Raw genomic sequence first — 57,025 nt, forward strand, 5'->3', positions numbered from 1 at the left:
TTAAGTGAACGGCATTACTCCTGTTGGGAGCTTTTTTTGTTTTTTTGGGTATTACGTTGTCGAGCATGCTCACTTACATTCGTAAGCTCCGCGTGCTCTCCTAGAATTTCAAACAACTACTTTGAAAAATATTGATACTAGAGGCTCCTTAATAGGGGCCTTTTTTGTACTTGGAAGTTTTAAAATTGTTGTCGAGCATGCTCACTTACACCCGTAATCTCTGCGTGCTCTCTTAGAATTTCAAACAACTACTTTGAAAAGCAATGATACTAGAGGCTTCTTTAAAGGAGCTATTTTTTGTATCTGGTGGCTGGTGGATTTGGGATTAAGAGTAAAGAAAAGCGGGTATTAAAAAGGGTTAATGCTTTCACATTAACCCTTTGGTATTTGGTAGTGTCGATTCTACTTTTTGATGCTAAGTAGGGTGCCTGACTTACACTTGAAAGAGTAGTAGTGGCGGCTTTCACTGAACTTACCTAGGCCTTCGCCATCACAGTAGTCGATGTTGATGTCACGCATCACTTCTAATGTGTCTTCGCTGTTCAAAGCGAATTTAGAGCCATCAGAACAGACGATACGAACTCGTTCATCATGGCTTACAGAGTAAATATCGACTTCAGTATTACACAGCTCAAAAGAGGCTTCGCGAAAGTTGTCTTGCTGAGTATTTGAAGCGCAACCTGCGGTGAGTGCGGCTGCGATAACGGCTAAAAGTCCGAGTCTTTTCATTGTTAATCCTTCACTATCATCAATTTGAGTGATGAGTTTTATATGCTAGTTTAGGTAGCCTATACAACAATACGCTTTGGTTCAAGGCGCGTTCGTTGACTCTAAGATATAAAAGTATAGGTGCATACAGCTAATTTATAATGGGTTTGCTGCGTGTTTCCTTATTACGTATCACCAACAAAAAAAGACCAACACAGAGGTTGGTCTTTAAATAGGAAGATTTTTTAAACGACTATCGAAACTGTTTAGCTTCTGGAAGATACTCAAAACCAGCAGACGCGAGCTTAGCGATTAAGGCTGCTTTGTCGATTTCGTAGAAGTTGACCACTCGATCCAAGTCACCACCGAAGTCGTCACGTAACTTCATGTTGACGATACTCATCAACATCACAGAGTCCATCTTTTCAAAATTAGCGAGGTTCATGTTAGTCCTCGAAATCTGAGATCAGCAGATTGGCTGCGGCAAATGCAGCGCGATCACGTGCTTCTTTAGGAAGAGATTCATCTGCAGCAAGGTCATTCAATGTTTTTACCGCGCAGGTGATCGCTTTAGGGATATAGCCTTGGTCGCCACTGCCAATTTGAGAATACAGTTCACGCACCAAATCACAACAATCGTATACTTTCATTTTTATACCTAACCAAATGATAACTGATCTCAATATACACATAGAGATAAGCAAAAACAAAGTGGATCTGATCAAGTTCAGAGTTAGTTTGTCCTTGCTCAATATCTCACTTGGTTAGCTCGCTGCTTAGGCCGTTCTTTACGGCTTCGTTTGGTACTTGCCGATTAGCCAGAGACTTGTTGTTCAAGTTGATAGGTGACTTCATCAGCAAGATTGAGCTGTTTCGTGAGCTCTTTCAGGTACGCCTTTTCCATGAAATTCTGTTCGTCGGCCACAATCAAAGAGGCTAAGTAGATCTCACTCGCCTGTTGAGGTGACGTTGCCAGTTGAGCGATTTCGCTTGGGTCGAGTGGCTTATGCAGTTCTTCAGAGACCAATTTAGTCAGTTGATAATCAGCGCCCATATTCTCGACGGCTTGCTCTATCTTAGCCATCTCTTCTTCATCAACATGGCCATCAGCTTTAGACGCGGCAATCATCGATCGTAGAATCAGCACGCTGTGGTTTGCATCATTTTCATCAAACTGAGCCTGTTCGGCGTTAGGTGTCTGGCCTTGTTTGGACTGGTAGTCGTTGTAGACTTTATAAGCCAAAGCGCCCAGTGCTGCTGCGCCGCCAATCCCAGCCGCTTTCTTACCCATTTTCTTAGTCTTCTTAGAGCCCATTAACGCACCTAACAGTCCTCCGCCAACTGCGCCTGCACCGAAGGCTCCGAGTGTACTTTTACTGCTACTCTTGCTATTGCTGCCTTGAGAAAGGCCACTTAAACTTGAAGACCCTTGTGAAAGTTTCTGAGTACCTTGTTTTACGAGATCTGATTTAAGTGCTTGGTTCAGTAAGCTTTTGATATCCATCGATACCTCCAATGGTGAGCATGTCCAAAAAGTTGATGACACCAATATACGGATTTAAAGATGAACAGGGGATTAACTTACGTTATTTACTCTACTGATAAATAGAAGGGAGTTTGAAGCGAAATGACAGGCACAAAAAAGGCCACCTAACGGCAGCCTTTCAATGTTTATCTAGTCAGTAATCGGATTACTAAGCTAGTTGAGCCTTAAGGTGCTCGATAACCGTGTCCATTGCGATAGCTTCTTTATCACCAGTACGACGGTTTTTGTATTCGAAGTTACCTTCGTCCATGCTGCGATCGCCGATAACGATAGTGTGAGGGATACCCACAAGCTCGATATCTTTAAACATAACACCAGGGCGCTCTTTACGGTCATCGAATAAAACTTCGATACCCATAGCTGTTAATTCAGCGTATAGCTTCTCAGCTGCTTCTTTAACGCGCTCAGATTTGTGCATGTTCATTGGTACGATAGCAACTTGGAACGGCGCTAGTGCGTCTGGCCAAGTGATACCGAATTTATCGTGGTTTTGCTCGATAGCAGATGCAACAACACGTGAAACACCGATACCGTAACAACCCATTTCTAGGATTACGCTCTTACCATCAGGACCAAGCACGTTACAGTTCATTGCTTTAGAGTAAGTATTACCTAGTTGGAAGATGTGACCAACTTCGATACCACGCTTAAGCTGAATAGTACCTTGACCACATGGGCTAAGGTCGCCTTCAACAACGTTACGTAGATCTTCAACTTGAGCAAGCTCAACGTCACGACCCCAGTTGATGCCGAAGTAGTGCTTACCATCTACGTTTGCACCAGCGCCAAAGTCGCTCATTACAGCAACAGAGCGGTCAACGATGAATGGTAGCTCTAGGCCAACAGGTCCAAGTGAACCAGGACCTGCACCACCAAGTGCGCGGATTTCTTCTTCAGAAGCCATCTCTAGCGGAGAAGCAACCTGTGGAAGGTTCTCTGCTTTCACTTCGTTCAGTTCGTGGTCACCACGGATGATTAGCGCGATGATATCAGCGTCTACTTCATCAGAAGCTTTAACGAATAGAGTCTTAACTGTCTTCTCGATTGCTAGACCGTGTTGCTCTACCAATTCTGCGATAGTTTTCGCATTTGGTGTATCAACCAGTTCCATCTCTTGAGTTGGTGCTGCTGCATCTTCAGTAGGAGCAAGTGCTTCTGCTTTTTCGATGTTTGCTGCGTAATCTGACTCAGTTGAGAATGCGATTAGGTCTTCGCCGCTTTCAGCAAGAACGTGGAACTCTTGAGAGCCGCTGCCGCCGATTGCGCCAGAGTCTGCCAATACTGGACGGTATTCAAGGCCCATACGGTCGAATGCTTTACAGTAAGCATCGTGCATCGCTTGGTAAGACTTTTCTAAGCCTTCTTTGTCGATATCAAAGCTGTACGCATCCATCATAGAGAATTCACGTGCACGCATTACGCCAAAACGAGGGCGGCGCTCATCACGGAATTTAGTCTGGATTTGGTACAGATTTAGAGGTAGCTGTTTGTAAGAGCTGATCTCGTTACGTACTAGACTCGTTACCACTTCTTCAGCTGTTGGGCTAAGAACAAATGGACGAGAGTGACGGTCTGTGAAACGAAGTAGCTCAGGCCCCATCTTTTCAGAACGGCCAGTCTCTTCCCAAAGCTCAAACGGTTGAACTACGGGCATCAAGATTTCAACGGCACCTGCATTATCGATCTCTTGGCGAACGATATTTTCGACTTTACGCAGTACACGTAGACCAGTAGGTAGCCAAGTATATAAACCTGAAGCTAGCTTACGGATCATACCTGCACGTAGCATCAGCTGGTGGCTGATAACTTCTGCGTCGTTTGGAGTCTCTTTCAGAGTAGAAAGAAGGTAGTTACTGGTACGCATTCTATGGTATCCGTTTCATCATTGATAAAAGAAAACTTGCTGTCGTTCGTAACCACAGCAAATCTGATATAGCCGCATATAATATCAGCCTATTTGGGATCTCAAAAGCGTTCAATGTCAGTTACATTGATGAAAAGCGTTTCAACCACGAATTTCACGTTAAGATTGAACAAATTTACCGCATATTCCTTGTTGTCAGGCTTACCTTTCTTATAGGCAGGGCGAGGATCTTGGCCTAATACTTCTTTGATCACCTGAATGATATGGCGCGCTTGTGGATGGCTTGCGAGCTTACTTTGCGCTTGCTGCGAAAAGTTAACGTCGAGCACTTCTGGTTCATCGGCGGCAAACCCTCCCAATGCATCCGGAATCGAATCTGAATAGGGGATATAAGGCTTGATGTCGATGATCGGTGTACCGTCTACTAAGTCGACGCTGCCGAGATCCAACCAAGTCTGTCCTTTCTCTTGAGACACACCTTTTAGTTCAACCGCAGACATGCCAATTCCATTTGGTCTGAATGTGGCACGTGACGCGAAGACACCAATACGTTCATTGCCGCCAAGGCGAGGTGGCCTCACGGTTGGTCTCCAGCCTGCTTCAAGGTTCTTATCGAACAAAAACAACAACCACACATGGCTAAATTGCTCAATATCTCGAACAGACTCAAGGCAGTTTGCTGCGTCAACCAACCTGACTCTTGAGGTGGATGTTGGTACTAACCTAGGCTGTCTTGGCACAGCGAACTTCTCTTTATAAGGAGACTCAATAAAGCCAACAGGTTTAATGGTGTACATAGCAAGGTGTTCTCTGGTTTCAGTTAAGACGGAAAAATATCATAAAATCGCTTGTTTTTCTTTTGATAATAATTAACATTTGATATGTTATAACGTATCAATTTAATTATTTAGGGAAATACAATGAAACCGAATATCCATCCAGATTACCGTCCCGTGGTTTTTCATGACACCAGTGTCGATGAGTACTTCTTAATCGGCTCAACGCTAAAAACAGACCGTACTATCGAATGGGAAGTCGGCAATACTTGCCCTTACTTCACGATTGAGGTGTCGCCAAAGTCGCATCCTTTCTATACGGGCAAACAACGAGTGCTACATAAAGAGGGACGCGTTGCGAACTTCACTCGTCGTTTTGGTCAATTAGGTAAGGGAGCTAAATAATGAAAGTTGTTAAATCACTTAAAAGTGCGAAAAGCCGTCACCCTGATTGCCAGATAGTTAAGCGTAGAGGGCGTCACTATGTGATCTGTAAATCCAATCCAAGATTTAAAGCGGTTCAAAAATAACCGTCAATATGATGTGACATGTGTGTAAAAACGAGGGGAAAGTCAAACTTCATTCATTTGTCTGTTTTTCTTTTCCTTCGAGAGGAACTTAACCGGATATCGAGTGTGTATTTAACGTACGATGTATTTTATTTTCAAGTGAATCAATGGGTTATATTGTGAGTTATATTTCTAGTGAATGCGTTGTTGTAAATTATAAATCTAGTTTTTGTGTTTAATATAGATTTATTTGCTAATTAATTGTTCAAATAGAGTTAAAAGTCGTCGTTTGTTACACACTTTGTAACATTTTGAATTTCTAATTGATATTTTTGTCGCGTACCCTTCGCTGGCAATTTGAACATCTTTGTCACAATTGCACAGGAATCACTACACAAGGAGGGAACAGATGAGTTCATCTGCTTCAATAAAAAACAACGCACCAAAAAAACCTATTTTCACACGCTTTTTAGACAGCGTTGAATATTTGGGGAACCTTTTACCCCACCCAATCACTCTTTTTGCTATCTTCTGTGTCGCAATCCTAGTTTCTTCAGGTATTGCTGGTTACTTTGAAGTGTCTGTCATGGACCCTCGCCCTGAAGGTGCTAGTGGTCGTGCTGCTGATGGTATGATCCACGTTGTAAGCTTACTTAATGCTGAAGGCTTACAACTCATCGTAACGAATCTAGTTTCGAACTTTGTTGGCTTTGCGCCACTTGGTACTGTACTTGTTGCAATGCTAGGTGTTGCGATTGCTGAGCACTCAGGTCTATTATCTGCGGCAATGCGCGGCATGGTAATGGGCGCATCTCAGCGCATGGTTACTGTAACCGTGGTATTTGCCGGTATTATCTCTAACACGGCTTCAGAGCTGGGTTACGTAGTACTTATCCCTCTTGCAGCAATGCTTTTCCACTCATTGGGTCGTCACCCATTAGCAGGTCTAGCGGCAGCATTTGCTGGTGTATCTGGTGGTTATTCTGCAAATCTACTTATCGGTACGGTTGATCCACTGCTTTCTGGTATCACAGAAACAGCAGCACAAATGCTTGATCCATCTTACTCTGTTGGCCCTGAATCAAACTGGTACTTCATGTTTATTTCGACCTTCTTTATCTCGATTGCCGGCGCATTGGTAACAGAGAAGATTGTTGAACCTAAACTGGGTAAATACAATGTCGAAGACGCGTCTGAAGATCTTTCAAATGACTCAATGGGTAAGCTTACTGCTATTGAGAAGAAAGGCCTTAGATTGGCGGGTGTCGCTGTATTAATCGTGAGTGCGCTTTTAGCTTGGACTGTTGTTCCTGCTGACGGTGTTCTACGTTCAGAGGCGGGCACGATTTCAGGCTCTCCATTCCTGAAAAGTATCGTCGCGTTTATCTTTGTATTCTTTGCTATTCCTGGTTTTGTTTACGGCAAAATTACCGGTTCAATGAAGAATGACCGTGATGTGATTAATGCAATGGCAACGTCGATGTCTTCAATGGGCATGTACATCGTTCTTGTATTCTTTGCTGCACAGTTTGTTGCTTTCTTTAAGTGGACGAACTTTGGTCAAGTGGTTGCTGTAGGCGGCGCAACATTCCTTCAGGATATCGGCCTAACGGGTCCAATGTTGTTCTTCGCATTCATCCTAATGTGTGGTTTCATTAACCTGATGATCGGTTCAGCTTCTGCACAGTGGGCAGTAACAGCGCCAATCTTCGTTCCAATGCTAATGCTAGTAGGCTACGCACCTGAAACGATTCAAGCGGCTTACCGTATCGGTGATTCAACAACCAACATCATTACACCAATGATGAGCTACTTCGGTCTTATCCTTGCCGTAGCAACTCGCTACATGAAGAACCTAGGTATCGGTACACTGATCGCGACAATGTTGCCTTACTCAATGGTATTCATGTTTGGTTGGAGCATCTTGTTCTACCTATGGGTATTCGTATTCGGTCTACCAGTAGGTCCAGGCGCTGCAACGTACTACACGCCTTAGTTGTAGAGTAGGGGAAACCTTCTTCTAATTGATATTAAAAAAACCTGCATTGTTTGCAGGTTTTTTGATTTTTTATGGAGAGATAGAACTAGGTTAAGCTCGGATGAGCCAGCTAGCGTTTGGCTAGAATTCTATCTAAGTGGTTTGCGAACTCACGACGGTCGGTTTGAGAAAGGGCACTTGGTCCACCCGTTTGGATGCCACTTGAGCGCATGGTATCCATAAAGTCACGAATGTTCAGACGCGCTTTAATGGTCTCTTTGGTGTAAAGCTCACCACGAGAGCTGAGTGCTTGCCCACCTTTAGTGATCACTTCGTCAGCCAGAGGGATATCGGATGTAATCACAAGATCGCCGGGTTCAGTGCGCTTTACGATTTCATCATCAGCAATATCAAACCCGCTTGGCACTTGAATTGAGTGAATGTTATTGCGTTTAGGAACGGGAACCAGATGGTTTGCCACAAAGGTACATTCAACCCCTGTGCGCTCAGCTGCGCGTACGATTGTTTCTCGGATAACCTTTGGACAAGCGTCCGCATCAACCCATATCTTCATAGTGTTCTATTTCTCTGTTAGCTTATTTATCGGTCAACTTATTGCTCAGTTGCCTTATTGATCAGTTAGTTTAGCTTCAAGCATGGCAACGCGAGCAGTGAGTTCAAGGATTTGCTTTTCCAGTTGGCTAACACGATCAAGTGCTGGCTCTTCTTGTGTCGCGACTTCAACTTTAGGAACACGATTTGCGCTTTTCCAGCTCTTGATGGTCGTGATTAAAGCGGGCATCGGAACGGATGTGCTCATACGAGCCTTAACTAAAGCAACTGTCGGCTCTTTCCCTTGCGCTTGCAGTCCTTCAAGCACTGATTTCAACTCTTCAGAAACATCTTTTGTCAGCATGTTGATCTCCATTTTTAGTCTTTAGTCATTTTACTCGCTCTGGTGAATGATAGCGAATCATAAAACCGCCCATGGCTTGTGAGAGATCTCTTACAAAGGTTGTGAGATAACACGAATACATCGCTAGAGAGATTGATGTGCACATGGTTAAGGTGTTGAATTTTAATTGTTTTATATAATTAACAACTTTCTTGAATTCAAAATGTGATGCAAATCTATTGTCCGAAATCCTAAATCGCGTAAATTAAACCTTGTCGGAAGGATTCTGACACGGAACAGGAAAGCACCAAGGATTTGGTTATCTTCAGGATGAAGATTTGGTTACTTAGGATTGAGTGATCAAGCATGGAGCGTAAGGACATTGTAGGGATACAGTCAGTTAACAGGAAGTTAGCTGCAACGGAATGACAATGGACACCTTTAGGATTAAAGGGTTGGATTAGCATCAGGACGATGTAAAGGACACCGCTCACGGAACAAGTGATGTGCGCTAACTAGGATTGTTAGCTTTCAGGATGATTGGACACCGCTAGGACGGCGAAGTAAAGGAAAGAGCTGAAGGATTACAGCCACTATTATGGATGATGCATGGAGCATTAATTAGTAGCCGGACTGCTGCGAGTAAGACCCTAGCCCTGACACTTCGGTGTCGGGGCTTTTCTTTTCCTAAGGCTTTTTCTCTATCTAGGGGCTCTCTTTAATTCAGGAGCTTTTATCTAAGCACGCGACATCTGCTTTTCTGCTAATGGTCAACACAAGGAGTGTTTTATGACGATAGCAACCTCAAGAACGCTGTTGGTACCTTATACCGAGCAGTTAGAACATGACTTTATCAAGTTGAATTGCTGCCCCATCAATCGTGCTGAAATGAACGGGCCGCATTCTATTGCCTCTGCAAAACACCTATTTCAAGAAATACTGAACGACAACGTTGGTTTTTGCCGAGCCATTATCCACAACCAAACCCGCGAATACCTCGGGCATTTGTTTGTTTCGTCTGAAGAAGGGAAGCATGAACTGGGATTTATTCTGGACAAGGAGTTTTGGAATCAAGGCCTTGCTAGTGAAGTGCTAAAACCTTTCTTTAGTTTGGTTTGTTTTGAAGAACACCTAACGAATGTTGTCGCGACCGTTAATGTTGGTCATAACCCATCAATTAAGTTACTTGAAAAGTTAGGCTTTGCATTTAAAGAGACCAAACAAGATCAGTTTGGCCCTTATCATGAATATAGTTATACCGCGTATTGCGACGTTACATTCTATGAGGCTGTAGCTCAAACCGCATAGAACGGAAGCCCACCATGGTCAGTTTCCCTTGGTACAGGTCATCACCTAACACTGAAAACTCAAATTGATACACGGTGTGCCAGCGCCAAATGGTGGTGAGCTCATGGCGCATCTTAAGTTTATGACCACTAAAGGCAACACTTAATAGCTGTAAGTCGAGCTCTTTACATTTTCTTGCAATGGCAGCTTTCGCAAGCTCGGATTGCCTGCGCTGTTGCCAAAACAGAAAGCAAAAGAAGCACAGCATCAAAATAGCCAATAAGTTATCTATCATTTAATCCATACTTCCTTTTATCTCTCTATTCCGTTCGTGATTTGAGCTTTTTGTTATGAGCTACTGAGCTGTTCTGTCTGGTATCTATTGCGACTTAGCCGCTTGTTGTAATTCTACAAGTGCATTGGCGAGTTCTGGTGATGGGTTCGAGTTCAATAATGGTAAAAATACCATTCTCAGTGTCGGAATCATCACTAAATCTGCAAATAACTGATTGAACAAGTTTTGGTTGCCCGTTTGTGCGAGACGCAGCAAGAACTGCTCAGCAATCGCAGGATCTTGCAGTGCGTGCCAGCTGCGACCAGCCAAACCAATCAATACTTCTTGGTGGCTTAAGCGCGGGCTAGCCAGAACTTGGTTAATTACGGCGTTGGTTGTGCTTTGCTCTGCGCCAGAAAGGGCACGTACCAGTGCTGACAGTAAGAACAGATCTGGCTCTTGACTGTTAATCTCATTCTCTGCCATTTCTTGTAAGCGTTGAGCGAGCTTGTCATTGATTTGCGTATGCTCAAGCGCCCCGAGAGTCGCGTATAGAGGTTCTGAAGGCAGCTTATTCAATGCTTTGCGAATCGCGACACCATTTTGTTGGCTGCCTAAACGAGCACACATATCAGTGATGCCTTGTAGGCCAACGGTTTTCCAGTTGTCCCAGCCTAGATCGCCTGTGAAGTAGTGTTGAGCGTGTTCGTAGTATTGGCTCGTTGCAAGGTCTAAACCTGCTCTTACTTGGCTATGGAACACGGCCATTTTGTCTTCTGAAGGCTTGAAGGTATATGGGTTGTTTGACAGCTTTTGTTGTTGCTCTTCGCTGATCTCACCGTTCAAACGTGTGCCCATCGCTTCGATAACAAACTTAAGGAAATTGCCGACATCACCTTGATGTAATAGGCCTCTTTCGTCCAGTTTGAATTTTAGGAACCAGATCCAAGGTTGCTTGTGTTCGTTCCAGTAACTAATCGCTAAGTGAGCTTGTTTCTGAAGTGGAAATGGGTACGGCTGTTTCCCTTGCTCAACATCAGAGAATAAGGTGTTGTCGATCTTCTGAATACGGCGACCTAGGTCGTAGATATCGTACTGGCAACCGCTATTCTTTAGTAACTGAGTGAGCGTGTGAATCGTTTCCATAGTAATAAAGCTCCTAACTTTCTTTCCTAAATAGATGGTACTCTATGCCCCAATTTCAAGGTCACTAGATAAATAACTTGGTGAAAAATGACAGCAGCCACAAAGTTACCTCTTTTACTTCAACAACTAGAAGAACAAATGCGCCAATGTTCGCTATGGAGCACGCTTCCGCCTTCGGATGAAGCTCTGGCGAGCGTTGAACCTTTCGGGATTGATTCGTTACAACCGGAAGAGTGGTTGCAGTGGATCTTTATCGTTAAGATCAACGCAATGATGGATGCCCAAATGAGCCTACCGAAAGGCTTTGCTATCCATCCTTATTTTGGTGAAGTGTGGAAAAATGAGGCAGACAAAGTCGAACTGCTAGTGACAATTCAGAGCATTGATGAGGTATGTGCGTAATGTTAGAGATCATTTATCAAGATGAGTACTTTGTCGCGGTGAATAAGCCCGCTGGCATGCTAGTGCATCGTTCATGGTTGGATAAACACGAAACGCAATTTGTTATGCAGACATTGCGCGATCAAATTGGTCAGCATGTATTTCCATTACACCGCTTAGACAGACCGACATCGGGTGTGTTGGTGTTTGCGTTGTCGAGTGAGGTTGCTTCACAGGTGATGCCAATGTTCGCTAATCATGAGATGCAAAAAACCTATCATGCGATTGTCCGTGGTTGGATAGAAGAGGGCGATACGCTCGATTATGCACTTAAGGTTGAGCTGGATAAGATCGCAGATAAGTTCGCGAAAGAAGACAAAGAAGCGCAAGAGGCAGTGACAGTCTATGAACCGCTAGTAAAAGTAGAAGTGCCATATTCAACAGGACGCTTTCCTACGAGCCGCTACTGCTTGGTTGAGATGATGCCAAAGACAGGTCGCAAACATCAGCTGCGTCGTCACATGGCTCATCTAAGACATCCGATTGTCGGTGATACTTCACATGGTGATGGTAAGCACAATCGACTGTTCCGTGATGATTTAGATTCGCATCGTTTGTTGTTGCACGCTTCTGAGCTTCGCTTTATCCATCCTTTCACAAAAGAAGAGTTGGTGATGAAGGCCAGCCTAGATGAAACGTGGCTAAGGTTGTTTGAAACCTTTGAGTGGGATACCAGCTTGGTGAATGCTGAAGTACGGTCGTCTAAGTAAAGACCAGGCGTCTAGTAAACATAGAAAATAGAATAAAAATAAAGGGCTGATAGTGATATCAGCCCTTTTTGTGTCTATGCAATCTTAGCGGTAAAACTAATGTTAGTTAGTCGCTCATCGCGGGATCATTTCAGTTTTTCTAGATCGGCTTCGATCTCTGAGATCTTACTTGATACAACCTTCTCTAAGTGGCGTAAGTCGGTAAGGATCTTCTGCTTCACATCGACCTCAGCGGTTGGCGTCGGTTTGGTGATCTTATTGAGCTCATCAATCACAAGAGTGAGGTTGCGGTTAATCTCAGTCACTTCTTTGTATTGATTATTGCCACCGCTAACAAGCACACTTTTTACTTGTCGTGGGTACTTAAACTTAACGCTTTTCGCGAACAGTTCACCTTTCTGCTTACGAAAGTAAATCTTCAGGATATCTTTATGAGCTTCTTGGCGAAGGGAGTAACGTTCAATCTGTTTAGGTTCGTGGATACCTAAGCCAGTGAGGTTTGGATACATAAGCGACCTCTAGGTTATGAATGTAATACTTTTATGTAATTGACTTGATCAATGTAGCAGCCTAACGACGAGCTAGATAGTTGATATCTGTGAATTGATTGTAAGTTGTGGGCAAGATCGCTCTCTATCTTTGCCCACACTTATTTGGCTATTAAAGCTATTCCTAGAGCTAAACTTGTTTCCTAGTAATAACTTACTTCTAGCACTAAATTAGCTTTCTAAGGTGCGAGTTCTGAAACATGCTCAGTTAATCGTTCTCTTAGCGCTTGTTCCTGTTCTTCAGACAGTCTTCCTCCCGCGTCACTGGTCAGAATAAACAAATCTTCAGCTCTCTCACCTATGGTGGTGATTTTCGCACCGTGCAAGTTAATGTCTAATTCTGCAAAGGTTGCACCGACTTGAGCCAACAACCCTGGTGTATCAAGAGCTCTTAACTCCATCAAGGTGCGTTTCTTACTCTTGGTTGGTAGGAACTCAACTAAGGTTTTCACCTTGAAATGCTGCAAGTTACGTGGCGTGCGACGCGTCTTAATCTTAGTCGGGCGGCCATCAGTCAATACATGAGTCAGATGTTTAGCAACGGCTTTGTGTCTTGCTTCATCAATCGCTTCGCCGTGCTGGTCTAGTACGATAAAGGTATCCAAAACATGACCATCTTTGCTAACCATGACCTGCGCGTCATGAACGTTAAAGTTACGTCTGTCGAGTTCGGCAACCACGGTCGCAAACAGTGCTGCTTGGTCTTTACAATAAACGAACACTTCTGTGCCACCGCGCGTCGCTTTCTTACTGATCAGCACTAACGGTTGGCTTGGGTCTTCTAGGCGAAGTAAGTGCTCACAGTGCCAAGCGATTTGTTTATGTGTGTGACGCAAGAAATAATCGGCCTTAAAGCGTTGCCACAACACTTCAATCTCACGAGCGGTGAAGCCTTCTTTACGCAGCAGTGCTGATGCCATTTGTTGGTTGTGACGAATACGGTCTCTGACATCGACAGGGTTTTCCAAGCCGCGGCGCAGTGCTCGCTGCGTTGAGTGGAACAGCTCAGCTAACAGGGTTCGTTTCCAACTGTTCCATAGCTCAGGGTTAGTCGCACAGATATCGGCAACGGTTAAACAAACCAGTAGCTCGAGTGATTCTTCATCACGCACTTTTTTGGCGAATTCGGTGATCACATCTGGGTCGTAGATATCACGACGTTGAGCCGTTACTGACATCAATAGGTGATTTTGTACCAACCACGCGACTTGTTTGGCTTCAGGCTTCGATAGCCCGTGTTCAATACAGAAAGAGTAAGCCTCAACCGCACCTATCTCAGAGTGGTCTCCGCCGCGGCCTTTGCCGATGTCATGGAAGATAGCGGCAAGGATCAGCAACTCTTTCTTCTGTACTCGAGGATAGACTTCACAGCAGATAGGGTGCTTATCGTGGTTTTCGATTTGACCAAAGCGGTTGATGTGCTTGAGCAGGCGGATACTGTGCTCATCCACGGTGTAAACATGGAATAGGTCAAACTGCATCTGACCAACGATCTGGCTCCACTGCGGTAAGTACGCAGAGAGCACGCCCAATTTGTGCATTAAGCTAAAGGCTTTGTGCAGGGCATTAGGGTGGCGAACTAGATCCATGAACTTGTCACGAGCTTCAGGAATGGTATGCAGGAATCGGTTCAATCGACGGCGTGCCGTACGCAGTTGTCGCAGTGTTGGTGGACTTACCCCTTCGATAGTCGAGTCATTGGCAATATGGATAAACATATCGAGAATCGTTTCTGGTCTTGCTTGGAATAGGGCAGGCTTGCGCGCTTCGATCAACGAACCTCGACGTTGGAAATCACTATCGAGAATTTCAGCGTCTTGGGTTTGACCGCCATTGATGATCGCTTGATCGAACAGCTTAAGCAGCATCTTATTCAGTTCAGCAACACGACGAAGGGTTCGGTAGAACTCTTTCATCATCATCTCAACACCACGGTTTCCTTCACCCGTATAACCCAGATGTTCAGCGACTTGAGCTTGATGCGCGAACGTTAAACGGTTGTCGTAACGGCGCAGTTCAATATGCAATGCAAAGCGAACACGCCATAAAAAATCTTGGCACTCAACGAGCTCACGATATTCAGCATCGGTCAGAAAGCCGTATTTGCTCATCTCTAACAAAGAGGTCGCGCCGAAGTGGCGACGCGCAACCCAGCTCAGGGTATGGATGTCTCTGAGCCCTCCCGGAGTCGATTTGATGTCCGGTTCTAAATTATAGGTGGTGTCGTGGTAGCGAGCATGACGCTCTCTCTGTTCTTGAATCTTGGCTTTGTAAAACGTCTCACTTGGCCAAAATGAATCGGAATGAATCTTCAGTTTTAGTTCTTGGAAAGTGTCTTCACTACCACATAACAATCGCGACTCTTGTAGGTTGGTCGCGACGGTTAAATCATCGGTGCCGATATCGAGACACTCAGTAATAGTTCGCACAGCATGGCCAACTTCGAGCTTTAAATCCCAAAGTAGAGTAATGAATTGACTGACCTTTTCACCAAGAGCTGGTGGTAGTGTTTTTTGCGAGACAATGAGAATATCAATGTCAGACAAAGGATGCAGTTCGCCACGACCATAACCACCCACTGCGACAAGTGAAATATGAGGCAGTTTGTTGAATCCGAAATTTTCCCACAAACGATTGAGAAGTAAATCCATGTATTCGGAGCGCAGTAGAACCAAATCGGTGACGGGATGGTGGTTCAGAAATTCATTTTTTTGATACTGCGTGAAGATCTCGAGCTGATTTTTTAATTCGCAGATTTCAATTTGTTCGTCATTGAACGTAAGAGGGCATTGATAAGGCATAGTCTGCTATCCGTGCAAGCAAATGAGAATAGTAAACAATTTAACAGAAGCTGATGGAAAATCGAAATTGAGTGGATAAAAAATATCCTCGACAATGCGAGGATATTTTTAAAAGGCTGATGCGCTCAGTTCGGTGAACTAAGCGTTCTTCATGATACGTGGGATTGTATCATCGCTGCGCAGTGTTAGTACTTCACAACCAGTATCAGTTACAACCAGAGTGTGCTCCCATTGAGCCGAGTTCTTGCTGTCTGCTGTGTATACTGTCCAGCTATCTTCGTCATCAAGACGACAGCCAAACTTACCCGCGTTGATCATTGGCTCGATAGTGAAGCACATGCCTGCTTTTAGCACGGTGCGATCGCTGTTCTTGTAGTGAACTACTTGTGGATCTTCGTGGAATTCAGAACCAATGCCGTGACCACAGTAATCTTTAACAATAGAGAACTTAGCGCGTGGGTTGTTCTTGTTGTTTGTTTTGATGTACTTCTCGATAGCAGTACCGATTTGACCAAGTTGAACACCTGGCTTAACTTGGCGCATGCCTTCGTAAAGTGCTTCTTGAGCAACCATACATAGACGCTTGTTTGCCGGTGAAACCTCACCAACAAGGAACATCTTAGAGGTGTCACCGTGGTAACCTTGTGGACGAACGCTTAGGTCTGCATTTTCATCATCAGGAACAATCACAGTTATATCAACGTTTAGAATATCGCCATCTTTCAATACTGCAGGTTTGAATTGACCTGTGCTACCTGTCTCATCTTGTGATGCTGGAATGCCGTGACACACGATGTGGTTGATAGACGTACAGATTGACTTAGGGAAACCGTGGTAATCAAGTGGTGCTGAGTATGCGCCTCTTTCTAGAGCGTACTCGTGACAGATTTTGTTCAGTTCTTCTGTCGTTGTACCTACTTGGATGTGAGGTTCAATCATCTCTAGAATTTCAGCGGCCAGTTTGCCGGCAACGCGCATTTTTTCGATTTCTTCAGCAGTTTTAATTTTTACAGCCATTGCATATCTCTTAATTTGGTAGCACCTAAGTGTGCATATTGGGGCTATTCTATCAGTGCAGCATTTTAGCGCAACATTACCATGTCCGTACAATATTGGTGGATACTGCTCAATCTGAGTGGATAATGTTCGGTTTAATGGTGCAGCGTGATTTGAATAGGACACTATTTTACAGAGGAAATTCGCCGCCACGGTTCAGTATAGCAGTCGCCATTTTTAGAATTTTTTCTAGCCATAGATAGACAAAATATGGTATAAAGCGCGCCGGACATCAGGACTGTTTTCTCCACTTGGCGAAACAAGCTTTGTGTCCACTAACTTATTTCTTTAAATCACACACATTCCGACACATGTTCCGGGGTGCCTCAACAACATAGATAACGGCTGAAAAGTGGTTAGTTGTTAGGGGTCGGATTCATGGGGGATGTGGAGGCCTAACCCCATAGAGGATTTTAAAATGGCAACTGTATCAATGCGCGATATGCTTAAAGCTGGTGTTCACTTCGGTCACCAAACTCGTTACTGGAACCCAAAAATGAAGCCATTCATCTTTGGTGCTCGTAACAAAGTACATATCATCAACCTAGAAAAAACTGTACCAATGTTCAACGACGCTCTAGCTGAAATTGCTAAAGTTGGCGAGAAGAAAGGTAAAGTTCTTTTTGTTGGTACTAAGCGCGCTGCATCTGAAGCTGTTAAAGAAGCTGCTATCAACAGCAACCAGTTCTACGTTAACAACCGCTGGTTAGGCGGTATGCTAACGAACTACAAAACTGTTCGTCAGTCTATCAAGCGTCTGAAAGAACTTGAAGCGCAAGCTCAAGACGGTACTTTCGACAAGCTTACTAAGAAAGAAGCTCTAATGCGTACTCGTGAAATGGAGAAGCTAGAGAAATCTCTTGGTGGTATTAAGAACATGGGCGGCCTTCCAGACGCTCTATTCGTAATCGATGCTGATCACGAACACATCGCAGTTAAAGAAGCAAACAACCTAGGTATCCCAGTTTACGCTGTAGTTGATACTAACTCTAACCCAGACGGCGTTGACTTCGTTATCCCAGGTAACGATGATGCAATCCGTGCAGTACAGCTTTACCTAAACGCTGCTGCAGACGCGGTTAAAGAAGGTCGTAACAAAGATGTTGCTGCTGTAGCTGCTGAAAAAGACGGTTTTGTAGAAGCTGAATAATAGCGGCTCTGAGCCATATTTAGTTCATATTAAGCGGTCATAATCGGTGGCTTAACGGACTGAATACAGTCAATATCAGGGGCCAATTAATTAGGCCCCTGTTTTTTATCTTTTTTAGAATTTACTGAGGAATAGAGAATGGCAACTGTAACTGCAGCTCTAGTTAAAGAACTTCGTGAACGCACAGCTGCGGGCATGATGGAATGTAAAAAAGCACTTGTTGCTGCTGAAGGCGACATCGAGCTAGCAATTGAAAACATGCGTAAATCTGGCGCAGCGAAAGCAGCTAAAAAAGCTGGTAACGTTGCTGCTGAAGGCGCAATCATCATCAAAGAAGCAAACGGCGCAGCTGCTCTTCTTGAAGTTAACTGCCAAACTGATTTCGTAGCTAAAGATGCAGGTTTCCTTGCATTCGCTAACGAAGTTGCTGAAGTTGCTCTAGCAGAACGTCTAGAAATCGCTGCTCTTCAAGCTAAATTTGAAGAAGCGCGTATTGCACTAGTAACTAAGATCGGTGAAAACATCAACATCCGTCGCGTACAATTCGTTGAAGGTGTTGCACTAGCTTCTTACCGTCACGGCGAGAAAATCGGTGTTGTTGTTGCTGGTGAAGGCGAAGCTGAAACGCTTAAGCACGTTGCAATGCACGTTGCTGCATCACGTCCTGAGTTCCTAAACCCAGAAGACGTACCTGCAGACGTAGTTGAGAAAGAAAAAGCAGTTCAAGTTGAAATCGCTATGAACGAAGGCAAACCAGCTGAAATCGCAGAGAAAATGGTTGTTGGCCGTATGAAGAAATTCACGGGCGAAATCTCTCTAACTGGTCAAGCTTTCATCATGGAGCCTAAGCAAACTGTTGGCGCTATCCTGAAAGAGAAAGGCGCTTCAGTATCTGACTTCGTACGTCTAGAAGTTGGTGAAGGCATCGAGAAAGCGGCTGAAATGAGCTTCGCTGACGAAGTTGCTGCGGTACAAAAAGGTTAATCCTTAGCGTATTGTTTGAAAAAGACCGTGGCAAATGCTGCGGTCTTTTTATGAATAATGAATTATTTCCGACTTTTAGCTGTTATGAATGCAAACTGAGCTCTTCAGTTTTTATCCATGACTGTTAATCATCAACTCTTTGGAAGGTAAACTCCATGACTACGAACCCTAAACCAGTGTATCAACGTATTCTGTTAAAACTTAGCGGTGAAGCGCTACAAGGCGAAGAAGGTTTTGGTATTGACCCAACGATCCTTGATCGTATGGCTCAAGAAGTAAAAGAATTGGTTGAACTAGGCGTTCAAGTTGGTGTTGTTATCGGTGGCGGTAACTTGTTCCGTGGTGCTGGTCTTGCTGAAGCTGGCATGAACCGCGTTGTTGGTGACCACATGGGTATGCTTGCAACGGTAATGAACGGCCTTGCAATGCGTGACGCTCTTCACCGTGCTTACGTAAACGCACGTGTAATGTCTGCAATCCCTCTTAAAGGTGTGTGTGACGACTACAACTGGGCAGATGCAATCAGCCAACTACGTCAAGGTCGCGTTGTGATCTTCTCTGCTGGTACGGGTAACCCATTCTTCACTACGGATTCTGCTGCATGTCTACGTGGTATCGAAATCGAAGCTGACGTAGTTCTAAAAGCGACAAAAGTAGATGGTGTATTTACTTCTGACCCTGTAGCAAACCCAGACGCAGAGTTGTATGATACGTTGTCTTACAACACGGTTCTTGATAAAGAACTTAAAGTAATGGACTTGGCTGCATTTACGCTAGCACGTGATCACAAAATGCCAATCCGTGTATTTAACATGAATAAACCAGGCGCACTACGTCGCGTGGTTATGGGTGAAACTGAAGGTACATTAATCAGCGACGCTGACTAATTTTTCGGGCTTACTGAGGTGTTGTACCTTGGTAAGCTTATCCTTATCACTCCAAATAAAAAGCTTTCTTGAAGAAAGAACATAATCAAGGTGAAATTGTGATTAACGAAATCAAAAAAGACGCTCAAGAGCGCATGGTAAAAAGTGTTGATGCACTAAAAAACAGCCTGCAAAAGATTCGTACAGGCCGTGCGCACCCGAGCCTACTTTCTGGTCTTACTGTTGAGTACTACGGTGCTCCAACGCCTTTGACTCAAGTAGCTAACGTTATCGCTGAAGATGCACGTACACTAGCTATTACAGTGTTTGATAAAACACTGACTCCTCTAGTTGAAAAAGCAATCCTGACATCTGACCTAGGCCTAAACCCTATGTCTGCGGGTACAGTTATCCGTGTTCCACTTCCACCGCTAACGGAAGAGCGTCGTAAAGACCTAGTTAAAATCGTTCGTGGCGAAGCTGAAGGTGGCCGTGTTGCTATCCGTAACATCCGTCGTGACGCGAATGGCGATCTAAAAGCACTTCTTAAAGATAAAGAAATCTCTGAAGATGAAGATCGTAAAGCACAAGACGAAATTCAAAAGCTAACTGACGCTGCGGTTAAGAACGTAGACGAAGTTCTAGCTGTTAAAGAAAAAGAGTTGATGGAAGTTTAATTTTCCATATTCTTTTCTTTCCGGAAAAACGCTGTACTCACGGTGCAGCGTTTTTTTATGCTACTCTGTTCGACTATTAGAATTTGATTCACTCTTTTATGCATAATTCTCAAGCGTTCACAGACTCTCTTCCTAAACACATTGCTATCATTATGGATGGTAATGGTCGCTGGGCAAAAGCTCAGGGCAAGCCTCGCGTCTTTGGCCATAAAAACGGTGTTCAAGCCGTTCGTAAAACTATCTCTTCTGCAGCCAGACTTGGCATTAAAGCCGTTACTCTTTTTGCATTTAGTAGCGAAAACTGGCGTCGTCCTGAAGAAGAAGTCGGTATCTTGATGGAACTGTTTATTTCAGTGCTGTCGAGTGAAGTTAAAAAGCTTCATAAAAATAATCTACAACTTCGTGTTATTGGTGATAAAAGTCGTTTCAATGATCGACTACAAAAGAAGATAGAAGAAGCGGAAGCTTTGACTAGCACCAATACGGGTATGGTTATTAATATTGCAGCTAACTACGGCGGTAAGTGGGATATTCAGCAAGCAATGACCTCTATTGCTCAACAGGTAAAGTCTGGCGATATTAATGTAGATGACATTGATGAAGCTATGATTACACAGCACCTGACGATGGCAGATATTCCTGAGGTTGATCTACTTATCCGTACCAGTGGCGAATGCCGCATTAGTAATTTTATGCTTTGGCAGTTGGCTTACGCCGAAATGTATTTCACTGAACAATTCTGGCCAGACTTTAATGAAGACAGCTTAGTAGAAGCTGTGACTTGGTTTGTTAACCGTGAGCGTCGTTTTGGATGCACCGGTGAGCAAATTAAAGCTTTGATGGACAGTTAATAAGGATTTTTTGGTTTGAAACAACGAATTATTACGGCGTTGATTTTAGCTCCCCTAGTTATTCTAGGTATTTTCGAGTTATCACTTCCTACATTTATTCTTTCACTAGCGGTAATCTCGCTATTGGGTTTTTGGGAGTGGACTCAGTTTGTGGAAAGCAAATCGCGTTATTTAGCGTTGATTCCAACGGTTGTGGTTAGTGCTGCAAGTTTTTCTTTTATCCCTTTTGATGCATTTAGCCTTAATAACTTGTCTACTGCTCACTACGCCATTCTAACGATTGGCTCGATTTGGTGGGTAATCGCGAGTGGCATGGCGGTGACTTATCCTAAGTCTATGCCTGCATGGAAAGACTCTTCTCTTCTTCGTCACGCCTTTGGTGTGCTGACTCTGCTGCCATTCTTCTGGAGTGTGGTTATCCTGCGTGCTAACGGTATCGATGCTGATCCTTACCACGGTGCTAAACTGGTGATGTTTGTTTGCTTGCTTGTTTGGGCTGCAGATAGCGGCGCATACTTTTCAGGAAAGAGTTTTGGTAAGCGTAAAATGGCACCAGCGGTAAGCCCTAATAAGACGATTGAAGGTCTTATCGGTGGCATTATTACTGCGGTGATCGTGGCTTGGATCTTTGCTGACTTGTTTGACATCCAATTCACAAGCCCACTTCACATGATTGTTATTACCCTTGTGACCGTTGTTATTTCTGTTCTAGGTGACCTTGTTGAAAGCATGTTTAAGCGTGTTTCTGGGGTGAAAGACAGCAGTAATCTGATTCCTGGTCATGGTGGTATACTAGATAGAATAGATAGCTTAACGGCTGCATTCCCTGTCTTTGCTCTGCTTTATTTAGCATTCTAATAAAAAAGGGCAGTGATTCTGCCCTTTATTACATTTCTACGGTCATATGTGATGCGAAATCTAACTATCCTTGGCGCTACCGGCTCAATTGGTGCAAGTACACTAAAAGTCGTTGAGCAAAACCCAGATCTCTATTCAGTGGTTGCACTGGCTGCAGGCTCGAATGTTGAAAAGATGCTGGCGTTAGTTGAAAAGTGGCAACCAAGCTATGTTGCTATGGCTTGCTCTGATGCAGCGTCTCAACTGACTGAAGTGTTGTCCGTGAGTTACCCTAACGTAAAAGTACTTTCAGGCACTGAAGGCATGTGTCAGGTTGCTTCTCTAGAGGAAGTGGACACGGTAATGGCCGCGATTGTTGGTGCCGCTGGTTTACTTCCTACTATGTCTGCGGTTAAAGCGGGCAAGCGTATCTTGCTTGCAAACAAAGAAGCTTTGGTGATGTCTGGGCAGTTGTTTATCGACGCCGTGGAAAAATACGGTGCAGAGCTGCTTCCTGTCGATAGCGAGCATAATGCTATTTTCCAATGCCTTCCGCAGAACGTACAAACTAACCTAGGCCGCTGTAACCTTGAAGAAAACGGCATTAACCATATTCTTCTGACTGGTTCTGGTGGTCCTTTCCGTTATACCGATGTGGCTGAACTCGAATCAGTGACTCCTGAACGCGCAATTGCACACCCTAACTGGTCTATGGGGCCTAAGATCTCTGTCGATTCTGCGACTATGATGAATAAAGGGCTAGAGTACATTGAAGCGAAATGGCTATTTAATGCTTCTCAGGAGCAGTTAAAGGTCATCATTCACCCGCAGTCTGTGATTCACTCGATGGTTCAGTACAAGGATGGCTCTGTGCTTGCTCAAATGGGCGAACCAGATATGGCAACGCCAATCGCTTTGACGATGTCTTACCCTAATCGTACCGAGGCGGGTGTTAAGCCTTTAGACTTTACTAAAGTGGGTGAGCTTACCTTCTTAGAACCAGATTTCAGTCGTTACCCGTGTTTGAGGTTAGCGATTGAAGCGTGCTACTTAGGTCAGCATGCGACAACAGCCATTAATGCAGCAAACGAGATCGCGGTCGATGCTTTCTTGAACAATCAGGTGAAGTTTACCGATATTGCTGTCATTAACGAACACGTTATGAGCAAAGTATGTGAACAACATAACTCTGAGGGTTTAGATAGCTTGGAAAGCCTTCTCGAGCTCGATAATATGTCTCGTCAAATAGCCATTCAATTTATTAAAGAGCAGCTAGCATGAGTGGAATTCTGTGGAACTTCGCATCTTTTATCGTAGCGCTTGGCATTCTGGTTGCTGTTCATGAGTTTGGACACTTCTGGGTCGCTCGTCGTTGTGGTGTGAAAGTTGAAAAATTCTCGATTGGTTTTGGTAAATCAATCTGGAGTAAAGTGGGCCGTGATGGCACTGAATACAGCTTGTCAGTGATTCCACTGGGCGGCTACGTTAAGATGCTCGATGGTCGTGTTGACGATCTTTCTGAAGATCAACAGCAATACGCTTTCGACAAGAAGCCGCTTTGGAAACGAACGGCGATTGTGGGTGCAGGCCCTGCATTCAACTTTATCTTTGCGGTGTTCGCGTATTGGTTAGTATTTTTGATTGGCGTACCCGCGGTTAAGCCCGTGATTGGTGAAGTCACTCCACAATCTATTGCTGCACAAGCCGGAATTGAAACTGGAATGGAACTTAAATCTATTTCAGGAATCAAAACCGCAGATTGGGAATCAGTCAATATGGGGTTGATATCGCACATTGGTGATCAATCCATGACAGTGACGGTTGCTTCTCAAGACGACATCGGCTTTGAGCAACAAATGACATTGGATATTTCAGACTGGTCGTTCAACCCAGAAACTGAATCTGCAATGACAACGCTGGGCTTTAGACCGTATTCTCCAGAGATATCGACCGTACTGGCTCAAATCATTGATGATGGCGCTGCATACGATGCAGGTCTTGAAGCTGGCGATAAAATTGTTGAGATTAACGGGCAACCTATTGAACAGTGGCAGTCGGTTGTTGAGTTAATTCGTGCTAATCCAATGACATCATTGGACTTGGTCGTATTGCGAAATGGTGCCGAGCAGTCATTGGTTATGACACCAAAAAGTCGAGAGCTTTCTGATGGTTCGACAATCGGCTATGCAGGTATTGCTCCGGAAGTCGCAGAATGGCCAGAAGATTATCGCTTTGAGTTACAATTTGGTGTAATTGAGTCTGTAGGAAAAGCATTTGATAAAACAGGTCAAATCATTGGATTGACACTGACAATGCTTAAGAAGCTCATCGTTGGTGATGTTGGCTTAAACAACTTGAGTGGCCCTATTTCAATCGCTAAAGGTGCAGGTACAACCGCCGATTATGGTCTGGTTTACTTCTTGGGCTTTTTGGCTCTGATTAGTGTTAACTTAGGGATTATTAATTTGGTTCCGCTGCCTATGCTTGATGGCGGACATTTGCTGTTTTTCGCTATTGAGGCCGTTACTCGTAAACCGGTACCTGAGAAAGTTCAGGAAATGGGATACAGAGTGGGAGGGGCAATCCTCTTCTCATTGATGGCTCTGGCAATATTTAACGATTTTACTCGTCTGTGAATGGTTTCTCACAGGCATTGGTAGTAGCAAGGAATAATTAGAATAAGTATGGCGATTAAGCAAATTCTGTTCGCAAGTCTATTGGCCACTAGTGTGGCTGCGAACGGAGCACAAAACTTTGTAGTTCAAGATATCAAGATCGAAGGTTTACAGCGTGTTGCACTTGGTGCAGCTCTACTGAAAATGCCAGTACGTATTGGCGATGAAGTGGATGAAAGCGATGTGTCTGAGATCATTCGTGCATTGTATGCTTCGGGCAACTTTGAGGACGTTAAAGTACTTCGTGATGAAGGTGTATTGATTGTTCAAGTTCAAGAACGACCGACCATCGCAAGCATCTCATTCTCTGGTAATAAAGCAATTAAAGAAGAACAGCTTCAGCAGAACCTAGATGCGTCTGGTGTTCGTGAAGGTGAAGCCCTTGACCGTACTACGCTGAGTAACATTGAAAAAGGCCTTGAAGATTTTTACTACAGTGTTGGTAAGTACAACGCGACAGTAAAAGCGGTTGTGACACCTCTGCCACGTAACCGTTCTGACCTTAAGTTTGTGTTTACTGAGGGCGTATCCGCTAAGATTCAGCAAATCAACTTTATCGGTAATGAAGTCTTCTCTGACTCTGAACTGCTTAGTCGTTTCAATCTGAATGTTGATGTTGCATGGTGGAATTTCCTTGCGGATGAAAAATACCAAAAGCAAGTATTAGCCGGTGATATCGAAGCGCTGAAATCTTACTACCTTGACCGTGGTTACCTTAAGTTTAAGGTTGACTCTACGCAGGTGGCGATCTCTCCAGACAAAAAAGGTGTTTACATCACGCTTGGCCTCGATGAAGGCGAAGCCTACACCGTTAAAGATGTCTCTTTCCGTGGTGAATTAATCGGTCGTGAGGCTGACTTCGAAGCGTTAGTGCCATTCGAAGACGGCGATACGTACAACGGTTCTTCGGTAACGTCTTTGGAAGAGAACGTAAAACGAATTCTTGGTGAATCTGGCTACGCGTACCCACAAGTTCGCACGATTCCTGAATTTGACGATGAGACCAAAGAAGTGTCGTTGGTTATCAATGTAGAAGCGGGCAGCCGTATCTATGTTCGTGATATTCGATTCACGGGTAACAACTCAACGAAAGACGAAGTACTGCGTCGTGAAATGCGTCAAATGGAAGGCAGCTGGCTTAACTCTAAGTCCATTGATACCGGTAAGAGCCGTCTTAACCGTTTAGGTTTCTTTGAAACGGTTGATGTACAAACAGTGCGTGTTCCTGGCAGTGAAGACCAAGTTGATTTGGTTTACAACGTTAAGGAAGCGAACTCAGGCAGTATCAACTTTGGTGTTGGCTACGGTACTGAATCAGGTGTTAGTTTCCAAGTTGGTTTGCAACAAGATAACTTTGCAGGTTCAGGTAACCGTGTTGGCGTAAGTGCCATGATGAATGATTACCAAAAGAACGTGAGCTTAGACTACCGTGACCCATACTGGAACCTTGATGGTGTGAGCTTAGGCGGTAAGATCTTCTACAACGAATTTGAAGCCTCTGAAGCGGGCATCGTCGACTATACCAACCAAAGTTACGGTACCAGCCTAACATGGGGTTTCCCTATGGATGAGCTGAACCGTATCGAGTTTGGTGTGGGCTATACGCACAACAAGATCGGTAACGTACCGACTTATATCCAAGTTGAACAGTTCGCGAGAAGTATCGACCAATACGGTGACGAGCACATCTTAACCGATGACTTCGATATCAATATTTCATGGACGCGTAACAATTTGAACCGTGGTTTCTTCCCAACTGAGGGTAACCACCAACGTGCTTTCGCTAAAATGACGGTACCAGGCTCTGATGCTCAGTACTTCAAAATGCAGTACGATGTAAAACATTACATCCCGCTGACCAAAAAGCATGAGTTCACACTATTGATGCGTGGCCGATTAGGCTATGGTAATGGTTATGGTCAAACAGATGGTAACGATAACTTGTTCCCATTCTACGAGAACTACTACGCAGGTGGTTTTACAACCCTACGTGGCTTTGGTTCTAACTCAGCTGGCCCGAAAGCCGTTTACGGAAGCAGCACAGGTAACAACCCAACCTATGATACCGCTACTGATGATTCAGTGGGTGGTAACGCGGTTGCCTTAGCAAGCTTAGAGTTAATTGTACCAACGCCGTTTGCTTCTGATGAAGCGCGCAGCCAGATTCGAACCAGTGTTTTCTTCGACATGGCAAGTGTATGGGACACAGAGTTCGTAGACCGCGGCGCACCAAATAGTGGCAGCCAGTACTACTACGATTACTCTGACCCAACAAATTACCGTTCATCTTATGGTGCCGCTCTTCAATGGATGTCACCAATGGGCCCACTGGTTTTCTCTCTAGCGAAACCAATTAAAGTTTACGAAGGTGATGATGAAGAGTTCTTCACATTTACCATTGGTAGAACTTTCTAATATTTAAAGGACAATATTTTGAAAAATATGATTAAAGCAGCAGGTTTAGGCCTTGTAGTTCTTAGCTCTTCTTTCTTTGCAACAGCTGCTGAAGCTGCGCAAAAAGTGGGTTATGTAAACACTGCACAAGTATTCCAGGCTCTACCTCAGCGTGAAGTTGTTCTTCAAAAAATGCAGGAAGAGTTCAAAGATAAAGCGGCTGAGCTACAGAGCATTCAAGCTGAAGCGAAAACCAAGATTGAAAAGCTTAAGCGTGATGGCGAGCTACTAGGTCCTGAAGAAGTTGAGAAGCTTCGTATCGAAGTTGGCCAACTAGACAGCAAGTACAAAATCAAAGCTCAAGCATTAGAAAAAGCAAGTCAACGTCGTGAAGCACAAGAGAAGCAGAAGCTGTTCAAAGTGATTCAAGATGCTGTAACTAAAGTTGCAGAGAAAGAAGGCTACGACATGATCGTTGATATTCAAGCTCTACAATACGGTAAGCCTGAATACAACATCTCTGAGCAAGTAATTAAATCACTGAAATAAGTTTTATGAAGAACCTGACTTTAGCCGAATTGGCAACGATTACTGGGGGAGAGCTACACGGAGACGGTACGATTACCGTCTCAGCAGTCGCTCCTATGGATAAAGCGCAAGAAGGTAACATTACGTTCCTTTCTAACGTGAAGTACAGCAAGCACCTAGGTGACTGTAAAGCGTCCGCTATTATGGTTAAAGAGAGTGAGCGCGAATTGTGTAAGACCAACGTTATTGTGGTTAGTGACCCTTACGTTGCTTTTGCTAAGGTTGCTCAAGCGCTTGATACTACTCCTGCACCCGCAGCGGCTATTGCTGATTCTGCTTCAATCTCTAGCGATGCAACTATTGGACAAAATGTGTCTATTGGTGCGAACGCTGTGATTGAGTCTGGTGTAGTACTTAGTGATGATGTGATCATCGGTGCTGGTTGCTTTATTGGTAAAAATGCAAAAATTGGCGCAGGCACTAAGCTGTGGGCTAACGTAAGTGTTTACCATGAAGTTGTGATTGGTGAAGCATGTCTGATCCAATCAAGTACTGTTATTGGCTCTGATGGCTTTGGTTATGCGAACGAGAAAGGCGAATGGGTTAAGATCCCGCAAGTCGGCTCTGTTCGCATTGGTAACCGCGTAGAAATTGGCGCGTGTACTACCATCGACCGCGGCGCATTAGATGACACAATCATCGAAGACAACGTTATCCTAGATAACCAACTCCAGATTGCTCACAATGTTCACATCGGATATGGTTCAGCTCTTGCTGGTGGTACTATCATTGCAGGCAGCACGACGATAGGTAAGTACTGTATTATTGGTGGTGGTTGTGTGATTAATGGTCACATTGAAATCGTTGACGGCGTTACAATCACCGGTATGGGGATGGTAATGCGCAGCATCACTGAGAAAGGCATGTACTCTTCGGGTATTCCTTTACAGCCAAATAAAGACTGGCGTAAAACAGCGACGCGAGTTCATCGTATTGATGAAATGAACAAGCGTTTGAAAACCGTTGAAAAACTTATTGAGAAGAGCGCGGAATCATAATTCCAGCATTTCTAATAAAAGGCTCGCGTACAGCGAGTCTTTTTCGTTTATAATCCTTCTAATTAAATAAAGAATATACATAGGAATACGACTTTGACTACTGAACAGACAACGATGAACATTACTGAAATTCAGGAACTACTACCTCATCGCTACCCATTCTTAATGGTTGATCGTGTGACTAGCTTTGAAAAAGAAAAAACACTGACCGCAATTAAGAATGTTTCTGTTAACGAACCTCAGTTCACAGGCCACTTCCCTCAGCTTCCTGTATTCCCAGGCGTGTTGATCTTAGAAGCAATGGCACAAGCAACAGGCCTTCTAGCATTCAAATCTTTCGGTGCGCCTTCTGGCAACGAGCTTTACTACTTTGCAAGTGTTGATAAAGCAAAATTCCGTAAGCCAGTAGTACCTGGTGACCAACTGGTTATCGAAGTTGAATTCTTAAAAGAACGTCGTGGCATCGCATCGTTTAATGGTGTTGCTAAGGTTGACGGCGTAGTTGTATGTTCAGCTGAACTTAAATGTGCTCGTAGAGAGTTTTAATATGATTCATGAAACAGCGAAAATTCACCCGGCAGCAGTAATCGAAGGTGATGTAACTATCGGTGCTAACGTGACGGTTGGGCCTTTCACTTACATTGCTGGTAACGTGACCATTGGAGACGACACTGAAGTGATGTCGCACGTTGTGATCAAAGGTCACACAACCATTGGTAAAGAAAACCGTATCTTCCCACACGCTGTTATCGGTGAAGAAAACCAAGATAAGAAATACGGCGGCGAAGACACAACAGTTGTGATCGGTGATCGCAACGTAATTCGTGAAGCGGTTCAAATCCATCGTGGTACGGTTCAAGACAAAGCAACCACAGTGATTGGTGATGACAACTTACTTTGTGTTAATGCTCACGTAGCGCACGATGTTATTGTTGGTAACCACACTCACATTGGTAACAACGCTATTCTTGGCGGTCATGTAACGGTTGGCGACTACGCTGGTGTTATGGCACTTTCTGCGATTCACCCATTCTGCTCAATTGGTGCTTACGCATACATTGGTGGTTGTTCTGCAGTTGTTCAAGATGTACTGCCGTACGTGCTTGCACAGGGTAACCACGCGGCTCCATTCGGTCTTAATCTAGTAGGTTTGAAGCGTAACGGATTTGAAAAACCTGAAATTCGTGCACTACAGAAGGCGTACAAAGAGTTATACCGTTCAGGTAAAACACTTGAAGAAGCGAAAGTGGCTTTAGTTGAAATGGCAAAAGAGTTTACTTCGGTAGCGCCTATGCTTGAAATGCTAGAGAACTCTGAGCGCGGTATTATTCGTTAATACTCGATATGGTTATGTACCAATCAATGTGAGTATGGCAATAACTACTTCATCAGAATGGTATAACAAAAAGATCGCTACTCGTTAGGCGGTCTTTTTTGTTTTAGGCAACAAGGGAATTGAAAAACTATGGCACAGCAAGAAGCAGCAACCAATAGCTCGGACTTCGTTTCGAATGAACCATTGCGCGTAGGCATTGTTGTCGGCGAACTGTCTGGCGATACGCTTGGTGAAGGCTTTATCAAAGCGATCAAATCACAATACCCGAATGCAGAGTTCGTTGGCATTGGCGGGCCGAAAATGAAAGCCCTAGGTTGTGAGTCTCTTTTCGAGATGGAAGAGCTGGCCGTTATGGGCTTAGTTGAAGTGCTTGGCCGTTTACCTCGCTTGTTAAAAGTAAAAGCAGAGCTGGTTAAGTATTTCACTCAAAATCCACCCGATGTCTTTGTCGGTATCGACGCGCCCGATTTCAACCTAAGGCTTGAGTTAGACCTTAAGAACGCTGGTATCAAAACGGTGCATTACGTGAGCCCTTCAGTGTGGGCTTGGCGTCCAAAGCGTATCTTTAAAATCGACAAAGCAACCGACTTAGTCTTGGCTTTCTTGCCGTTCGAAAAAGCGTTCTACGATAAATATAACGTTGCCTGTGAGTTTGTTGGTCACACGTTGGCAGACGCGATTCCTTTAGAGCCTAGTAAACAAGATGCTCGAGAGCTGTTAGGTCTTGATCAAGACAAGCAGTGGTTAGCCGTATTACCGGGTAGTCGTGGTGGTGAGATGGGTTTGATTGCTCAGCCATTTATCGAAACTTGCCAACGTATCAAGCAGAAGTATCCGGATATCAATTTTGTTGTTGCGCTCGTTAACGAGCAGCGTAAAAAGCAGTTTACTGAAATCTGGCAATCGACCGCACCTGAGCTTGAATTCACGTTAGTCGAAGATACGGCAACCAACGTGATTACCGCCGCTGATTCTGTGCTCTTGGCTTCAGGTACCGTGGCTCTTGAATGTATGTTGCTTAAACGCCCTATGGTGGTTGGTTACAAAGTAAATAAGCTGACGGGTTACATTGTTAAGAAGTTGGCGATCACTGAGTTTGTGTCACTGCCGAATATTTTGGCTGGTGAAGAGATCGTGAAAGAGCATATTCTTGAAGAGTGCCACCCAGACTTTTTGTTCCCGTCTGTCGATAAAATGCTATCAGCCGATAACAGTGCCTTGATCAAACGCTTTACCGAGATGCATCACTGGATCCGCAAAGACGCAGACAAACAAGCCGCTAACGCAGTATTGAAATTGATTGACCGACCTTTTGTTGAAGCATAAAGCGCTTATTTACAGAACATTAAGAGATTAGTTATGGCAGTAAAAGAAAAAAAAGAGCTTCCTCCATTTGAATACCCGCAAGGTTACCAGCTGTTTGCTGGCGTGGATGAAGTAGGGCGTGGCCCTTTGGTTGGCGACGTGGTGACCGCTGCGGTTATCCTTGATCCAAACAACCCAATCAAAGGCTTGAACGACTCAAAGAAATTGTCTGAGAAAAAGCGTCTTGCGTTACTTCCTGAAATCAAAGAGAAAGCTTTGGCGTGGTCTGTCGGTCGTTGTTCTCCACAAGAAATTGATGAGTTGAATATTCTGCAAGCGACGATGGTTGCTATGCAGCGAGCTATCGCGGGGTTGAGCGTTCAACCTGATATGGCGTTGATAGATGGAAACCGAGTCCCAGAACTGCCGATGGATGGTCTTGCGATTGTGAAGGGGGACTTGCGAGTGGCTGAAATCAGTGCGGCGTCTATTATCGCAAAAGTCGTTCGTGACCAAGAGATGGAAGATCTTGATAAACTTCATCCAGAGTTTGGTTTTGCTAAGCATAAAGGTTACCCGACCAAAGCGCATTTCGAAGCGATTGAAAAACATGGTGTAACCGAGCATTACCGCAAGAGCTTTAAGCCAGTAAAACGTATTCTTGGTATAGATTAGAGCTTTACGTTAACTAGAGCTTAGCATCGAATAAAGTTGCTAACTTGTATTAGAAAAAAATAGAATACACACAGTTGTAATCCTAGGCTCAAACCTAGAACTCAGGAAAAATAATGTCAGATCCAAAATTTGTTCACCTACGCGTACACAGTGACTTTTCGATGGTGGATGGCCTATCCAAGGTGCCACCATTAGTTAAAAAAGTCGCTGAAATGGGTATGCCTGCTCTAGCATTGACCGACTTTACCAACCTGTGTGGTTTAGTGAAGTTTTACGGTACTGCCCATGGGTGTGGGGTTAAACCTATTATTGGTGCTGACTTCTTGATGCAGTCTCCAGAATTCGGTGACGAGTTGACCAAGCTCACCGTTATCGCAACGAACAATAAAGGTTATAACAACCTAACGTTACTCATCTCAAAAGCTTACCTTCGTGGTCATGTTCAACATCAGCCTGTTATTGATAAAGAGTGGCTAATTGAGAATGCAGAAGGCCTGATCATTCTATCGGGCGCCAAAGAAGGTGAGATTGGTAAGGCGTTGCTGAAAGGTAACCGTGACTTGGTTGCAAGCAGCGTCGAGTTTTACAAAACGTACTTCGCCGATCGTTTTTACTTGGAACTGATTCGTACCGGACGCCCGGATGAAGAGTCTTATCTGCACTTTGCGCTAGAGCTTGCTGAACAAGAAGACCTGCCTGTTGTCGCGACCAACGAAGTGGTTTTCATTTCTGAAGACTTGTTTGATGCCCATGAAATTCGTGTGGCGATTCACGACGGTTTTACAATGGTTGATCCACGTCGACCGAAAAACTATAGCTCACAACAATACTTGCGTAGTGAAGAAGAGATGTGTGAGTTGTTCTCAGACATCCCTGAAGCACTGGAAAACAGTGTCGAAATTGCTAAGCGTTGTAACGTAACAGTTCGACTGGGCGAATACTTCTTACCTAACTTCCCAACGGAAGGTTTGGCGATTGAAGACTTCTTGATTAAAAAATCAGAAGAAGGCCTTGAGCGTCGTTTAGCGTTTCTATTCCCTGATGAGAAAATTCGAGCTGAACGCAGACCTGAATACGATGAGCGACTCAAGATTGAGCTCGAAGTTGTTAACAACATGGGTTTCCCAGGTTACTTCTTGATCGTAATGGAGTTCATCCAGTGGTCAAAAGACAACGATGTGCCAGTAGGTCCTGGCCGTGGTTCTGGTGCCGGCTCTCTAGTCGCTTACGCCTTGGATATCACCGATCTCGATCCACTTGAATACGATCTACTTTTCGAACGTTTCTTGAACCCAGAACGTGTATCCATGCCCGATTTCGATATCGACTTCTGTATGGATAAGCGTGACCAAGTTATTGATCACGTGGCTGAAATGTACGGTCGTGATGCCGTTTCTCAGATCATCACCTTTGGTACCATGGCGGCAAAAGCGGTAATCCGCGATGTAGGCCGTGTACTGGGTCACCCGTTTGGTTTCGTCGATCGAATTTCAAAGCTTGTACCGCCAGATCCGGGTATGACTCTAGAGAAAGCATTCCTTGCTGAACCTGCATTGCCAGAGCTTTACGATGGCGATGAAGAAGTTCGTGAGCTGATCGATAAGTGTCGCATCCTTGAAGGTTGTACGCGAAATGCCGGTAAGCACGCGGGCGGTGTTGTTATCTCACCCACCACGATCACCGATTTTGCGCCAATCTATGCCGATGCAGAAGGTAACTTCCCAGTAACGCAATTCGATAAGAATGACGTTGAAACCGCCGGTTTGGTTAAGTTCGACTTCTTGGGTCTACGTACTCTGACCATCATCGATTGGGCGTTAGGCCTTGTAAACCCTCGCCTGAAGAAAGAAGGCAAAGAGCCGGTTCGTATCGAGTCGATTCCTCTTGATGACCAAGCGTCATTTAACCTATTACAAAATTCTGAAACCACCGCGGTATTCCAGCTGGAATCGCGTGGTATGAAAGACCTGATCAAACGTCTACAGCCCGACTGTTTTGAAGATATTATCGCATTGGTAGCCCTGTTCCGTCCGGGTCCTCTGCAATCAGGCATGGTAGATAACTTTATCGACCGTAAACACGGCCGTGAAGCGGTTTCTTACCCTGATGAAACGTGGCAACACGAATCGCTGAAAGAGACGCTAGAACCTACGTACGGCATCATCCTGTATCAAGAGCAGGTAATGCAAATCGCACAGATCCTTGCTGGCTATACGCTTGGTGGAGCGGATATGTTGCGTCGTGCGATGGGTAAGAAAAAGCCAGAAGAGATGGCAAAGCAGCGTGGTACCTTTAAAGAGGGCGCTGAAGCCAATGGTGTTGATGGCGAACTGGCCATGAAGATCTTTGACTTGGTAGAGAAATTTGCGGGCTACGGCTTTAACAAATCTCACTCGGCCGCATACGCACTGGTTTCTTATCAAACGCTATGGCTGAAAACGCACTACCCAGCGGAATTTATGGCTGCGGTAATGACAGCGGATATGGATAACACCGAGAAGGTTATTGGCCTTGTTGATGAATGTTTCCGTATGAAGCTCAAGCTTTTACCACCAGATATCAACTCAGGTTTATACCGTTTCAATGTGGATGAAGATGGCGCGATTGTTTATGGCATCGGTGCGATCAAAGGGGTCGGTGAAGGCCCTATTGAAGCGATCATTGAAGCGCGAAATAAAGGCGGTTACTTTAAAGACTTATTCGACTTCTGTGCACGCCTTGATCTGAAGAAGGTCAACAAACGTGTTATCGAAAAGTTGATTCTATCCGGAGCCTTAGATAGATTAGGTCCTCACCGAGCGGCAATGATGGCATCTTTGAAAGATGCGGTGAAGGCGGCGAGTCAACATCATCATGCCGAGTCTTTTGGTCAATCTGATATGTTTGGCGTGTTGACCGACGCTCCGGAAGAGGTTGAACACAAGTATACCCAAGTGCCTAAATGGCCTGAGAGGGTTTGGCTTGAAGGTGAACGTGAAACGCTTGGTTTGTATTTAACGGGTCACCCGGTTAACGCTTACATCAAAGAGTTAGCGAAATACACTAGCTGTCGTTTGAAAGATGCCACGCCAACGCGTCGTGACCAATCACTAACAATTGCAGGCTTGGTGATTGCTGCGAGAGTGATGACGACGAAGCGCGGCACGCGAATTGGTTTGATGACACTTGATGACCGATCGGGCCGAATGGAAGTGATGTTGTTCTCGGATGCGCTCGATCGCTACGCAGAATTGCTCGAAAAAGACAAAATTGTGGTCGTTTCCGGACAGGTCAGCTTTGATGATTTCAATGGCGGGCTTAAAATGTCCGCGCGCGAGGTCATGGACTTAGGAAGCGCCCGTGAGAAATATGCTCGTGGGGTGTCGATATCTATCGACCAATCCCAAATTAACGGTCAATTTTTTGAACGCTTTAGTCAAATCTTAGAACCTTATAGAGCCGGAACGGTCCCAGTCAATGTATACTACCAGCGTGCCGACGCTAGAGCGCGGTTAACATTGGGCACAGAATGGCGTGTGACGCCAAGTGATACATTACTAGACGAATTAAAACAGCTGCTTGGAAATAGCCAAGTAGAACTCGAATTTAACTAAAATTTAGCTTCGCGAATGCGGAGCTGAATCAACAAGGATTCATAGATGAGCCTGAACTTTCTAGAATTTGAAAAGCCTATCGCTGAACTTGAAGCAAAAATCGAAGCGCTACGTGACGTTTCGCGTCACGGTGGTGACACAGCGGTAGATCTAGACAAAGAAATCGAACAACTAGAGAAAAAAAGCTTAGAGCTTAAACAGAAAATCTTTAGTGACTTAGGTGCATGGCAGGTAGCTCAACTTGCTCGTCACCCTCAACGTCCTTACACCAAAGATTACCTGGAGCATGCATTCACAGAGTTTGAAGAGATGGCGGGCGATCGCGCTTACGCTGACGACAAAGCTATTGTGGGTGGTATGGCTCGTCTAAATGGCCGTCCTGTTATGGTTATTGGTCACCAGAAAGGTCGTGAGACTAAAGAGAAAGTGATCCGTAACTTTGGTATGCCAAAGCCAGAAGGTTACCGTAAGGCGCTACGTCTAATGGAAACTGCTGAGCGTTTCAACATGCCTATTATTACTTTCATCGACACAGCGGGCGCATACCCAGGTGTTGGTGCTGAAGAGCGTGGTCAATCTGAAGCTATCGCTAAAAACCTAAAAGTGATGGCTGGCCTTTCAGTTCCTGTTATCTGTAACGTTGTGGGTGAAGGCGGTTCTGGTGGTGCACTAGCGATTGGTGTTGGTGACTACGTGAACATGCTTCAGTACTCTACGTACTCAGTAATCTCTCCAGAAGGTTGTGCTTCAATCTTATGGCGCGATTCAGATAAAGCACCACAAGCAGCTGAAGCGATGGGCCTGATTGCTCCTCGTCTTAAAGAGCTTGAGCTTATCGACGAAATCATTCCTGAGCCTCTAGGTGGCGCGCACCGCGACCCTGCACAAACCGCTCAAAACATGAAAGACATGTTAGTTAAACAGCTAGAAGAGCTAGAGCAGTTTGATAACGAAACGCTGCTTGAGCGTCGTTACCAGCGTCTAATGAGCTACGGCTACTGCTGATAACTTGCCTTAGCGATAAGGCTAGCTATACGAACAAATGATGAAAGGGTTGGACTCAGTGCCAACCCTTTTTTATTATTAAAACATTATCCCTTAACACACGATCTCTTGGTTTATTAGCCTCATGACACACTTAATTGATACCTTTACATCTGTACTTGATCAAAGCGCGCTTAAGCCTTGTCGGTTGATCGTCGCTTTCAGTGGTGGTGTCGATTCACGAGTGTTGTTGGAGTTGGCTGCCCAATTCGCTAAGTCCCATCACATCGATTGCTGTGCGGTACATGTTCACCACGGCTTAAGCAACAATGCTGATTATTGGGCAGAGCAGTGCAAAACATGGTGTGATGCTTTGTCGGTATCCTTGTTCATTGAACGAGTCTCGCTAGATATTAGCCGTGGAGAAAGCGTTGAAAAGCTGGCTCGAGACGCGCGATACCAAGCCCTTAAAAAGCATATTAGACAAGGTGATGTGTTAGTGACAGGCCAGCACATCGATGACCAAGTCGAGACCTTCTTGTTAGCTCTTAAGCGTGGCAGTGGTCCGAAAGGGCTCTCTTCAATGGCGAAAGTGATGCCATTTTCAGGTGCTCATATCGTTCGCCCACTGCTGTCGGTGACGAGAACGGATATTGAAGTGGCGGCGCGCGATATGGCTTTAACTTGGGTAGAAGATGAGAGTAATCAAGACGTTCGCTTTGACCGTAATTTTATTCGTCATCAAGTCACTCCGACACTGACCGAGCGTTGGCCTAGTTTTCGAGAATCGGTCAGTCGTAGTGCTCAGCTATGTGCAGAGCAAGAGTTACTGTTGGATGAGTTGTTAGAATCTCACTTACAACAAGCTTTGACTGAGAAGCACAGCTTAAGTATTGAGGTATTATCTCAGTACTCTGATTTACTGCGTGCACGCTTATTAAGAATGTGGCTGAGCCGCTGTAATCAACCGATGCCGAGCCAAAAGCAGCTCAAACTTATATGGGATGAGGTGGCATGTGCTCAGGCAGACGCCAACCCTAAGCTGGTGTTGAATGAGGTTGAGGTTAGACGTTTTAATCATCAGCTCCATGTCGTAAAAGAGACCAAAGACTTGTCGAACTGGCAAAGTGATATCTCGATGGAAGAGAGCTTAGTTTTGCCTGACGGTTTAGGGGAACTACACTTAACTTCAGCGGCGAGTGATGGTGTATCTAACCACTGTGATGCGCAACATTTTAGTCTCAACACAACGAGAGGAACACTGCGAGTGATATTTAACCCTGAGGGATTGTCAGCACACCCTGTTGGGCGCGGTCATAGCAGGAAGCTTAAGAAGTTGTTTCAAGAGTACCAAGTACCCAGTTGGTTAAGACGCAGAACGCCGATATTAATGGATGGCGATCGAGTGATCGCTGTTTTAGGCTTATTCGTAGATAAAAACTACGAAGGTCAAGATTGTGAAGCGCTTTGGAGCAAGTAGAAAAAGTTTATGTCACAATTCACCGTCACTTTAATAAAAATAATTAATGGAATATGCAATGAAGAAAATTACACTAGGATTAGTTCTTGGATTTGGACTATTGAGTGGTAACGCTCTGGCGGCTGATGTTGCTGCGGGTCAAGCTAAAGCAGCAATCTGTGCGGCATGTCATGGTGCAGACGGTATCGCAGTGATCCCTGGCTATCCAAACCTTAAAGGTCAAAACGAGCAATACATCGCTTCATCAATTAAGGCCTATAAGAATGGCCAGCGCACCGGCGGTTTGGCCGCTGTAATGCAGGCTCAAGCTTCAATGCTGAGTGATGAAGACATCGCGAATCTAGCCGCTTACTACGCAAGCCTTAAGTAAAACCTTCTCAAAGCGCTGATTAAACAAGATGATAAATTTCGAGCCAGAGCTTTAAAGCTCTGGCTTTTTTCATTGAATGTTTACTATAGCTAACCGATAATGAGCCATTCGCACAGTTTAAGGGATGAACATGAAAAAGATTGAAGCCATTATCAAGCCATTCAAACTTGATGATGTACGTGAAGCACTTGCAGAAGTGGGTATTACGGGTATGACAGTATCTGAAGTTAAAGGCTTTGGACGTCAAAAAGGTCATACTGAGCTATACCGCGGCGCAGAGTACATGGTCGACTTTTTACCTAAAGTGAAACTAGAAATCGTTGTGACCGACGAAGTGGCTGACCAATGTGTTGATACCATCATTGAGACGGCTCAAACAGGTAAAATTGGTGACGGTAAGATCTTCATTACTGAAGTTGAACGTGTGGTACGTATTCGTACTGGCGAAGAAGACGAAGACGCCGTATAAAAAAACTATTACCCTAAAAGGAGCGTTTATCGCTCCTTTTTCATCTCTGGTAGGGTGCTGTATGTTTAAGAAAACCATCATTGTTATCACGTTATTGATAACGCTTGCTGTCGTTAGTTTTCATTTTATCTTCGTGATCCCGAATAAACCCAACCTGATCATTTCCTCTCAAAGTACCAGTAACGACATCTACAGTTGCTACCAAAACTCTGCACCGAAAGCGATTGATGTGTCTGATGGCTTAGACATTACGGTGTGGAATATCTACAAGCAAAACCGAAATAATTGGCAGAGTGAGTTAAATAAGCTGTCGGCAGGTAGCGATTTAGTCTTGCTGCAAGAAGCTAGTATGACAGAAGGACTTCGCCAATGGGTAATGAGCGGACAGTGGGGAAGCACACGTGTTAATGCGTTTGAGGCCTTTGAGCAAAGTGCTGGGGTACTCAACCTAGCAACCCATTTACCGATTGAAGCGTGTGCTTATACTCATGAAGAACCTTGGCTTCAACTGCCTAAATCGGCGCTTTGGTCGCGTTACCAACTAAACAATGGCGAAGAGCTGGCTGTGATTAATATCCACGCTGTGAACTTTACCTTTGGTACGGAAGATTACGAGGCTCAGCTCAAGAGCTTAACTGACAATCTGCAAAAGTATCGTGGGCCGGTTATTTTTGCTGGGGACTTTAATAGCTGGAGTGAAGCTCGCTTTGCTGTATTGAAAGATGCGTTGGAGAAGGTTGGTTTGACGGAAGTTGCCTTTGAGCCAGATAACAGAACTCAGTTCATTACAGGACTGGTGCTCGACCATGTGTTCTATCGAGGGCTAGAGGTAGAAAAAGCAAAAGCGCCCATTACGGACGCTTCTGATCATAACCCTATGCGAGTGACCTTTAAGGCTAAATAGTGATTAGCTATTAGTCATTGGAACTTAACCATTCGCACGGTGGTTACCTTGGGAAATCTAACGGAACAATAGGCTAGAGAGTCTTCGCTAGCCTTATCTCTTCTACTTAAAAGATTAAAATGTAGAGCGCCCAGATTAGGTAGTAGCCAACCCATGGTAAGCCTGAAATCACAAGCGCTTGCCCGCGTTCAAACTCAGTCCACGTTAATACTGCAGCATAACCTAGCACGATGTACCATGGCAGAAGCAGTGGTAATGAGCTAGCAAACTGTGACCAATCATTAGTTAGCGGTAACTTGATCAAGCCATTTAAGCTGTTCAAGTCGGCAGCGTAGTTCATCACATGTCCATGCTTGAGTATCAGGCTTGCGTAGCTTGCTACATCACCTAAAACAGCTGGGAATATAACAACCGATGCCGCTGCAAACCATCGCCAAAAGCTGTGCTGATGTTGGCTTGGCTTGGTTGCTAGGTTAAACCAGAATGCCAATAGAACGATGGTTAATGTTCGGCCAAATACGTCGCTGATGATTTCACTTGCGAGTAAGGTATTGCTGTCAAGTAACGCCAATTGGTCAGGGTTCGTTTGAGCCAGTTGCTGCGAGAGCTCTGCACTTAACCATGCAAAATCTACATTCGAAAAATAAGCACCCCAAAACAAAAATGGGCTGAGCATTAATACGACGTAGGGTTGCCATCCCCAAGCACTTCGTTGATAAAGCGCTAAGAAACAAGCTGTTGGCGAACGGAATATATCCAACAGCATGACGAGTGGGTTACTTGACGGGTTCATACACTTACCTTAGTTACATCAACATACAGCTTCAGTTTTTGTCCTGGCTGTAGGTATTTTTTGTTCTGCAAAGTGTTCCATTTTACAACATCTGTACTTTTTACTTTGAACTTTGATGCAATACCGCTGACTGTGTCACCTGATCTTACGTTATAAAAGATCGTACGGATGATGGCGCCGTCTGAGCCGTTCTTCCAAATGACCAGTTCTTGACCAACTCTAAGCGTGTCGCGTGGTCCCATGCCATTCCACTTAGCCAGTGATTGATGAGAGACCTTATTTGCGCGTGCAATCGTCCATAGGCTGTCACCACTTCTTACAGTATGGCTGAGCTTATATTGACCACGACTCTTCGACTGTGTGCTTGCTAGGCGGTTTGAGGCGCTTAGGGCGTATGTCTTGTCGTCTTTGGTGGATGTTGGGATAAGTAAGTGCTGGCCAATACGAATATTGTTGTTGCTCAAACCGTTTGCAGAGCGGATCACTTTGCTGGTGGTGTTATATTTGCTTGCCAGTACGCTAATGCTGTCACCAGATTGAACCTTGTAACGCACCAACTTCATGCCTTTGCCTTTATTGGCAGCGACTTCTTTGTTGAATTTCTCAACTGAATCTAAAGGAAGTAATAGTTGTTGGTGTTTCTCTGGTGCCGTTGCCCATTGGTTGTAAGCCGGGTTGTAACCTTGAAGTTCTTTGACAGGAATGCCTGCGTAGTTCGCAGCAATGGCTAAATCAAGCTGTTCTTCAGGGTTAACCAGAGTCAGCACTGGCTTATTCGGGATCGCCGGAATATCGATGCCATACTTTTCTTGGTTGGCAATGACATCTGCTAGAGCAAGCAGTTTAGGTACATAGCTGCTGGTCTCTTTTGGTAAGTCCAAAGAGAAAAAGTCGATTGGCTTGCCAAGCTTCTTGTTCTTGCGGATTGCGCTGTTTACTCGACCACCACCACTGTTATAGGCAGCAATCGCATGATTCCAGTCGCCATCGAAACGTCGGTTAAGATCTGAGAGGAAGTCCAATGCGGCGTCGGTAGAGGCGGCAACATCGCGGCGGCCGTCATACCAAAAGTTCTGTTCAAGCCCGTAGTCTTTGCCAGTGCCTGAAATGAATTGCCATAGACCAGCAGCACTGCCATGAGAGTAGGCAAACGCATCGAAAGAGCTTTCTACAACGGGTAGTAGTGCCAATTCTAGTGGTAAGCCTTTTTCTTCAATCTTAGTCGTGATCAGATACAAGAAAGGTTCAGCACGCTTTGATACTGTTTTTAGATGACTCGGGTGCTTGAGATACCAAGTTCGGTAGTAGTCGACCTTCTTTTGGTCTGGCACTTCCATTTCAAGTTGCATCGCAATGCGTTTCCAAACATCTTCTTGTGTTTGTGGAGTAACGACAGGTGCTTCAACTTTTTGATCTTCTTTGGCTGTTGCTTCTGATGAAACGTTCGCTTGAGAAACTTCTTTAGTAGGAGATGTGTTGGTTTGCTCGGAAGCTTGGTCTGGATTCTCTGACTGAGTTAATTGGCAACCAGAAAGTAGTAATACCAAAGCCCAGCTGTACTTAACTCGCATGTTACAGCCTTTTTAATTAACGGCCGATGATAATACTTGCCACCCCCTATGAGTGACAAGTCTGTATTTGTTAAAATTCGTTCTTCCACGCACGTAAAGCGGTGAATACCGATAAAGGATCGGTCTGCTCGGTGCGATTAGACACTGATTTCACTACACTTGGCTCGGTATAGCGCAGGAAGGGGTTCACAAACTTCTCTTGTCTCAAATTTGTGGGGATGGTCGACTTATTTTGAGCGCGAAGTCGGTTCACTTGGTCGCGATATTGCTGCAAATGTTGGTTATCAGGCTCTACGGCTAATGCGAAAGCGATATTGGCTGCAGTGTACTCATGTGCACAATACACTTCGGTTTCTTGAGGCAGAGCCGTGATCTTATTCAGTGCATCGAACATCTGTTGTGGTGTGCCTTCCATGATTCGGCCACAGCCCGCAGAGAACAACACATCACCACAAAACAGTTTGGCATCGCCCACATAACCAATATGACCCGCAGTATGGCCACTGAGCCCTAGGACGAGGAATACTTCGCCAAACAGTTCTAATTGATCACCATCATCGACCGGATGAGTTAAGGTAGGGATAGGTTCATTCCTTGGACCGACAACATCCACGCCGGGAAATTGTCTAACGATTTCTGGAACACCACCAATGTGATCGTGATGGTGGTGTGTAATCAAGATTGCATCTAAAGTTAGCTCATGGTGTGCCAAGTACTCTAATACTGGAGCCGCATCACCAGGGTCGACGACAGCACAACGGCGATCGCTATTTTGAATCAGCCAGATGTAATTGTCGTTAAATGCAGGTATGCTTTTGATATGTAACATTATTGGTTCTCCAGTCACTATTAGTGCGACAGAATAAGTGAGACAGATTATTGATGAAGCCAGCACGTAGCAGAAAGAAGTTTGAACGTCCTTACACTTGGGCGCAATTGCACAATGGGGACTGGTTGAGAGAATCTATTCAAACTCGACTCGATGAGTGGTGCCCAAAGCTATTTGGTTACCATATGCTCAAGCTCGGTGGCCTCAGTAGTGAGATTTCTAGCTGCACATGCAACATTCAACATCAAGTAAACCTAGATATCCAGAACCCATTACATAATGTGATAGCGGATGGCTATAATTTACCCTTTTTGGAGAAAAGCTTTGATGTTGTAGTACTGAGTCATCAGCTAGATTATAGCAATGACCCGCATCGCTTATTGAGAGAAGTCGATCGAGTGATGATGGACGATGGCTATATCATTATCACGGGCTTCAACCCAATCAGTGTCACTGGGCTTGCCAGTTTGATGCCTTGGCGAAAGAACAGCTTGCCTTGGAGTGGGCGTATGTACACGCCAAGTCGAATTAAAGACTGGTTAGGTGTACTTAACTATGAAGTAATTCATTGTGACACCTACGCGCTGTTTCCGATGAGTAAGTATCAAGCGATGTGGACGTGGTTGGAGAACAGCTTAGGTGGTTGTGCATCCTTCGCCGGAAGCCAATACTTTATTGTTGCTCGTAAGCGTACTTACCCGCTAAAACCCATCAAACCACATTGGCACCTTAAGCGACGTTTCTCGCCTGTTGGGGCAAGTTTTAGAACCAATACGCGCCGTACAATGGATTCAGCCAAAGCGTCATATCCGCTAAAAACAGAAAAAGCCGATTAGTTGTCGGCTTTTCATCTATCAATTCGATTGAGAAATTGTCAATTAGTTTAAGAAATTATAAATCGCTTTCTGAAATGTGCGTCTAATTAAAAAGACGATTAGCTTGGTTGATAGCCCGTATCTTCTAGAGTCGGATTCTCCGCTGCATTTCGCGCTAAATCATCACACATTTCGTTTTCTCTGTGTCCCGCGTGTCCTTTTACCCAGCGCCAATCAACGCTATGGCGAGCGGTTTCTTTATCGAGCCTTTGCCACAGATCGGCATTTTTAACCGGTTTCTTGTCGGCTGTTTTCCAGTCACGCTTTTTCCAGTTATGAATCCACTGTGTGATGCCTTGACGCACGTATTGGCTATCTGTGGTCAGAATCACAGAGCAAGGTTCTTTGAGGGCTTGGAGAGCAACGACAGCGGCGAGCATTTCCATACGGTTATTGGTTGTTAGCGTGAAACCTTCTGCTAGCGTCTTCTCGACTTTTTTGTAGCGAAGTACGATGCCATAGCCGCCGGGACCAGGGTTGCCTAAACAAGAACCATCAGTGAAAATTTCAACTTGTTTCGTCATGATTTGATACTATTACCTCAAGCACATTATCGGCATAGTCTGACACAGTTATCCTTATGAATACCAGTAGCACTCCAGAACAAAGCACGAACGAAAAAAACAGTTCGAACGAAAATAAGCGCATTGTTGTACTCGATACCGAAACCACCGGTATGAATACAGAAGGTGGCCCTCACTATATGGGTCACCGCATCGTTGAAATTGGTGCAGTAGAGATCATCAACCGTAGGCTGACCGGGCGTCATTTCCACGTCTACATCAAGCCCGATCGTGCGATTCAAGAAGAGGCGATTGGCGTTCACGGTATTACCGATGAATTCTTGATTGATAAGCCTGAATACCAAGACATTCATAAAGAGTTTCTCGACTTTATCAAAGGTGCGGAGCTGGTGGCTCATAACGCGCCCTTCGATACGGGCTTCATGGACTATGAGTTTGAGAAGCTCAACCCAGCGATAGGTAAAACGGATGACTACTGTAAAGTTACCGATACCTTGGCAATGGCGAAGAAGATATTCCCAGGTAAAAGAAACAACCTAGATATCTTATGTGACCGTTACGGTATCGATAACTCGCACCGCACTCTCCACGGCGCATTGCTCGATGCGGAGATCCTAGCCGACGTCTACTTATTGATGACGGGTGGTCAAACTTCGCTGCAATTTAACGCTGGTCAACAGGAAGGTGAAGCCGAAAGCATACGAAGAGTAGAAAGTGGTCGAAAATCCCTAAAGGTTTTACGAGCTACGGCCGATGAAGTAGAAGCGCATCAAAGTCGTTTAGATCTCGTCGAGAAAAGCGGAAGCTGCCTCTGGCGTCAGTAGGGAGAAAGTATGTTAAGGGTATTGGCTACCGGTTGCTTATTGCTGTTAAGTTTTGGCTTACATGCAGCAACAGAATCCGCAATGAGTTTATTGGACAACCGTTTTCGAGTTGATCCCAGTATTGAACAAGTCACCTTTGTGATTTATCGAGCCGATAACTCTAAACCTGTCGTTTTGGTTCGCCCTGATGGCAAGAAATACTACTCTTGGCGCAATGCTGATAATGTCCGTTGGTACGAAGAATCGTCCATGGACATTATCTCTATCGACAATCCGATGCCCGGCCCTTGGCAAGCGATAGGTAAAGTTTCCCCTAAGAACAATATCAAGCTGCTGTCTCATCTTGTTTTGGATGCTAATGAGTTCCCAGATAAGTTGTATCAAACAGAGCGCATCAAATTTACAGCTCGACTGACTTCTGATGGCAAGCCGCTGGTGCTGCGCGATTTTCTCGATCGCGTGAAGCTTAAGGTTACCTTTACTAAGTTTGTTGAAAACGAAGAGTCTTTGGTGAGAGAAGCGCGCCCGGTGCCGGTTGTGATGGGCGAGTTTGCCGATGATGGCGCTGATCTTGATGAAAAGGCCGGAGATGGTGTGTTCACTGTCTCTTTGCCAATTGATATCGAGCCCGGTAAATACCGAGCGCGTATTACCTCTGGTAATGGCGTGTTCCTGCGAGCGCAAGAGCAAGAAGTCTTGGTTTACCCAACACCGATCACTAGCACCTTCATTCAATCACGAAAAGAGGGTTTACCTCATACTATTGTGGTGTCTGGTGAACAGGGGATGATCGCACCGAGCTCGTTAGCGGTTCATGTTGAGCACAAGGCTCCTGATGAATATGTGATGTACAAGCAGGGGCAAGCTGAAGTCGACGCAATGAAAGTCGCTTTAGAGGTGCCTTATAATGGCGATTTAGGAATTTATAATTGGTCAGGGATGGTTTATGCCACTGATGCTTCAAGTCAGCGCCCGCTGATTTTTCCAATTACCGAGCAGTCGTACAGCGTTGTTGAAGATATCGACTTAGCAGAGTCACGACGTCTTCAAGAAGAAGCTCTTGCTGAACAGAAGCGTATCGCAACAGAGTTGATGATCCTTCAAAAACGTGAAGATGACAGACAGCGCAGTATGATCATTATTGCGGTGGGTAATGTGGTCGCTATTCTATTGGGCTTATTGATTTGGTTTGTGGTTCGTAAGGTCAAGGCGAAGAAAAAAGCGTTACCTGAGATGCAGCTCAAGGCGCCCAAGTAACTCGCTTAGATGATTAGATTGTCTAGAGAGAATAAGCTGCTAGATAAAGCATTGGAATTTGTGGCAACGAAATCATGAACAAAAAAACGGGACTCATAGTAGTCCCGTTTTTGTTTCTTTTTCTGGCCTTAAGCGACGTTATCAATCGATTGGTCTGGGTACTGAGATTTTGCTGCAAGCTCCTCTGGTGAGAAGTCATCCACGTTAATCGTGTACAGTCTATGTTCCTCAGCGCTAATCAGAAGATTTGCTTCGTCTTGCGTTAAGATACCTTTCTCAAGTCCCAACTGAGCAACAAGATCAAGTCGTAAGAAGGCACGTTTTTGATGTGTCTCTTTGCAGACTTTGTCGAACAGAGGTTCAGCTTGAAGAATCACTTCTAGCGCTTTTTCAATCTTACCTACTGGGTTGTATTCCGTCGCTTCTAGGTATTGGCCGCGACCTATACGAGAGCGTGTTTCGCTTGGTGTTTGTAGAATGTGCGCAACTTTGCTATCGAGCTTGTCGTTTGGAGCACGACGGATACGACCAAATGGCATTAGCACAACACGAAGCAGACGACCAATCACAGGGTTAGGGAAGTTCGCTAAGAATTCATCAATCGCCACTTCAGTCTGACGTAAGCTATCTTGCATCCCCCAATGTACTAACGGTAGATCTTCAGCGTGGCTGCCTTCACTTTCAAAGCGCTTCAACGTTGCTGAACCGAGGTAAAGTTGACTTAAGATATCACCCAGTCTTGCTGATAAACGTTCTCTACGCTTCAGTGATCCGCCTAGAACTGCCATTGAAATATCAGACAGTAGCGCTAGGTTTGCACTGTAGCGGTTTAGCTGTTGGTAGTAACGCTGTGTCTGTTTATCTGTTTTATTTGAAGGTGTTGGCGCATCAGAACCACGACCATCGGTTAAACCAAACCACAAGCTGCGGACTAGGTTGCTCATCGTAAAGCTAACGTGCCCTGCTAACGCTGAATCAAACTTATCAAGCGCATCGCTGCTTTCAGAATAAGCCGCTTCCATTTCGTTCAGTACGTAAGGGTGACAGCGAATCGCACCTTGACCATAGATGATCATTGAACGAGTCAGGATGTTTGCGCCTTCAACCGTAATCGCGATAGGCGAGCCTTGGTAGCCACGAGCTAGGAAGTTCGATGGGCCTAAACAAATGCCTTTACCACCGACGATATCCATCGCATCAATGATGCTGCGCTGGCCACGGTGAGTACAGTGGTACTTAACGATTGCAGAGATAACCGAAGGCTTTTCACCAAGGTCGATGCCCGCAACGGTTAGGTTACTTGCAGCGTCCATTACATAAGCGTTACCTGCAAGGCGTGCAAGTGGCTCTTCAACCCCTTCCATGCGGCCAATAGGCTGTTTGAACTGACGGCGGATACGAGCGTAAGCGCCAGTTGCAAGCGCGGCAGACTTAATGCCACCGGTTGAGTTTGAAGGTAGTGTGATACCACGACCAACCGACAGACACTCAACCAGCATACGCCAGCCTTGACCGGCCATTTTCTGGCCACCAATGATGAAATCGATAGGGACGAAGATATCGTCGCCTTGCGTCGGGCCATTTTGGAAAGGTACGTTTAGTGGGAAGTGGCGGTTGCCAATCTCTACGCCTTTTAAATCCGTTGGGATAAGCGCACAAGTGATACCAAGATCTTTTTGGTCACCAAGCAGGCCATCCGGATCACGCAATTTAAAAGCCAAGCCTAAAACGGTCGCGACAGGCGCGAGAGTGATGTAACGCTTGTTCCAAGTTAGGCGCATGCCAAGTACTTCTTCGCCTTGCCAGTCGCCTTTACAAACCACACCGTAATCTGGGATTGAACCTGCATCTGAACCGGCTTCTGGGCTAGTCAGAGCAAAACAAGGGATCTCTTTACCTTCCGCTAAGCGAGGCAGGTAGTGGTTTCTTTGTTCTTCTGTACCGTAGTGTTGTAAAAGCTCACCAGGGCCTAATGAGTTAGGTACTCCAACCGTCGATGACAATACACTAGAAACACCCGTCAACTTCTGTAGAACCAAAGATTGAGCGTAAGCTGAGAACTCTAAGCCGCCGTATTTTTTCTTGATGATCATGGCGAAGAATTTATGGTCTTTCAGGTATTGCCATACTTCTGGTGGCAAATCAGCAAGCTCATGTGTCACTTGGTAATCGTTGACCATTTCACACACGGTATTTACTGGACCATCTAAAAACGCTTGCTCAGCCTCAGAGAGTTTTGGGTCAGCAATGTTCTGAAGCTTCTTCCATTCAGGTTTGCCTTTGAACAGCTCTGCTTCCCACCATACTGTGCCAGCTTCTAGTGCTTCTTTTTCTGTCTGAGACATCGCTGGCAGAACTTTCTTAAATAAAGAGAGTGCTTTTTGGCTGATCAGTGTCTGACGAATGGTCGGTACAGCAAAGATCGCAACGGCTAATAGATAGCAAAGCCAGCCAGTAACAGCCACGCCGCCAAGCAGTGTTAATGCTACCATTGCGCCGGTTAATACAACTAATGCACGTACCAGACTAACTCTATGGTAAAGACAGACGCCTAAGATGGCGGTCATGCCGAGTAGGGAGAGCAATATGTTCATGATCGATTTCCTTTTCAGAGATCACTTATTGTTATTAAGTTTTAGGTAAGAGGTCTAACCAGTCAAGTGTAAACAAAATATTAAATATTTGTAAAACTCCAAGGTGAGTAAAAAGTGATCTCAATAGAGTTAAAGTTCTAATTGTGAGAGGTTGGTGGCGAATATTTGGACGGATTTACAACGACAAGTTAATTAAGGTGGCAATCTTTGGGCTTAAGTGTCGACACTATTTCATGTTTGTGGGTAAACTCAGCTATAAAGAGGGGAAAACCCTCAGTTCTCATTTCACGCACTTTAAGCTGCGTCAAAAAAAATAAGAGATAAGCCTTATGTACCAAGACCTAATCAAAAGTGAATTAAACGAAGCTGCTGACGTTCTGAATAAGTTCCTGAGTGATGACCATAACATCGCTCAAATTGAAGCGGCGGCAAAACTGATTGCTGACTCATTCAAACAAGAAGGCAAGGTGCTTTCTTGTGGCAACGGTGGTTCACACTGTGATGCAATGCACTTCGCGGAAGAGCTAACAGGCCGATACCGTGAAAATCGCCCGGGCTACGCTGGCATTGCGATTTCAGACCCTAGCCACTTATCTTGTGTGAGTAATGATTTTGGCTACGACCACGTGTTTTCTCGCTATGTAGAAGCGGTGGGTCGTAAAGGTGATGTGTTGTTCGGTCTGTCGACTTCAGGTAACTCTGCCAATATTCTAAAAGCGATTGAAGCGGCTCAAGCGAAAGGCATGAAGACGATTGCATTGACGGGTAAAGATGGCGGTAAAATGGCGGGTTGTGCGGATATCGAAATCCGAGTACCACACTTTGGCTACGCAGATCGCATCCAAGAGATTCACATTAAGATCATCCACATTGTGATTCAGCTTGTCGAAAAAGAGATGGAATAATAGTTTTACAGACATTTGGAGCCCAGCTTTTTGGCTCCATTGGTTTTAATAGGGAGTAGATTAAACCATGTGTGAATTGCTCGGTATGAGCGCGAATGTGCCAACTGATATTTGTTTTAGCTTTACTGGTCTTATGCAGCGTGGAGGCAACACTGGCCCGCATCGTGATGGCTGGGGTATTACCTTTTATGAGGGAAAGGGTTTTCGTACCTTCAAAGATCCGAATCCGAGCTGTGAATCTAAGATCGCTGAGTTGGTTCAAAACTACCCAATTAAAAGCCAAGCTGTTGTCAGTCATATCCGTCAAGCCAACCGTGGTGGCGTTAATCTAGAAAATACACACCCTTTTACCCGTGAGCTTTGGGGGCGATACTGGACCTTTGCTCACAATGGTCAATTAACGGATTACGACGATCTGATTAGTGGTCGTTTCAGACCGGTTGGCGAGACAGACAGTGAACTCTCTTTCTGTTGGCTACTCAAACAACTTGAAGAGCGTTTCCCTGAGCCACCTCAAGATATGGAAGGTATGTTCCGCTTTGTGGCTGAGTGTTGTGACCAGCTGCGAGAGAAAGGCGTATTTAACATGTTACTCAGTGATGGTGAGTATGTCATGACCTACTGCACCAACCATTTGTACTGGATAACAAGGCGCGCACCTTTTGGTAAAGCGAGCCTGATTGATGAAGATGTTGAGATTAACTTCCAGGAAGAAACTACGCCTAATGATGTGGTTACAGTGGTGGCAACTCAGCCTCTAACAGACAATGAAGAGTGGTTTAGAATGAAGCCGGGCGAATACGCGCTGTTTCATTTTGGTGAGCTGATTGGCAACAATCATAAAGCACTGGAAGATGTCGCTTATGCGCCGAAGAAGGTAGCAAGCCAAGCGCCAACTGAACCATTGAGCTGAGCTAAGTGTCCCGAATAGTATTATTTGAACCCTATAAAAAAGGCCGCTTACTGCACTAACCAGTCAGTAAGCGGCCTTTTTGTTTTTCAGCAATTTGTTGTCTGAGAGTCGTTTGACGAATTACTCTTCTGCGTAACCGTGTTTACCTAACGCTTTACCGTCTAACACAGCCTGTCCATTGACCATTGATAAACGGTCTTCCGCGAACCACTTGCAGACCATAGGGTAAATGCAGTGTTCTTGAGTCAGCACTCGGCTTGCCAACATATCAGCATCATCATTTTCAAATACCGGCACCTTAGCTTGCAAGATCACAGGGCCGCCATCGAGCTCCTCGGTAACAAAGTGGACGCTAGTACCGTGTTCTTTGTCTTGCGCATCAATGGCACGCTGGTGGGTGTGTAGGCCTGGGTATTTCGGCAACAGAGAAGGGTGGATGTTGACCATTTTCCCTGCATAGTGACGAACAAACTCTGAACTCAGGATTCGCATGTAGCCAGCGAGTACGATTAAATCTGGCTGGTAAGCATCGATCTGAACCATCAATTCATGGTCAAACTCTTCACGTGAACCAAAGTCTTTTGGATTCACTGAATGAGCGTCAACACCTGTGGTTTTCGCTCGTTCTAATCCAAAAGCCTCTGCTTTGTTTGAGAAGACAGCTTTAACCGATGCATCAATCATATCGCTATCGCAGGCATCTAAAATAGCCTGTAAGTTACTTCCGCTTCCTGAAACTAACACAACGATGTTTTTCTGAGAGTGACTGGTTTTATTTGAGTGATTGTTTTTCATAGAGTGGGTCATACGATTGATTAACTGAATTGTTTACAATGTACCTACATAAACTAAGGTTTTCTGCGGGCTAAATAGCAAAATGAGGACCATTAGGTCCTCATTGATTAACTAAGTAAGTGAGCGTATCACTTATTTAATTTCAACTTGCTCTTCGCCAGCTTCAGCGTTTGCGATCTCACCGATAACCCAAGCGTTTTCGCCTTCAGCTTTCAGTAGTTCAACAGCAGCGTCTGCTTGATCTTTAGGTAGAGCAACAACTAGGCCTACACCACAGTTGAAAGTGCGGTACATTTCGAATGTCTCCACGTTACCTTTCTCTTGTAGCCAGTTGAAGATAGCAGGCCATTCCCAGCTCTTGCCATCAATGACTGCTTTAGTACCTTCAGGAAGTACGCGTGGGATGTTTTCCCAGAAACCACCACCTGTGATGTGTGAGATAGCATGAATGTCATGCTCTGCAATCATCTTAAGTGCTGATTTGATGTAAATCTTAGTTGGTTCTAGTAGGTGCTCACCGATAGTGCGACCTTCTAGTTCTTCACTCTTATCAGCACCAGAAACTTCTAGGACTTTACGAATTAAAGAGTAACCGTTTGAGTGTGGACCACTTGAGCCAACAGCGATAAGTGCGTCGCCTGCTGCTACTTTAGTGCCGTCGATGATGTCAGCTTTTTCTACAACACCAACACAGAAGCCAGCTACATCGTAGTCGTCGCCTTCGTACATGCCTGGCATTTCAGCAGTTTCACCACCGATTAGTGCACAGCCAGCTTGAACACAGCCTTCAGCAATACCAGAAACAACGTCTGCTGCTGTATCTACATCTAGCTTACCTGTTGCGTAGTAGTCTAGGAAGAATAGCGGTTCACCACCTTGAACGATTAAGTCGTTCACACACATTGCCACTAGGTCGATACCAATGGTGTCGTGTTTTTTCAGATCCAAAGCAAGGCGAAGTTTAGTACCAACACCATCAGTACCTGAAACAAGTACCGGCTCTTTGTATTTCGTTGGAAGTTCACATAGGGCGCCAAAGCCACCAATACCGCCCATTACTTCAGGGCGACGAGTGCGTTTAACAGCACCTTTGATACGGTCTACTAGTGCATTACCTGCGTCGATATCAACACCAGCGTCTTTGTAGCTTAGAGAAGAAGTATTACCACTCACGGGATAGTCCTCGAACTTAAGTTGGATGTGAAAACGGCGCTATTCTAACAGGGCTTGAATATGAAGAGCAAACGTTTGCGCGGTTTTTTTTATTAGAATAAAGATTCTGAAATAACCCTAGAGTTCGTGTATAATCTACAGGTTTGTTTAAATATTGCCGGAGTTGGAAATGAAAGTTGTTGAAGTGAAACACCCGCTAGTAAAACATAAAATTGGCCTGATGCGTGAAGGTGAGATTAGCACTAAGCGTTTTCGTGAGCTAGCGACAGAAGTGGGTAGCCTTCTAACATACGAAGCGACATCAGACTTTGAAACTGAGCGTGTGACGATTAACGGTTGGAACGGTCCAGTAGAAGTTGACCAAATTAAAGGTAAAAAAGTAACGGTAGTGCCAATCCTACGTGCTGGTCTAGGCATGATGGACGGCGTTCTTGAGCACATCCCAAGTGCACGTATCAGCGTTGTTGGTATTTACCGTGACGAAGAAACACTTGAGCCAGTACCATACTTCAACAAGCTTGCATCTAACATCGATGAGCGTATTGCTCTAGTGGTAGACCCAATGCTTGCGACAGGTGGTTCTATGATCGCGACTATCGACCTGATGAAAGAGAAAGGTTGTAAGCACTTTAAGATTCTTGTGCTTGTTGCTGCTCCTGAAGGTATCGCTGCTCTAGAAAAAGCGCACCCAGATGTTGAGCTTTACACGGCTGCAATCGATGAGAAGCTAAACGACAAGGGCTACATTGTTCCTGGTCTTGGCGATGCTGGCGATAAGATCTTCGGTACTAAGTAATTCGGTTTCAGCTTAAGTGACTCTAAACAGTTCCTTAACTCGCTGAATTAACGGTATTAATAAAAAGGGAGAGCATTCGATGCTCTCCCTTTTTTGATCTTGTTAGGTTGTGATTCTTTGGAATCTAGCCTTACCGACTCATTAATCGATTTGAGCTTTATCTACCACAGTGTTGTCACCTAGCTCTTCTGGAAGTACTAGGTTAAGTAGAATCGCAACGATACCGCACAAGCTTACGCCCTGTAGGCTAAAGTCACCGATACCAAAGGCCATGCCGCCAATACCAAAGACTAAAGTAATGCCCACAATCACAAGGTTACGTGATTTGTGTAGGTCAACATTGTTTTTGATTAGCGTGTTAAGACCCACTGTTGCGATAGAGCCAAACAGTAGAATCATGATTCCGCCCATTACAGGAACCGGAATCGTTTGAAGTAGTGCGCCTAGCTTGCCAACCAATGCAAGAACGATGGCTGTGACTGCAGCCCAAGTCATGATCACAGGGTTGAATGCTTTGGTAAGCATTACTGCGCCTGTTACTTCACTGTACGTAGTGTTTGGCGGCGCGCCCAGCATTGAAGCGGCAATTGTTGCCACACCGTCGCCAGTAATAGTGCGGTGTAAACCTGGTTTTTTAAGGTAGTCTTTACCGGTCACGTTAGATATCGCAAGCATATCACCTACGTGTTCAACGGCAGGTGCAATCGCGACAAATACCATAAAAAAGATAGCGTTGATGTTGAACTCTGGCGTTGTGAAGTTTGGCAGTGCTAACCAAGATGCTTGCGCTACTGGAGTGAAGTCTACCGCGCCGTATACCAAGCTGGTGATGTAACCCGCAACAATACCACCGAAGATTGGCAGTAGCTTAAGGAAGCCTTTTGAAAACACACTGATGACAATCGTCACTAACAGTGAAATTGAAGAGATCCACAGGGCAGCGTCTGCATCAACAAGCTGAACCGCACCATCGCCTGTCTTACCTAGCGCCATGTTAACTGCAACAGGTGCAAGACCTAAGCCGATCACCATGATTACAGGGCCAACCACGACTGGTGGAAGTAGTTTATGGATGAAAGCAACACCTCGAACTTTAATCAATGCGCCCATTAAGACATACACAACACCTGCCGCCATTAGGCCGCCCATGGTTGCACCGACACCCCAAGTTTGAATACCAAACATGATAGGCGCGATGAATGCAAAAGAAGATGCTAAGAAGATTGGCACTGAACGGCGTGTAATAAGTTGGAATAAAAGGGTACCGATACCTGCGCCAAAGAGTGCAACGTTGGGATCGAGTCCAGTCAGTAGCGGCACGAGTACAAGCGCACCAAATGCTACAAACAGCATTTGCGCACCTTGCAGAGCATTTTTCATGTTATGTCCTTAAAATGGTCGTTATATGAAAAGCGAAAAATAAAATTCGCGGGATTCTATCACTTAGCAATCGATTGCCACACCAAATAGATCAAATTTATTTATCTTAATGATGTTTTATATCCATCTAAGCCCTAGAAATTCAGTTTATAAGTGAGCGATTTATCATGGCCAGGTGATATTTTGTGGTTATTAAACACAGTGGGCGCTATCGACCTTGCCCCTCAATCCATAGTTGCTTATCATCTAGGCACAAGATTTGAATATTAGGATCAGTATGCGCTACATAGCATTGTTGTTGATGGGACTATTAGCCTCTCCGAGTTATGCCTTAACTCAAGTAGATATTTTTAGTGCTGAAGTTGCGATTAACGCTGAAGACAAACAGCCAGAACAAGTGGCAAGAAATACAGGTATGGAGCAGGTATTGATACGTGCGACTGGCCAAACTGATGTCGCTTCGAATGAGACGATTCAAAAGGCGATGCGCAAGAGTTCGCAGTACATGTCTCAAATGAGTTTTGGCGAAAGCAATGACCAATCAACATTGCGTATGCGTTTTAACGGTGCTCAAATCCGTTCTCTGTTGACTCAAGCACAGTTACCTTACTGGCCTGACACGCGTTCAAACATCCTTGTTTGGCTGGTGGAAGAGGACAACTACGACAAGAACATCGTATGGGAACACTCTAACTCACAGTTAGCAGCTAGCTTACAAGCTAAGGCAAAAGAGCGTGGCTTGCCTCTAACGCTGCCTGTGGGTGACTTTGACGATATTACGGGTATTGCGACTTCTGATTTGTGGGGTAGCTTTGTTACGCCAATCAGTAAAGCGAGTCAGCGTTATCCTGTTGATGCTGTGTTGGTGATAAAGGCTCAATCTTCAGGCCTACGTTGGGCTCTATACGATCAAAAGCCAAGTCAATTGACGAGTGCACCAACATCGCCTGTAAGTGGTTCACTATCGGGTAACAGCGACACGACTTCTAAGAAGTTAGTTGACCAAATCAGTAACTACTACGCAGGCAAAAGTGCTGTGACGGTAGCGAGTGAGTCATCAGAATCGATTTTAACGCAGTTTATTAGCCTGAATAATGCTCAAGACTTCTTCCAGTTAGAGAACGCACTTAAGCGTCTAAACTCGGTGGCAAGCCTAGATATTCTGAAGATTCAGAACAACGAAGTCACTTTCCGAATTCACTTATTGTCGACTCAACAAGAGTTTGAGCAAGAAGTAGCAAGTATTCGCCAAGTTGCGAAGGTTGAAGAATCTTACATTGAGCCTGAAGTGAGCCCTGAATTTGAAACTCAAGACAACACAATGTCTGTAGGTGATGATTCAACAGACGCTGCTGAAGTCGTTGGTGACGAAACTGACTCAGGCGTACAAGTGATTAAGGGCAACGAGGTATCTGAGGATGCTGAGCTAACGAATACGCCTGACACAACGTTAGAGGATTCTAGTACAGAAGATCTAACCATCACTGCGCCAGTACATGCTAAGCCAAGCTTGGTATACGAGTGGGTTCGCTCATAATTGTCAGCTGACATGACTGATTGAAATGAAAACTTGAAAAAAGCCCTGCAAGAGCAATCTCGCAGGGCTTTTTGTTTGTAAGCGGTCAGTTTAAAAGCATGGGCTCAATATTATTGCTCGAACTTAGCTTTCTCTCTCTTTTCTACTTCGGAAAGGCGCTTCAACTTGATGCCTAACTCTTTGGCTCTAAAGCGAGTAAATAAGATATTGCCCGCGAAACCTAGAGTCGTCAGAAGCAGTTCTACAGCCGCTAATAAACGTTCACCATCGTCTACATACAAGATAGTTAATGCGTGTAGGAAATAGAGCATCAAGACGAAATTTGCCCATGCGTGCGTATAAGGTTTTCCTGCTAAAATGCCCGGTAATGGCAATAACAGCGGGATAGCCCAAGCAATCGCCAGTGTGACATTACTGAGATGAGGGTGCGGTGAAAGCGTCATCTGCCAAGCCACCACCCAGAATAACAGTGACAAGTTGCCCGCTAAAGCAAGGTAGCGAAATAGCTTGGTTTTGGGAGACATAGCCTTCTCTGGCATATACATCATTGAGAAATTCCCTTCTGATTTATTGCGATGCGCGCT

57 protein-coding genes (1 of these 57 cut by a window edge) are annotated in these 57,025 nt (G+C 44.9%); 34 read left to right on the forward strand and 23 right to left on the reverse strand.

Annotated elements, in window-relative coordinates:
• Positions 1-402: 402 nt before the first annotated feature.
• From AB4486_RS14440 to tsaA, 6 genes are all read right to left on the reverse strand, one after another.
• Positions 403-729, reverse strand: a complete 327-nt coding sequence (locus tag AB4486_RS14440) for a hypothetical protein (protein WP_017072003.1) — start codon at positions 727-729, stop codon at positions 403-405.
• Positions 730-961: 232 nt separating this feature from the next.
• A complete protein-coding gene (locus AB4486_RS14445; RefSeq protein WP_102467014.1) occupies positions 962-1,153 on the reverse strand; it encodes a DUF4250 domain-containing protein in 192 nt (63 codons plus the stop codon).
• 1 nt (position 1,154) lies between these two features.
• Positions 1,155-1,358: a YaeP family protein gene (locus AB4486_RS14450; RefSeq protein WP_009847436.1), complete on the reverse strand. Its 204-nt coding sequence runs from the start codon at positions 1,356-1,358 to the stop codon at positions 1,155-1,157.
• Between the two features lie 164 nt (positions 1,359-1,522).
• On the reverse strand, positions 1,523-2,212 hold the full coding sequence (locus AB4486_RS14455; RefSeq protein WP_372117502.1) for a tellurite resistance TerB family protein: 690 nt from the start codon (positions 2,210-2,212) through the stop codon (positions 1,523-1,525).
• Between the two features lie 190 nt (positions 2,213-2,402).
• Positions 2,403-4,118, reverse strand: a complete 1,716-nt coding sequence (locus AB4486_RS14460) for a proline--tRNA ligase (protein WP_372117504.1) — start codon at positions 4,116-4,118, stop codon at positions 2,403-2,405.
• A gap of 101 nt (positions 4,119-4,219) precedes the next feature.
• Positions 4,220-4,915, reverse strand: a complete 696-nt coding sequence (tsaA, locus tag AB4486_RS14465) for a tRNA (N6-threonylcarbamoyladenosine(37)-N6)-methyltransferase TrmO (protein WP_372117507.1) — start codon at positions 4,913-4,915, stop codon at positions 4,220-4,222.
• A 123-nt stretch (positions 4,916-5,038) separates the two neighbouring features.
• On the opposite strand from tsaA, the gene AB4486_RS14470 reads away from it, so the two are divergent.
• The 3 genes from AB4486_RS14470 (at position 5,039) to AB4486_RS14480 (ending at position 7,399) form a co-directional block, all read left to right on the forward strand.
• Positions 5,039-5,299 carry a type B 50S ribosomal protein L31 gene (locus AB4486_RS14470; RefSeq protein WP_136982694.1) on the forward strand — a complete coding sequence of 87 codons (261 nt, stop codon included), beginning with the start codon at positions 5,039-5,041 and terminating at the stop codon, positions 5,297-5,299.
• Positions 5,299-5,424: a type B 50S ribosomal protein L36 gene (ykgO, locus tag AB4486_RS14475; protein WP_010436457.1), complete on the forward strand. Its 126-nt coding sequence runs from the start codon at positions 5,299-5,301 to the stop codon at positions 5,422-5,424. The genes AB4486_RS14470 and ykgO overlap by 1 nt, the downstream gene beginning before the upstream one ends.
• A gap of 388 nt (positions 5,425-5,812) precedes the next feature.
• Entirely contained in the window at positions 5,813-7,399 is a 1,587-nt protein-coding gene (locus tag AB4486_RS14480) for an AbgT family transporter (RefSeq protein WP_010436458.1), read from the forward strand.
• A gap of 112 nt (positions 7,400-7,511) precedes the next feature.
• Here AB4486_RS14480 and AB4486_RS14485 read toward each other — a convergent pair whose 3' ends face one another.
• Positions 7,512-7,955 carry a YaiI/YqxD family protein gene (locus AB4486_RS14485; RefSeq protein ID WP_017063355.1) on the reverse strand — a complete coding sequence of 148 codons (444 nt, stop codon included), beginning with the start codon at positions 7,953-7,955 and terminating at the stop codon, positions 7,512-7,514.
• 54 nt (positions 7,956-8,009) lie between these two features.
• Positions 8,010-8,297 (reverse strand): hypothetical protein, encoded by a 288-nt coding sequence (locus AB4486_RS14490; RefSeq protein ID WP_017069390.1) that lies wholly within the window; start codon positions 8,295-8,297, stop codon positions 8,010-8,012.
• 768 nt (positions 8,298-9,065) lie between these two features.
• Between AB4486_RS14490 and AB4486_RS14495 the strand changes: the two genes are divergently transcribed.
• Positions 9,066-9,584, forward strand: coding sequence for a GNAT family N-acetyltransferase (locus AB4486_RS14495; RefSeq protein WP_017060749.1), 519 nt, complete (start codon positions 9,066-9,068; stop codon positions 9,582-9,584).
• On the opposite strand, the gene AB4486_RS14500 is transcribed toward AB4486_RS14495, so the two are convergent.
• Positions 9,550-9,858, reverse strand: coding sequence for a DUF3301 domain-containing protein (locus AB4486_RS14500; RefSeq protein ID WP_372117509.1), 309 nt, complete (start codon positions 9,856-9,858; stop codon positions 9,550-9,552). The two genes, AB4486_RS14495 and AB4486_RS14500, sit on opposite strands and share 35 nt — an antisense overlap.
• Positions 9,859-9,942: 84 nt before the next feature.
• Positions 9,943-10,983 carry a DUF3549 family protein gene (locus AB4486_RS14505; protein WP_017060747.1) on the reverse strand — a complete coding sequence of 347 codons (1,041 nt, stop codon included), beginning with the start codon at positions 10,981-10,983 and terminating at the stop codon, positions 9,943-9,945.
• A gap of 87 nt (positions 10,984-11,070) precedes the next feature.
• On the opposite strand from AB4486_RS14505, the gene AB4486_RS14510 reads away from it, so the two are divergent.
• Positions 11,071-11,385: a YqcC family protein gene (locus AB4486_RS14510; protein ID WP_017063358.1), complete on the forward strand. Its 315-nt coding sequence runs from the start codon at positions 11,071-11,073 to the stop codon at positions 11,383-11,385.
• On the forward strand, positions 11,385-12,134 hold the full coding sequence (gene truC, locus AB4486_RS14515; RefSeq protein ID WP_372117511.1) for a tRNA pseudouridine(65) synthase TruC: 750 nt from the start codon (positions 11,385-11,387) through the stop codon (positions 12,132-12,134). Before AB4486_RS14510 ends, truC begins: the two co-directional genes overlap by 1 nt.
• Positions 12,135-12,259: 125 nt before the next feature.
• On the opposite strand, the gene AB4486_RS14520 is transcribed toward truC, so the two are convergent.
• The 3 genes from AB4486_RS14520 to map all read right to left on the reverse strand — a co-directional run bounded on the left by AB4486_RS14520 (position 12,260) and on the right by map (position 16,500).
• Positions 12,260-12,643, reverse strand: a complete 384-nt coding sequence (locus tag AB4486_RS14520) for a DUF3461 family protein (RefSeq protein WP_102533637.1) — start codon at positions 12,641-12,643, stop codon at positions 12,260-12,262.
• Between the two features lie 218 nt (positions 12,644-12,861).
• Positions 12,862-15,483, reverse strand: a complete 2,622-nt coding sequence (glnD, locus tag AB4486_RS14525; RefSeq protein WP_372112407.1) for a bifunctional uridylyltransferase/uridylyl-removing protein GlnD — start codon at positions 15,481-15,483, stop codon at positions 12,862-12,864.
• A 138-nt stretch (positions 15,484-15,621) separates the two neighbouring features.
• The gene (gene map / locus AB4486_RS14530; RefSeq protein ID WP_065583997.1) at positions 15,622-16,500 is read right to left on the reverse strand and encodes a type I methionyl aminopeptidase; all 879 of its coding nucleotides are present in this window, start codon (positions 16,498-16,500) and stop codon (positions 15,622-15,624) included.
• 457 nt (positions 16,501-16,957) lie between these two features.
• Between map and rpsB the strand changes: the two genes are divergently transcribed.
• The 21 genes from rpsB to AB4486_RS14635 all read left to right on the forward strand — a co-directional run bounded on the left by rpsB (position 16,958) and on the right by AB4486_RS14635 (position 39,675).
• On the forward strand, positions 16,958-17,689 hold the full coding sequence (rpsB, locus tag AB4486_RS14535) for a 30S ribosomal protein S2 (RefSeq protein ID WP_009847420.1): 732 nt from the start codon (positions 16,958-16,960) through the stop codon (positions 17,687-17,689).
• 138 nt (positions 17,690-17,827) lie between these two features.
• Positions 17,828-18,673, forward strand: coding sequence for a translation elongation factor Ts (gene tsf / locus AB4486_RS14540; protein ID WP_010436487.1), 846 nt, complete (start codon positions 17,828-17,830; stop codon positions 18,671-18,673).
• A 155-nt stretch (positions 18,674-18,828) separates the two neighbouring features.
• Positions 18,829-19,560, forward strand: coding sequence for a UMP kinase (pyrH, locus tag AB4486_RS14545; protein WP_017060742.1), 732 nt, complete (start codon positions 18,829-18,831; stop codon positions 19,558-19,560).
• A 98-nt stretch (positions 19,561-19,658) separates the two neighbouring features.
• Entirely contained in the window at positions 19,659-20,216 is a 558-nt protein-coding gene (gene frr / locus AB4486_RS14550) for a ribosome recycling factor (protein WP_017060741.1), read from the forward strand.
• 98 nt (positions 20,217-20,314) lie between these two features.
• A complete protein-coding gene (locus AB4486_RS14555) occupies positions 20,315-21,067 on the forward strand; it encodes an isoprenyl transferase (RefSeq protein ID WP_017063364.1) in 753 nt (250 codons plus the stop codon).
• Between the two features lie 15 nt (positions 21,068-21,082).
• The gene (locus AB4486_RS14560) at positions 21,083-21,925 is read left to right on the forward strand and encodes a phosphatidate cytidylyltransferase (RefSeq protein ID WP_017060738.1); all 843 of its coding nucleotides are present in this window, start codon (positions 21,083-21,085) and stop codon (positions 21,923-21,925) included.
• Between the two features lie 51 nt (positions 21,926-21,976).
• A complete protein-coding gene (gene ispC / locus AB4486_RS14565; RefSeq protein ID WP_017060737.1) occupies positions 21,977-23,185 on the forward strand; it encodes a 1-deoxy-D-xylulose-5-phosphate reductoisomerase in 1,209 nt (402 codons plus the stop codon).
• Positions 23,182-24,540, forward strand: a complete 1,359-nt coding sequence (gene rseP, locus AB4486_RS14570; protein WP_017060736.1) for a sigma E protease regulator RseP — start codon at positions 23,182-23,184, stop codon at positions 24,538-24,540. The genes ispC and rseP overlap by 4 nt, the downstream gene beginning before the upstream one ends.
• A gap of 48 nt (positions 24,541-24,588) precedes the next feature.
• Positions 24,589-26,994 (forward strand): outer membrane protein assembly factor BamA, encoded by a 2,406-nt coding sequence (bamA, locus tag AB4486_RS14575; RefSeq protein WP_017060735.1) that lies wholly within the window; start codon positions 24,589-24,591, stop codon positions 26,992-26,994.
• 27 nt (positions 26,995-27,021) lie between these two features.
• Positions 27,022-27,522, forward strand: coding sequence for an OmpH family outer membrane protein (locus tag AB4486_RS14580; RefSeq protein ID WP_017063367.1), 501 nt, complete (start codon positions 27,022-27,024; stop codon positions 27,520-27,522).
• Positions 27,523-27,527: 5 nt separating this feature from the next.
• Positions 27,528-28,559: a UDP-3-O-(3-hydroxymyristoyl)glucosamine N-acyltransferase gene (lpxD, locus tag AB4486_RS14585; protein ID WP_017066404.1), complete on the forward strand. Its 1,032-nt coding sequence runs from the start codon at positions 27,528-27,530 to the stop codon at positions 28,557-28,559.
• A gap of 93 nt (positions 28,560-28,652) precedes the next feature.
• The gene (gene fabZ, locus AB4486_RS14590) at positions 28,653-29,105 is read left to right on the forward strand and encodes a 3-hydroxyacyl-ACP dehydratase FabZ (RefSeq protein WP_009847408.1); all 453 of its coding nucleotides are present in this window, start codon (positions 28,653-28,655) and stop codon (positions 29,103-29,105) included.
• Position 29,106: 1 nt separating this feature from the next.
• Positions 29,107-29,895: an acyl-ACP--UDP-N-acetylglucosamine O-acyltransferase gene (gene lpxA / locus AB4486_RS14595; protein ID WP_017066405.1), complete on the forward strand. Its 789-nt coding sequence runs from the start codon at positions 29,107-29,109 to the stop codon at positions 29,893-29,895.
• Between the two features lie 129 nt (positions 29,896-30,024).
• A complete protein-coding gene (lpxB, locus tag AB4486_RS14600) occupies positions 30,025-31,221 on the forward strand; it encodes a lipid-A-disaccharide synthase (protein ID WP_017066406.1) in 1,197 nt (398 codons plus the stop codon).
• Between the two features lie 33 nt (positions 31,222-31,254).
• Positions 31,255-31,875: a ribonuclease HII gene (gene rnhB, locus AB4486_RS14605; protein ID WP_372117515.1), complete on the forward strand. Its 621-nt coding sequence runs from the start codon at positions 31,255-31,257 to the stop codon at positions 31,873-31,875.
• 113 nt (positions 31,876-31,988) lie between these two features.
• Positions 31,989-35,468: a DNA polymerase III subunit alpha gene (dnaE, locus tag AB4486_RS14610; RefSeq protein WP_372117518.1), complete on the forward strand. Its 3,480-nt coding sequence runs from the start codon at positions 31,989-31,991 to the stop codon at positions 35,466-35,468.
• 45 nt (positions 35,469-35,513) lie between these two features.
• Positions 35,514-36,473 (forward strand): acetyl-CoA carboxylase carboxyl transferase subunit alpha, encoded by a 960-nt coding sequence (gene accA / locus AB4486_RS14615; RefSeq protein WP_017060731.1) that lies wholly within the window; start codon positions 35,514-35,516, stop codon positions 36,471-36,473.
• Between the two features lie 124 nt (positions 36,474-36,597).
• On the forward strand, positions 36,598-37,932 hold the full coding sequence (gene tilS, locus AB4486_RS14620) for a tRNA lysidine(34) synthetase TilS (RefSeq protein ID WP_017060730.1): 1,335 nt from the start codon (positions 36,598-36,600) through the stop codon (positions 37,930-37,932).
• A 46-nt stretch (positions 37,933-37,978) separates the two neighbouring features.
• The gene (locus AB4486_RS14625; RefSeq protein ID WP_170791809.1) at positions 37,979-38,302 is read left to right on the forward strand and encodes a cytochrome c; all 324 of its coding nucleotides are present in this window, start codon (positions 37,979-37,981) and stop codon (positions 38,300-38,302) included.
• 130 nt (positions 38,303-38,432) lie between these two features.
• Positions 38,433-38,771, forward strand: coding sequence for a nitrogen regulatory protein P-II (gene glnB, locus AB4486_RS14630; protein WP_017063373.1), 339 nt, complete (start codon positions 38,433-38,435; stop codon positions 38,769-38,771).
• A 61-nt stretch (positions 38,772-38,832) separates the two neighbouring features.
• Complete coding sequence (locus AB4486_RS14635; protein WP_017060728.1) at positions 38,833-39,675, forward strand: endonuclease/exonuclease/phosphatase family protein; 843 nt, start codon at positions 38,833-38,835, stop codon at positions 39,673-39,675.
• Positions 39,676-39,781: 106 nt separating this feature from the next.
• On the opposite strand, the gene AB4486_RS14640 is transcribed toward AB4486_RS14635, so the two are convergent.
• The 3 genes from AB4486_RS14640 to gloB all read right to left on the reverse strand — a co-directional run bounded on the left by AB4486_RS14640 (position 39,782) and on the right by gloB (position 42,868).
• Positions 39,782-40,468 carry a YIP1 family protein gene (locus AB4486_RS14640; protein WP_017060727.1) on the reverse strand — a complete coding sequence of 229 codons (687 nt, stop codon included), beginning with the start codon at positions 40,466-40,468 and terminating at the stop codon, positions 39,782-39,784.
• Positions 40,465-42,039 carry a LysM peptidoglycan-binding domain-containing protein gene (locus tag AB4486_RS14645; protein ID WP_017063374.1) on the reverse strand — a complete coding sequence of 525 codons (1,575 nt, stop codon included), beginning with the start codon at positions 42,037-42,039 and terminating at the stop codon, positions 40,465-40,467. The genes AB4486_RS14640 and AB4486_RS14645 overlap by 4 nt, the downstream gene beginning before the upstream one ends.
• A gap of 70 nt (positions 42,040-42,109) precedes the next feature.
• Positions 42,110-42,868 (reverse strand): hydroxyacylglutathione hydrolase, encoded by a 759-nt coding sequence (gene gloB, locus AB4486_RS14650; RefSeq protein WP_372117520.1) that lies wholly within the window; start codon positions 42,866-42,868, stop codon positions 42,110-42,112.
• A gap of 53 nt (positions 42,869-42,921) precedes the next feature.
• Here gloB and AB4486_RS14655 point away from each other — a divergent pair, with 53 nt between their 5' ends.
• Positions 42,922-43,704 (forward strand): class I SAM-dependent methyltransferase, encoded by a 783-nt coding sequence (locus AB4486_RS14655; protein ID WP_017060724.1) that lies wholly within the window; start codon positions 42,922-42,924, stop codon positions 43,702-43,704.
• 98 nt (positions 43,705-43,802) lie between these two features.
• Here the strand turns inward: AB4486_RS14655 and rnhA are convergent, their stop codons facing one another.
• Entirely contained in the window at positions 43,803-44,267 is a 465-nt protein-coding gene (rnhA, locus tag AB4486_RS14660; RefSeq protein ID WP_017060723.1) for a ribonuclease HI, read from the reverse strand.
• Positions 44,268-44,323: 56 nt separating this feature from the next.
• On the opposite strand from rnhA, the gene dnaQ reads away from it, so the two are divergent.
• Together dnaQ and AB4486_RS14670 are read left to right on the forward strand one after the other, a co-directional pair.
• Positions 44,324-45,091, forward strand: coding sequence for a DNA polymerase III subunit epsilon (dnaQ, locus tag AB4486_RS14665; protein WP_017060722.1), 768 nt, complete (start codon positions 44,324-44,326; stop codon positions 45,089-45,091).
• A gap of 9 nt (positions 45,092-45,100) precedes the next feature.
• The gene (locus tag AB4486_RS14670) at positions 45,101-46,348 is read left to right on the forward strand and encodes a TIGR03503 family protein (RefSeq protein WP_102428241.1); all 1,248 of its coding nucleotides are present in this window, start codon (positions 45,101-45,103) and stop codon (positions 46,346-46,348) included.
• Between the two features lie 128 nt (positions 46,349-46,476).
• Here AB4486_RS14670 and fadE read toward each other — a convergent pair whose 3' ends face one another.
• Positions 46,477-48,942 carry an acyl-CoA dehydrogenase FadE gene (gene fadE / locus AB4486_RS14675; protein WP_059019960.1) on the reverse strand — a complete coding sequence of 822 codons (2,466 nt, stop codon included), beginning with the start codon at positions 48,940-48,942 and terminating at the stop codon, positions 46,477-46,479.
• Between the two features lie 329 nt (positions 48,943-49,271).
• On the opposite strand from fadE, the gene lpcA reads away from it, so the two are divergent.
• Entirely contained in the window at positions 49,272-49,847 is a 576-nt protein-coding gene (gene lpcA / locus AB4486_RS14680; protein WP_017063379.1) for a D-sedoheptulose 7-phosphate isomerase, read from the forward strand.
• A 67-nt stretch (positions 49,848-49,914) separates the two neighbouring features.
• Positions 49,915-50,760 carry a class II glutamine amidotransferase gene (locus tag AB4486_RS14685; protein WP_048616160.1) on the forward strand — a complete coding sequence of 282 codons (846 nt, stop codon included), beginning with the start codon at positions 49,915-49,917 and terminating at the stop codon, positions 50,758-50,760.
• 120 nt (positions 50,761-50,880) lie between these two features.
• Here the strand turns inward: AB4486_RS14685 and purN are convergent, their stop codons facing one another.
• Together purN and purM are read right to left on the reverse strand one after the other, a co-directional pair.
• Entirely contained in the window at positions 50,881-51,555 is a 675-nt protein-coding gene (gene purN / locus AB4486_RS14690; protein WP_372117524.1) for a phosphoribosylglycinamide formyltransferase, read from the reverse strand.
• 132 nt (positions 51,556-51,687) lie between these two features.
• Positions 51,688-52,728: a phosphoribosylformylglycinamidine cyclo-ligase gene (purM, locus tag AB4486_RS14695; protein ID WP_008222945.1), complete on the reverse strand. Its 1,041-nt coding sequence runs from the start codon at positions 52,726-52,728 to the stop codon at positions 51,688-51,690.
• Positions 52,729-52,897: 169 nt separating this feature from the next.
• On the opposite strand from purM, the gene upp reads away from it, so the two are divergent.
• Positions 52,898-53,524, forward strand: a complete 627-nt coding sequence (gene upp, locus AB4486_RS14700; protein ID WP_017060716.1) for a uracil phosphoribosyltransferase — start codon at positions 52,898-52,900, stop codon at positions 53,522-53,524.
• 141 nt (positions 53,525-53,665) lie between these two features.
• On the opposite strand, the gene AB4486_RS14705 is transcribed toward upp, so the two are convergent.
• Positions 53,666-54,904 carry a uracil-xanthine permease family protein gene (locus AB4486_RS14705; protein ID WP_137001215.1) on the reverse strand — a complete coding sequence of 413 codons (1,239 nt, stop codon included), beginning with the start codon at positions 54,902-54,904 and terminating at the stop codon, positions 53,666-53,668.
• A 277-nt stretch (positions 54,905-55,181) separates the two neighbouring features.
• Between AB4486_RS14705 and AB4486_RS14710 the strand changes: the two genes are divergently transcribed.
• The gene (locus AB4486_RS14710; RefSeq protein WP_372117526.1) at positions 55,182-56,441 is read left to right on the forward strand and encodes a DUF2066 domain-containing protein; all 1,260 of its coding nucleotides are present in this window, start codon (positions 55,182-55,184) and stop codon (positions 56,439-56,441) included.
• 110 nt (positions 56,442-56,551) lie between these two features.
• Here the strand turns inward: AB4486_RS14710 and AB4486_RS14715 are convergent, their stop codons facing one another.
• Positions 56,552-56,989 (reverse strand): DUF2069 domain-containing protein, encoded by a 438-nt coding sequence (locus AB4486_RS14715; protein WP_017060713.1) that lies wholly within the window; start codon positions 56,987-56,989, stop codon positions 56,552-56,554.
• On the reverse strand, positions 56,986-57,025 hold the final stretch of the coding sequence (gene wrbA / locus AB4486_RS14720) for an NAD(P)H:quinone oxidoreductase (RefSeq protein WP_017060712.1). It continues 554 nt past the right edge of the window; only the last 40 of its 594 coding nucleotides appear in the window; the start codon falls outside the window, past its right edge; it ends in the stop codon at positions 56,986-56,988. The genes AB4486_RS14715 and wrbA overlap by 4 nt, the downstream gene beginning before the upstream one ends.

It is taken from the genome of Vibrio sp. 10N.222.55.C6, from assembly GCF_041473395.1.
Lineage (GTDB): Bacteria > Pseudomonadota > Gammaproteobacteria > Enterobacterales > Vibrionaceae > Vibrio > Vibrio crassostreae_C.

Coding starts and splice junctions, on each gene's coding strand:
- AB4486_RS14440 (WP_017072003.1), bottom strand. CDS start 729: ATGAAAAGACTCGGACTTTTAGCCGTTATCGCAGCCGCACTCACCGCA.
- AB4486_RS14445 (WP_102467014.1), bottom strand. CDS start 1,153: ATGAACCTCGCTAATTTTGAAAAGATGGACTCTGTGATGTTGATGAGT.
- AB4486_RS14450 (WP_009847436.1), bottom strand. CDS start 1,358: ATGAAAGTATACGATTGTTGTGATTTGGTGCGTGAACTGTATTCTCAA.
- AB4486_RS14455 (WP_372117502.1), bottom strand. CDS start 2,212: ATGGATATCAAAAGCTTACTGAACCAAGCACTTAAATCAGATCTCGTA.
- AB4486_RS14460 (WP_372117504.1), bottom strand. CDS start 4,118: ATGCGTACCAGTAACTACCTTCTTTCTACTCTGAAAGAGACTCCAAAC.
- tsaA (WP_372117507.1), bottom strand. CDS start 4,915: ATGTACACCATTAAACCTGTTGGCTTTATTGAGTCTCCTTATAAAGAG.
- AB4486_RS14470 (WP_136982694.1), top strand. CDS start 5,039: ATGAAACCGAATATCCATCCAGATTACCGTCCCGTGGTTTTTCATGAC.
- ykgO (WP_010436457.1), top strand. CDS start 5,299: ATGAAAGTTGTTAAATCACTTAAAAGTGCGAAAAGCCGTCACCCTGAT.
- AB4486_RS14480 (WP_010436458.1), top strand. CDS start 5,813: ATGAGTTCATCTGCTTCAATAAAAAACAACGCACCAAAAAAACCTATT.
- AB4486_RS14485 (WP_017063355.1), bottom strand. CDS start 7,955: ATGAAGATATGGGTTGATGCGGACGCTTGTCCAAAGGTTATCCGAGAA.
- AB4486_RS14490 (WP_017069390.1), bottom strand. CDS start 8,297: ATGCTGACAAAAGATGTTTCTGAAGAGTTGAAATCAGTGCTTGAAGGA.
- AB4486_RS14495 (WP_017060749.1), top strand. CDS start 9,066: ATGACGATAGCAACCTCAAGAACGCTGTTGGTACCTTATACCGAGCAG.
- AB4486_RS14500 (WP_372117509.1), bottom strand. CDS start 9,858: ATGATAGATAACTTATTGGCTATTTTGATGCTGTGCTTCTTTTGCTTT.
- AB4486_RS14505 (WP_017060747.1), bottom strand. CDS start 10,983: ATGGAAACGATTCACACGCTCACTCAGTTACTAAAGAATAGCGGTTGC.
- AB4486_RS14510 (WP_017063358.1), top strand. CDS start 11,071: ATGACAGCAGCCACAAAGTTACCTCTTTTACTTCAACAACTAGAAGAA.
- truC (WP_372117511.1), top strand. CDS start 11,385: ATGTTAGAGATCATTTATCAAGATGAGTACTTTGTCGCGGTGAATAAG.
- AB4486_RS14520 (WP_102533637.1), bottom strand. CDS start 12,643: ATGTATCCAAACCTCACTGGCTTAGGTATCCACGAACCTAAACAGATT.
- glnD (WP_372112407.1), bottom strand. CDS start 15,483: ATGCCTTATCAATGCCCTCTTACGTTCAATGACGAACAAATTGAAATC.
- map (WP_065583997.1), bottom strand. CDS start 16,500: ATGGCTGTAAAAATTAAAACTGCTGAAGAAATCGAAAAAATGCGCGTT.
- rpsB (WP_009847420.1), top strand. CDS start 16,958: ATGGCAACTGTATCAATGCGCGATATGCTTAAAGCTGGTGTTCACTTC.
- tsf (WP_010436487.1), top strand. CDS start 17,828: ATGGCAACTGTAACTGCAGCTCTAGTTAAAGAACTTCGTGAACGCACA.
- pyrH (WP_017060742.1), top strand. CDS start 18,829: ATGACTACGAACCCTAAACCAGTGTATCAACGTATTCTGTTAAAACTT.
- AB4486_RS14555 (WP_017063364.1), top strand. CDS start 20,315: ATGCATAATTCTCAAGCGTTCACAGACTCTCTTCCTAAACACATTGCT.
- ispC (WP_017060737.1), top strand. CDS start 21,977: ATGCGAAATCTAACTATCCTTGGCGCTACCGGCTCAATTGGTGCAAGT.
- rseP (WP_017060736.1), top strand. CDS start 23,182: ATGAGTGGAATTCTGTGGAACTTCGCATCTTTTATCGTAGCGCTTGGC.
- bamA (WP_017060735.1), top strand. CDS start 24,589: ATGGCGATTAAGCAAATTCTGTTCGCAAGTCTATTGGCCACTAGTGTG.
- AB4486_RS14580 (WP_017063367.1), top strand. CDS start 27,022: ATGATTAAAGCAGCAGGTTTAGGCCTTGTAGTTCTTAGCTCTTCTTTC.
- lpxD (WP_017066404.1), top strand. CDS start 27,528: ATGAAGAACCTGACTTTAGCCGAATTGGCAACGATTACTGGGGGAGAG.
- lpxA (WP_017066405.1), top strand. CDS start 29,107: ATGATTCATGAAACAGCGAAAATTCACCCGGCAGCAGTAATCGAAGGT.
- lpxB (WP_017066406.1), top strand. CDS start 30,025: ATGGCACAGCAAGAAGCAGCAACCAATAGCTCGGACTTCGTTTCGAAT.
- rnhB (WP_372117515.1), top strand. CDS start 31,255: ATGGCAGTAAAAGAAAAAAAAGAGCTTCCTCCATTTGAATACCCGCAA.
- dnaE (WP_372117518.1), top strand. CDS start 31,989: ATGTCAGATCCAAAATTTGTTCACCTACGCGTACACAGTGACTTTTCG.
- accA (WP_017060731.1), top strand. CDS start 35,514: ATGAGCCTGAACTTTCTAGAATTTGAAAAGCCTATCGCTGAACTTGAA.
- tilS (WP_017060730.1), top strand. CDS start 36,598: ATGACACACTTAATTGATACCTTTACATCTGTACTTGATCAAAGCGCG.
- AB4486_RS14625 (WP_170791809.1), top strand. CDS start 37,979: ATGGAATATGCAATGAAGAAAATTACACTAGGATTAGTTCTTGGATTT.
- glnB (WP_017063373.1), top strand. CDS start 38,433: ATGAAAAAGATTGAAGCCATTATCAAGCCATTCAAACTTGATGATGTA.
- AB4486_RS14635 (WP_017060728.1), top strand. CDS start 38,833: ATGTTTAAGAAAACCATCATTGTTATCACGTTATTGATAACGCTTGCT.
- AB4486_RS14640 (WP_017060727.1), bottom strand. CDS start 40,468: ATGAACCCGTCAAGTAACCCACTCGTCATGCTGTTGGATATATTCCGT.
- AB4486_RS14645 (WP_017063374.1), bottom strand. CDS start 42,039: ATGCGAGTTAAGTACAGCTGGGCTTTGGTATTACTACTTTCTGGTTGC.
- gloB (WP_372117520.1), bottom strand. CDS start 42,868: ATGTTACATATCAAAAGCATACCTGCATTTAACGACAATTACATCTGG.
- AB4486_RS14655 (WP_017060724.1), top strand. CDS start 42,922: ATGAAGCCAGCACGTAGCAGAAAGAAGTTTGAACGTCCTTACACTTGG.
- rnhA (WP_017060723.1), bottom strand. CDS start 44,267: ATGACGAAACAAGTTGAAATTTTCACTGATGGTTCTTGTTTAGGCAAC.
- dnaQ (WP_017060722.1), top strand. CDS start 44,324: ATGAATACCAGTAGCACTCCAGAACAAAGCACGAACGAAAAAAACAGT.
- AB4486_RS14670 (WP_102428241.1), top strand. CDS start 45,101: ATGTTAAGGGTATTGGCTACCGGTTGCTTATTGCTGTTAAGTTTTGGC.
- fadE (WP_059019960.1), bottom strand. CDS start 48,942: ATGAACATATTGCTCTCCCTACTCGGCATGACCGCCATCTTAGGCGTC.
- lpcA (WP_017063379.1), top strand. CDS start 49,272: ATGTACCAAGACCTAATCAAAAGTGAATTAAACGAAGCTGCTGACGTT.
- AB4486_RS14685 (WP_048616160.1), top strand. CDS start 49,915: ATGTGTGAATTGCTCGGTATGAGCGCGAATGTGCCAACTGATATTTGT.
- purN (WP_372117524.1), bottom strand. CDS start 51,555: ATGAAAAACAATCACTCAAATAAAACCAGTCACTCTCAGAAAAACATC.
- upp (WP_017060716.1), top strand. CDS start 52,898: ATGAAAGTTGTTGAAGTGAAACACCCGCTAGTAAAACATAAAATTGGC.
- AB4486_RS14705 (WP_137001215.1), bottom strand. CDS start 54,904: ATGAAAAATGCTCTGCAAGGTGCGCAAATGCTGTTTGTAGCATTTGGT.
- AB4486_RS14710 (WP_372117526.1), top strand. CDS start 55,182: ATGCGCTACATAGCATTGTTGTTGATGGGACTATTAGCCTCTCCGAGT.
- AB4486_RS14715 (WP_017060713.1), bottom strand. CDS start 56,989: ATGATGTATATGCCAGAGAAGGCTATGTCTCCCAAAACCAAGCTATTT.